Here is a 56,978-nt window from a genome sequence, read left to right on the forward strand (position 1 = left end):
CCCGAGCTCGGCAACAACGCGCAGCTCGGCGCGCGCATGGGTCTCATCGGCGAGTCGCATTTCGGCCCCGACGATCTCGGCTGGATGGCGACGCTGCCGATGCCGATCACGCTGGCGCACTTCGTCGCGCAGGTCGAACAGACGCTTGGCCGCACGCCGCTCGCGCTCGGCGATCCGGACAGCGAACTGCGGCGCGTCGCCTGGTGCACGGGTGCCGCGCAAAGCTACTTCGAGGCGGCGATCGATGCTGGCGCCGACGTTTTCCTGACCGGCGAAGTGTCCGAGCCGACCACTCACATTTCGGCCGAGAGCGGCGTCGCCTTTCTTGCGGCGGGGCATCATGCGACCGAGCGCTTCGGCGTGCAGGCGGTCGGCGCCCACCTGTCCGAGCGTTTCGATCTCGAGCATCTCTTCATCGACATCGATAATCCGGTTTGACCTTTGCTATTCGGTTGCGCCGCAATACGACGTATTGTGCAAAGTGTTTAAAGAATAACGGAAATAGGGTGCGGCGCACGGCCGCGCGGTGGGGGGAAACCCTTACGGATCAATCGCTTCGCATGGTTTTTGTCGGTCGGGTCTTGTAAATGACGACTCCATTCCCGCAAACTAGCGGCGGTGGAAAAAGCGTGACGGAAAATCCAACTCAGAAGTGGGGCGTGTGATGCGAGACAAAGAAGAGGAACGCGTCGACGGCAGCCGCCGTACCTGGCTGATTGCGACGTCCGTAGCAGGCGGCTTTGGAGGCGTGGCCGCTGTCGTACCGTTTGCGAGCTCTTTAGCACCATCCGAGAAAGCCAAGGCCGGCGGCGCGCCGGTCGAGGTCGACATCAGCGACCTGAAGCCCGGGGAGATGAAAACGGTCTCCTGGCGCGGCAAGCCTGTCTGGATCATCAATCGCACCGACGAGATGCTGGCCGACGTCAAGAAGGCCGATCCTGAGCTGGCCGATCCTCAGAGCAAGAACCCGTTCTCGATGCCGCTGCCCGAGTATTGCAACAACGAATACCGGTCGCGCGCCGATCACAAGAACATTTTTGTTGCCGTTGCCGTCTGTACTCATCTCGGCTGCACCCCGACGCAGCGCTTCACGCCCGGCCCGCAGCCGAATTTGCCGAGCGACTGGCCCGGCGGATTCCTGTGCCCGTGCCACGGCTCGACCTACGATCTTGCTGGCCGTGTCTTCAAGAACAAGCCCGCGCCGCAAAACCTCGATGTTCCGCCCTACCAGTTCACGTCGGCGACCACGCTCGTGGTCGGCAAGGACGAGAAAGGAGAAGCGTAATGGCTACGACTGAGAAGGCAGAGAAAGCAGTCGAGACGACGGGCCTGACCGGGTGGATCGACCGGCGCTTTCCGATGACGGCGACCTGGAAGGCACACGTTTCCGAGTACTACGCACCGAAGAACTTCAACTTTTGGTACTTCTTCGGCTCGCTTGCGCTGCTCGTGCTCGTGAACCAGATCGTCACGGGCATCTTCCTGACGATGAACTACAAGCCCGATTCGACGCTCGCGTTCGCCTCGGTCGAGTACATCATGCGCGAGGTGCCGTGGGGGTGGCTCATCCGCTACATGCATTCGACGGGCGCGTCGATGTTCTTCGTCGTCGTCTACCTGCACATGTTCCGCGGGCTGCTCTACGGCTCGTATCGCAAGCCGCGCGAGCTCGTATGGCTCTTCGGCTGCGCGATTTTCCTCTGTCTCATGGCCGAGGCGTTCTTCGGTTACCTGCTCCCGTGGGGGCAGATGTCGTATTGGGGCGCGCAGGTCATCGTGAACCTCTTTTCGGCGATCCCGTTCATCGGCCCGGATCTGTCGCTCTGGATTCGCGGCGATTACGTCGTATCGGACGTGACGCTGAACCGCTTCTTCGCCTTGCACGTGATTGCAATTCCTCTCGTGCTCGTCGGTCTCGTCTTCGTGCATTTGATTGCGCTGCACGAAGTGGGCTCGAACAATCCGGACGGCATCGAGATCAAGGCGAAGAAAGGGCCGGACGGCCGCCCGCTCGACGGGATTCCGTTCCATCCCTACTACAGCGTGCACGACTTCTTCGGCGTTTGCGTGTTCCTGATCGTGTTCGCGGCCATCATTTTCTTCGCGCCGGAGATGGGCGGATATTTCCTCGAGCAGAACAACTTCATTCCGGCGAATCCGTTGCAAACACCGTCCGAGATCGCGCCGGTCTGGTACTTCACGGCGTTCTACGCCATGCTGCGTGCGACGACGGACCCGTTCAAGATCGTGCTGATGATCGTCGTCGCGCTGCTCGGCGTGCTCGCGCTCGTGCGCGCGCGCGGCAAGTGGCGCATCGGTTTGCCGGTGCTGTCCGCGCTCGTCATCGTCGCGATGCTGTTGACGGAGTCCAAGTTCTGGGGCGTGGTGGTGATGGGCTCGGCCGTGCTCTCGCTCTGCTTCCTCCCGTGGCTCGACCATAGCCCTGTCAAGTCGATCCGCTACCGGCCGTTCTTTCATAAGGTGTTCTACGGCATCTTCGTGCTGGCGTTCCTCATCCTCGCATTTCTGGGGACGCGGCCACCATCGCCGGTTGCGACCGTCATTGCTCAGGTTTGCGCGCTCATCTACTTCGCGTTTTTCCTCGGCATGCCGTTCTGGACACCGCGCGGCAAGTTCAAGACGCCGCCGGAGCGCGTTCGGTACAAGCCTCATTGAATCGGGAGCGAGGAACAACGATATGAATACATGGCTTTCGAAGCTTGCGCGAATCGGCGCCGTGGCCGCGGTGCTCGCGGCCGGCGTCGCGGCGGTTCCGGCATCGGCTCAGGAGGAGGGATTCCGGCTCGATCGTGCGCCCGACAACACGGCGAATCTCGTCTCGTTGCAGCATGGTGCACAATTGTTTGTAAACTATTGCCTGAACTGCCACAGTGCGAACCTCGTACGTTACAGTTCGCTTACGCAGCTCGGCATTTCGCAGAAGGAGATCGAGCAGAATCTGCTGTTCACGACCGACAAGGTCGGCAACACGATGAGCGTGGCGATGCGGCCGACCGACGCGAAAACGTGGTTCGGCGTGACGCCGCCCGATTTGTCGGTGGAGGCGCGAGCGCGCGGCAGCGATTGGCTCTACACGTACCTGCGCAGCTTCTATCTCGACGATACGCGGCCTACGGGATGGAACAATATGGTGTTCCCGAACGTTGGAATGCCTAACGTCTTATGGCAGTTGCAGGGCGAGCGGACGGCGAAGTACGAGGACGTGACCGATGCGGAGACGGGGGAGAAGTCGCATCGGTTCGTCAGCTTCGAGCAGGTGAAACCGGGGACGATGTCCCGGGTAGATTATGATTCTGCCGTGGCCGACCTCGTCGCCTACCTGACCTGGATGTCGGAGCCGACGCAGCACGTGCGCAAGCAGCTTGGCGTGTGGGTGCTGCTGTTCCTGGGCGTCCTGACGTTTTTCGCCTGGCGGCTGAACGCGGCCTACTGGAAGGACGTCAAGTAATTCACGCCGTGATACCGGTGTGGGGCCGGCGCACGGAAGAGCACGCTTCGGCGGCTTTTCGGCGCGCTGGCCCTTCAGTTTTTTGAGGAAACTTTAGACATGATGGTTTTGTATTCCGGCACTACTTGCCCGTTTTCCCAGCGTTGCCGACTGGTTCTGTTCGAAAAGGGCATGGACTTCGAGATTCGCGACGTCGACCTCTTCAACAAGCCGGAAGACATTGCGGTGATGAATCCGTACGGGCAGGTGCCGATTCTCGTCGAGCGCGATCTGATCCTTTACGAATCGAACATCATCAACGAGTACATCGACGAGCGCTTCCCGCATCCGCAACTGATGCCGGCCGATCCGGTGCAGCGCGCGCGTGCGCGGCTCTTCCTGCTCAACTTCGAGAAGGAGCTGTTCGTGCACGTCGGCACGCTCGAGAACGAGAAGGGCAAGGCGGCCGAGAAGAGCCATGAGAAGGCGCGTCTCGCGATCCGCGATCGGCTCACGCAGTTGGCACCGATCTTTCTCAAGAACAAGTACATGCTGGGCGAGGAGTTCTCGATGCTCGACGTGGCGATCGCGCCGCTCTTGTGGCGTCTCGATCACTATGGCATCGAGCTGTCGAAGAATGCGGCGCCGCTCATGAAGTATGCCGAGCGTATTTTCAGCCGCCCGGCTTACATCGAAGCGCTGACGCCTTCCGAGAAGGTGATGCGCCGCTGAGCGCCGCGCGCAGAGTAGTTTTGGGGGCAGCCGCCGCGCGGCTTGGCGGTTCGATAGCGGTCGTTTCGCTTTCGCTTCGGGCTGATTGGTAGCGCGGTGCTGTTTCCGAACGAGGATTGTTGATGCAAGAGATTCCGACCAAGCCTTATCTGTTGCGCGCGCTCTACGAGTGGTGCACGGATAACGGGTATACGCCGCACATCGCCGTGCGGGTCGATAACCAGACGCGCGTGCCGCGCCAGTTCGTGCATAACGACGAGATCGTGCTCAACATCAGCTTCGAGGCGACTAGCCAGTTGCAGATGGGCAATGAGTGGATCGAGTTCAGCGCGAGGTTTTCGGGCAAGGCGCACAAGATCGAGGTGCAGGTCGCAAACGTGCTCGCGATCTATGCGCGCGAGAACGGGCAGGGCATGGCATTCCCAGTCGAGCCTGCGGTAGGGCCGGCGGCGACGGCTCCGGCCGAGCCCGTGGAGGAGGGGCAAGCGCCGCCGAGCGACGCGCCTCCCTCGGAGTCGAGTGAGCCCGAAGAAGGGCGGTCCCCGAGCTCCGACGACGACGGCTCGAAAGGCGGCGGCAAGGGACACCTCAAGATCGTGAAATGAAGTAGAATCACGGGCTCACGCCGGCTTAGCTCATCTGGTAGAGCAGTTGATTTGTAATCATCAGGTGGCGGGTTCGAGTCCTGCAGCCGGCACCACATTCCAGTCCGTCGAGATTCGGCGGAATCTAAAAACCCCGCAAAATCAATGGTTTTGTGGGGTTTTTCGTATGCAGGCGTCCACCGTCGTCCGGCAGTTGCCAAAAAAATTGCTGGTATATTCGTTGGTACCAAAACGAAGAATGTTGGTATCGCCGCCATGCCACTCACAGACATTGCTGTCCGCAACGCTAAGCCCGCCCCAGAGCCGTACAAGCTGACCGACGGCGGCGGGATGTATCTGCACATCCACCCCAACGGCTCCCGCTACTGGCGCATGGCGTACCGCATCGCCGGTAAACAGAAAGTTTTTGCGATCGGGGTCTATCCGGCCGTCACGCTGGCCGAAGCGCGCCAGATTCGCGACGACGCGAAAAGGTTGGTCAAGCAGGGCATTGACCCCGTGGCGGAGCGCAAGCGCGCGGCGAAGCAGAACGCCGATGACCGAGCGAACACGTTCGAAGCGATCGCGCGCGAGTGGCACCAGACCAAGCAAGGAAGTTGGACGGCGTCGCATGCCGCGAAGATTCTCAACTCGCTGGAGGCTGACATCTTTCCGGCGCTTGGCGACCGCCCGCTCACTACCGTTACCGCTCCCGATTTGCTTGAGGCACTGCGCGTGATCGAAAAGCGCGGCGCACTGGAAGTGGCAGGGCGGGTGTTGCAACGATGCAATGCCGTATTTCGTTTCGCGATTGCCACAGGGCGCGGAACGTACAACCCGGCTGCTGACCTGCGCGGAGCGTTGAAGACGCCCGAAAAGCGGCACTACGCGGCGCTGGGACATGCAGAGCTGCCCGAATTCATGCGAAAGCTCTCCGAATACGATGGCGACTTGCAGACGCGATTGGCGTTGCGGCTTCTCGCACTAACCTTCGTGCGGACGGGCGAACTGCGGGCGGCGCAATGGACCGAATTTGATCTCGACGGAGCGGAATGGAGAATTCCGGCCGAGCGGATGAAGATGCGAGAAGCCCATATCGTTCCGCTCTCGCGGCAAGCCGTCGACGTACTGCGGCAGTTAGAGGCGATCAACGGCGACGGCGCATACGTCCTTCCGTCGCGTAACGGTCGCGGTGCCTGTATCAGCGAGAACACGGTTCTGTACGCGTTGTATCGAATGGGTTACCACTCGCGGGCAACCGGCCACGGTTTTCGTGCGACGGCGTCAACGATCCTGAACGAGATGGGATTCCCTCCCGACTGGATAGAGCGGCAACTCGCGCACGCGGAACGGAACAAGGTCCGAGCGGCCTACAATCGCGCGCAGTATCTTGTTGAACGCCGGGAATTGATGCAGGTATGGGCGGACTATCTTGACAGTGCGGCATCTGACAGATTCGTCGCGCCTACCGAGTTTGGTCGATTGTGGCTTCGCAAGTGACGACGCTAGTGTGATGCCGCAAGTGCAGTCCAGGAGGAAATGGAACCACGAAGGGCTGCGGTAGGAGATGCCGGGAACGGCGATTTGCCGTCCCCGTTTGTTCAGTCACGTTTCAGGACGAAACCTTGCCAGCCATTGAATGAGCTGCGACGAACGTGGCGCATTCCGCGCAGTTCGAGCTTGGCGTTGAACTTGGCGATCGGCAGCGGCGTGCGCCCATTGTCGCGGGTGTGTGCCGCGTAGCTGTGGTAGACGTCTTTCGCTCCCTGAATTGCGGCGTCGTCGCGCACGGTACAACAGGATGCGAACCACGAGCGAACGGTGTCCGAGCGGGTCCGCAGTTGCTCGGTGGCATGCGCCACCTTGCTGCAGGTGCGGAGTTTGCACGCGTAATACTGTCGCGCTCCTTCGATGAGCCAGTTGAGAATGCCCGACAGTTCATTGGCGAGCTTCGCGTCGAGGTCGGGATCGCAGTTCTCGCCGTTGAAGCGGCGCATCAACGGTATGACGCGAATACGACGCCACATGGCGGCGTTGTCATACGCGATCTCAGGATCGGCGTTCAGCGACAGCCAGAGCTTCCCGACCGGCGTGAATGTTTCCTGCTCTCCGAAGTTGCTTCGGCCCGTCAGCACGTCGCTGCCGCTGAGCTGCTTGACGAATGCCTCGTCAAAGCGCTTCTGTCCGTCGAACTCGGTGCAAGCGTACAGGCGTGCTCCCTTCAGTGTCATGACAGCGGGACTCGGCGAATTCGGATTGCTGGCATATGCGCGTTGCAGCAAATTCGGTGCGACGGTTTTTCCGTAGTCTCCGAGCACCTTGACGATCGTGCGCAACAGAACACCCTTGCCGTTGCTGCCGGGTCCAATAATCAGAAAGAACACCTGCTCGCGAGTATGCCCAAAAAGGCTGTAGCCGAGCGCACGCTGAATATACCGCGCGAATTCCTTGTCGCCTTCGGTGATGCTTTCGATGAACTTCATGAACTCGGGGCACTTCGCTTCGGCGTCATAGGCAGTACCGCAGCGCAGTGTGATGAAATCGTCGGGATGAGCGGGGCGATGCTGTCCAGAGACAAGTTCGATCACGCCGCCGTTCTCCACCCCGAGTAGGCCAGGGTTGGTATCGAAACCCGAATTGGATGTCTCCATGTCGGCATCGAGCGAGGCGTGGCGAAGGATCGCACCGAGCGAAGACGCTGTCGCCTGACGTTGGAGAGTCGACAGCAGAGCACTTTGCTTGTCGGGTTGAGCGCCACGCACCGTTTCGATCAGGGCTTCCAGCATCTCCTTACAGAGGCGCAGTGCCAGATGCGACCCTTTTTTCCAGATTCCGTCGAATACCCACCAGGTCGACGTGCGGTGGTCGAAAGTGACTAGGCCCTTGCGCGTGACGACGAAGCGCTTCGCCAGATCGGCTTCAGTGGTCGGAACGTCAACATGCGTGTTCCCGGCCGCATATTGGCTCGCGTAGTAGAACAACGTCGCCTTGGTAACGCCGCCGGTCGACTTAAAGTTACGCCACGCTCGATCCTGCTCCTTCTGATCGAATTTGCCCGGGGCCGTCCTGGACCATTGATCCCACAACGCCTTCCCCTGATCGTTCGGCAAGAACGAGTGCAGTGCCATACCGACGGTGAGCCAGATGTGACGATCCTCGGCGGGAATCAGGTCCAGTGCGCTGCGCACTTCGTCGAGGTCGGGCGTCCTGCCGATACGTGGTTGCTCTTGCGGAGCCGGCTTACGCTTCGGCTTCATGCCGAACCCGCGCTTGAACTCGCTAAACGCGATCCGTTCGCGCGCAGCGTCTTCATCAGATGAAACAATCGTGACCAGATGGCTCTGCCCGTTTTTCCGGTTGATCGTGCCCGCGACACGCATGCAGCGAGTCACGTCGGTCACGTTCGGATCGCCGCCGAGATTCCTAGCGAGAAACGCCTGCACGTGGCGAAACTCTTCAATCGGGCAACCAGCGACGAGCCAGACCACATGGTAGTGGCCGGGCGATGTTTCGGTCACGACGTGTGGCTTGACTGGAAATCGGCTGATGTCGTCGAGGGTGACTCCGCCGTCGAGATCGGCGAAGAAGGCATTGATGCGCGTGACGTGAGTCGCTTTGCGGATGCCATCGCGGAACTCATTCACGGCGATGCCGACGGCCAAGCGTTTGCGTACCGCAGCGTCAATCCTCGCGCCGCATTCTTTCAATGTTCCAGAAAACACCTCAGCGTTCCCGACGTCTCCTTTTTCGGGATAGGTTTGGAAGATGACCGGACGGGAGCCGTGCAGCGAGTGTTTATGACGCGTCACGACAGACTTATCTATTCTCATATTTAGGTTTCCTAAATAAATACGATTTCTCCCTCCCTCTTCGACAAAAAAACGAAGCAGATCAGGAGGTGGAGGAAGTGGAGGATTTTTCGGAACGGATCACACCAAAAGCTTCGCTTTTTCTCAGATCCGAAGTCGAAAAAACACTTCCACTCCTTCCACTCCAACTGGAGAAGTAGTTGTCTTTACAGTTTCGGAGGGAAGAAGAGGACGGTTAGGCGGTTGCCTGCTCAGAATCGCGAGCAGCGATGCACGACGCGATGAATGCGTCCACTTCGTCTTCGACCCACGCCGAAGCACGACCACCGGTCGGTTTTACGGCCCTCGGGAAGCGGTTCCGAGCTATCAGCTCGTACAGGGTCGAGTTGGACAGCCCGGTGCGTTCGAGCACCTGCTTGCGCTTGAGGAGACGGCCGTAAGCGCGATTGCCGGTCGGGGTTGCTGCCGCAGTTGCGGCGCGGGTTTGTGTGACGGGGGAAGCCATGAATTCTCCTTGTGAACGATCCGCCACCGTGGCGGATTGCTGAGGATTATTCATGTGGGAGCAGGTTAAGGATACCGGGTTTAGGCGGCAGCAATAGCGCCGACCGGCGCTAACATGGGCCATTAGCGCCGACAAGCGAGATGTGGCGAGCGAGTTGCTATTTGCGAGGGGGGAGCTCCTTTCCCATTGCGGCGAGAAGCAAGTAACCCTTTTGGGCGACATTCATCGCATCGTCAAGTGAGTCCACGAGTCTCTTGGCCGGTGTCCCTGGGCCCCATACAAGTGCGGCTTGCTGAGCAAGCGTTCCCGCTTGAGCGCGTGCGTCGAGCATTCGTAGTTGCAAGAGCAGTCGTGGCATCGGCCTTGGACGCCCCTTCTTCGGGGTAATGCTTTTGGCTCTGCGCCAAACATTAAGTTGCTTCTCTAGGATATCTCGCGCCGTCTCAATCTGTGCCTCGAGAATCTTGTCATCTTCCATAGCAAGACGTAGATCGAAGCGGATTGCGAATTGACCGGGCCGGATCATAACCGGCTGTGTCCAGCTTCCGCCATCTTTGCGCTTAGGTTTGAAAGACGATACGGCTTTCGAGATGAACATTGGCTCGTTTGATTTGCTGCTAGATTCGAACGGCTCACTGTAATGTTTGAATCCGACTAGCCCGAATTTCCTTGCAAGGGCAAGCTTACGTGCAGGCGTCGCATCGACGCTGAGAGCGTCACATTCTGCCTTGAAGTCGTCGTTGCGCCGCAGGAATTCCCAAGCCCACTGCTTGTTAGTCCATTTATCGTGGTCCTTGTATCTGGTTTCATCGAGTGGAGGGAGTGGAGGCGGATTTTGTGGTCTCCGGGTCATAGCGAGTTTGGCAAGTTTGCTCAGTAGGAAGATTGGGGCATTTATTATCGCCTGACGTCGACCGCGAGATTGGTGAATGGGAGCACCATGCTTCGTTCCAATGCGGATTTTGATCGTGGTCGCGGCCGCCTCGCCAGGGAGTATTCTCGACGGCGCGCGTGAGGCACGATCGTGATGGAGATCTGGAGGGTAGCGGGCTGACAGCTCGCCCACCCGCTGCTCCGCGTTATTTCCACTTCATCTCCAACTGCTGGATCAGTTTCACGTCGATCCAGAAGCTTCCGATGCTGAGGGCTTTATCCCAGTCCCGGTGCAGCGCGTGATCGGTCAACTCGTGGAAGAGCCAACAGTGGCGATCATCCTTCAGGCGGTTCGCCTCGCAGTGCCGGAACTCGTTCCAGTTCTCGTCGGACAGTAAAAGACTCGGCTCTTTGCCGCACCAAGTGTCGGAAAGCGTGGCGACAACATTGTCCTCGTTCTCGGCATAGTCGGGGTGACTGTCACGCAGTACGCAAGTCACTTCGATCTCGACTTCAACGCCCTCTGCCCGTTCGTCGTTGTATCGATGGGGCTCGACGCCGCCCGCTCGGAAATAGTCGTCCAAGCAACGCTGCGCTCGTTGGCAAATCCATTGCTGGGCCTCTTCGAGTTTCCGATTCAGTAGCCGCAGTTGTTCTATTTGTTCATCGCTGAGTTCGTCAATGCTGCGTGAAAGCATGTTGGTCGCCGTTGATCGCTATCGGTCTTGTGCTTGCATATGTGGCCCGCAGTGCGGGCCACATACAGATGGTGTGGCAACGCCCCACGTCATTGGCCGCTAACCGGCTTGCCGTCTTGCATCAGCGTCTTACCGTCGTAGACGTACTTCACGCGTTTCTTTGCCGCACGCTGCTGCTCGGCTGCGGACTCCAAGGGTCCCGCAAAGCCGGGCATGGTGAGGACTAGCGCGCCCGCTGCGGTCGAGACCTTCGCCAGATCGGAGCAGGAGCCGAACCCCCGACTGACGGTGTAGCCGCCATCCGAAACAATCACCCACCGGTACGCGGCAGGACAGGCCGTTCCGCCATCGTCCCGGACCAACACCGCGCGGCGATTCTTCAGAGCAACCTGTGCTACAAAGCTCAGCGAGTTGTTGCCTTCAACGCGCGGCGTAACCGGCTTGCCGTCAAGCATGAGAACCCTATCGTCGCTGACCGTAAGCTTGCCGAATGGGGTCGCCATACTTCCGTCCGGTGACACATCGGCGTTCATAACGGTGCCGATCGCCGTGCCGCTTTCGTCGGCTTCCTGTGCATCGGCATCTCCGCGTTCCGAACTCGTACCCCGGTTAGACGCGACCGGTGTTGACGATGCAACCGGAGACGGTGCGGTCCCCTGTTGAGGCTGGTCTGATTCCGCGGTACTGGGCGACGGACCGGCGCTTTTCCCGGCGCTGACCGCCACAGCAACGATGACGGCAATGACGACCGCTGCCCCGCCCCACGCGACAAATGTTTTGGCGGATTTCCCGCGTGGCGCGGGGACCGCCTCGGCGTCATGCTTCCGGGCGCCCGTGCTGCCGATGATCGCCAGCACACCGCCGATCAAGGCAAGTCCCATGAATATCGCGACCAAGGTCCCGCCAAGAATTGCGCCGAGAATTGACGTGACCACTAACGCGATTCCAGCTCCTTTCGGGCGGGCAAAGACGACCGCGCCGAACACAATGGTGAGGAAGGAAAAGAAAACGCCACCCCAGCCCAGACCAACAACGGTCTGAGCGCCGTTGGCGTTGAATGCTGCACCGATGCCGCCGAACAGAAGCGTCACCAACGCCGCCCCTGTGCCGAATACACCGGCAATAATCCCGATTATCCCGCCCGCGTTTTTCATATGTTCCTTATCAGTCAGGTTTCGTTAAGCTGCGGCCTTATTTTCAGTGCTTTACCACTGAGGCCGGGCGCACGGCGTACCTCGCTGATAGCACTTGGCGTAATAGTCGAAGACATCGTTTCCCCTGCGAGGATTGGTCACATTGTCTTCGTAGATGTCCTGCACAATCGCCGCCCCGTATGCTTGCGCCGCAGTTGGCCCGTCGCCGATAGTGGCCATCATTTGCTGTTCCGACATGCCCCTGTTCTTACACGTAACAATCGCGGCACCCGATCCTAGTTTCGTGTTCGCCAGTTCGGGGCAGGCAGCTCGTGCTTGGGCCGCAGCTTGTGCGGCACGGCGCGCGTCTTCCTGCTGCGCTCTCGCGTATTGTTCATCTGTCTCGCGCCTCCGCTTTTCCCCTTCCGCATGGCCGGCGTCGGCCTTCGCTTGTTGCTGCTGTAGGAAAGCGTTCTGCTGTGCCTGTTGCTCAGCCAATTCTTGGGCACGGTCCTGCTGGGCTTGGGCCGATTTCTGCGCCCAAACTTGCTGCGCCGCCAGTCCTTTCGCTTGCTGCAATAGGGCCGCCCCCGACGGTATGTCAGGCTTATCCGGTGATTTCGCTTGCGCTATCGCAGACTGCGCTGATTGAATAGCATTTAGGAGGTTCAATTGAGCGTGGGCAGCGGGCGTTGCAACGAAAACCGCGGCGACGGCGATTGGCAAAACTTTCATAGTCATTCCTCGTTTGTTGAGAGACAGTGCCAGGCTATTGGCATGAACGTTGAGTGCAGGCGATTGGAGCGGCAGGCAATGGCGGCGGCTTGTCAATTGCAAGACGCGTGTCATTCGTCTTCGTCTTTCTTGATCCTCCCTGCGGTGCAGGACGCGGGAAGAAAGCATGCCGTCTCGCCCCACTGAAATTCCGCTAAGCTAGATTCCTTACCTTTCATGGCATCTATCCCTTTCCGCCGGCTCCGATGTGGATTATACAAGTCGCCGTGACTTGTATATCCTGTGGAGTGGCAGTAGTCGTCCGGGCATGCTTGCTGCATGAAATCCGGAGCGAGAACCAAGGACAAACGCACTCCCGTAGCGACGGCAATCGGCAAGCGGATAAAGATTTGCCGTGTCGAGGCAGAGTTGACGCAAGAGCAACTGGCACACGAGGCGCTCATTGATCGGTCCTACGTCAGCGCGATCGAACGCGGCGTCGGAAACCCATCCATAGAGACGCTTGCAAACCTCTGCTACGTTATGGGCATCACACTTTCGAAGCTGTTTGAGCCACTCGATATCTCGCTGAAACCCACCGGGGATCGGCGGGCGAGTCCGGGCGGCAAGTAGTTGCGCCAGCTACGGCGGTTTCCTTTTTCGCCCGACCGGCGTACGAACCGCACGAATCGAGATGGCACCGGTGACTACGATCAATCGCCGGTAGCTCGCCGTTACGTACCGCATTTGCGCGTCACGGCTTCCGCGACTTGGCACTGTCCAGGTGAGCCGTGCGTTGTAGACGGTCAGCGACGGCTCACACTCGGCCGGATCGAGCGCTAACAACGTGTGCGCCTGGAACATCCTTCCTTTCTTCCGGCCCTCCACCCCGACGACGAGCACCGCGTGCTCCTGTGCTCGATGACGCTCTCGCCAACTGACGATCACCGGCCAGCCGCGCGACATCTCACGTTCACAGAACCCGATGACGTGGGTCTGCCTTCCCTCGAACACGATCGGCCGCAAACCCCAATCGAGCCCTCGGATCAACGTAGAGAGGTCATCGAAAGTGATGCCCGAGAGGTAGTGCGGCTCTGCACGTTCCCAAAATTTCGCTTCAGCGCCGCCCCGACGCCATGTCAAGCGCAGGGGGTGAGACAAGCGCCCGAGCATGGCAATTGCCATTGCCGCGGAGTGCAACGCGCAGCCGCCGTCCCACGAGCCTTGATACGAAAACGCTGCGACGTTTGAGCCGGTAAGCATGAGGCGCTGTCCGGAGGCGAGCGCAGCATGGAGTTTTTGCACGTTGAACTCCATCAATATTCCGCCGGCAATAGCAGGGTTGTCATACGCCGGTCCGCTTCTGTGACGATCCAAAGACGCTCGCGGCGATCGCCTAGCTCGTAAGCAGAGACAATGCGTGTGCCGGTTTCGACGGCCCGGTCATTCGAGCGGGCATCCTGGGGGCACACCACTCCCCAGTCACCTTTCACATGCCGCATTAGAAGGTCAACTACATCCGTGCCTGTCTGCTGCAGCAGCGCGAGCGCACCAGGGGTGGCGAAGATTTCGCCGAGGCGAAACAGGGGGCGTGCGGACACGCCACGCGGCGAGGCGAAAAAGCTCATTACGAATCTCCGAAAACTGCAGGCGAGCGCGTGCTTCCGGCGGAGCGCGGATTGGCGAACGACAAGCCTGGGAAACAGGAAGGAGGGAGACGCGGCTAGGCCGCGGGACAAGAAACCGAAAGACGGTGCCCGACGTCAGGTCACGACGAGGAAGACTCGCTTGGAAATATCGGTCGGGATTCCGCAAAAAGGACGGCTACCGAGGCGGGATGCGGTGCGCACGCGCCCCTGGATCAGGTGCCGAGTACGCCGGTTCAGCAACGCACCTCAATCCATCTCAACATCTCGACATTTCGAGTTAAAACAACCCAAAACGTCGAAGAATTTGGTCAATTCGTGCTAAGATTAGCACAAATTTTTTCCGACCGCCCGCTTGGGTGGTCGGCTCGGAAAACTCCAATTTCACCGTTTTGGTGCATTCTGGCCAGCCGACCATCTCCCCGCGTTGGCGGGCGTCCGCTTCCCCGGCCCGGAAACCGGGCCAGAATGGCCGAAAACGGCCCTTTCTGCCGTCCGTGGAGGGCGGATGGGGGTTGGCAGCGGGTAGCCGGCCAAAACGGCGCTAGCACGGCCCTTCTTGAAATGATTTTGTAATGTTGACGGCGCCGGTGGCCCGTCGCCCGCGTCCCGCGCCGTCGCAGTCCGAGCGACAAGCGTCACCGCAACCCGAACAGGATGCGTCATGGATGAATTGCAACTAACACAAGCGGCAGACTGGATACGCGACGCCGACGGGCTGCTCATTACGGCGGGCGCTGGTATCGGCATCGATTCGGGGCTGCCTGATTTCCGCGGCCCTGAGGGCTTCTGGCGTGCCTACCCCGCTCTTCGGGCCGAAGGGCTGACGTTCACCGAGATCGCCAACCCCGCCGCGTTTCTGCGCGATCCCCGGCTCGCGTGGGGCTTCTACGGGCACCGGTTGAATCTGTACCGGGCGACGGTGCCGCATGAGGGCTTCCAGATTCTCAAGCGCTGGGGCGAAGCGTGCGCGCAGGGTGCGTTCGTCTTCACGAGCAATGTCGACGGTCAGTTTCAGAAGGCCGGCTTCCCGCCGGGGCAGCTCGCGGAATGCCACGGCTCGATCCAGTTCCTGCAATGCATGGGCTCCTGCACGGAATCGCGCTGGAGCGCAAGCGGCTTCGCCCCGGACGTGGACGCGCAGGCAGCGCGGCTGCGCAGCCCGCTACCGAGATGCCCGAGTTGCGGCGGGATCGCGCGCCCGAACATTTTGATGTTCGAGGACTACAACTGGGTCGGCTGGCGGTACGACGAACTCGTCGAACGGGCGCGCACTTGGCTGCGCGGGCTACAGCGGCCAGTGACGATCGAGATCGGCGCGGGCACGGCAATTCCGACCGTGCGGCGCTTCGGCGAGCGCACCACGGGACCACTCATCCGCATCAATCCCGACGAGTGCGCCATCTCGCGCAGCAACGCCGTGGAGTTGCGTGGCGGCGCTCTGGACGTGCTTCAACGACTCGATCAGATGCTGGGTCGCCGTTGATCGGGCGGCGGCGCTCGATGCTCCAGGTGCCGTCGAGCCATGAGAGCACGTGCATATGCACGGCTGGCGGCCTTGCGTGCGCCGTGCATCGCTGTTGTCGAGAGCGACTGCTTTGATCTCGGGCGGACTGGCCGCATACGTGATCCTTCGACGCCTTTATGAGGCTCGCATATCGGCGAAGTACGGCTCGAACAACTATAACGGGGAGCCGTCGACGAACCGAGAAGAGGTAACCTCGAATTGAGAGCCAAATACGTAGACTGGTGCGGCGTATACAGATCACTTTCGTCTCGCGGGGGGATGCTACGATGGCGGCCCATTCCCTCACACATGGAGACGATCGATCGATGGCCTCGGTCAAAATCGACTTGGGTTTTGGTGAACAAGCAATTCTCTCCGAACGTGCAGTCTCGGGAATCGGGACGGCGAAGCACCAGCGGGACGCCGAGGAATTCCTGCGGCGCTGGCCGCGAACGCGTTCGATTCATCAGGAGCGCGATTACCTCCGACAACTTGGACTACACGCGGGATTCAACCCTCCCGGCGTGAATTCGAGTGATACGGCCGCTTTACTTCGGTCGGCCGTGACGAACGGCAAAGTCACGGTTGTGATCGAGCGCGCGGCGACGCGTAAGGGAGGGGGCGGAGGTGTGCCTCAGCCGACGACGCCTCCCTAATCCACTCGAAATGCGGGAGAAAGCGGCCCGGATGGCTCCTACTCGTAATTCCTATTCCTACGATTGGCTACCAAGGTACGACGACGTTACCGCTGACGATCTGATCAAATACATCCAGAGCGTTATCGGCAGCACGCCCGGCGAGGCTGCCGCGCCCGATGCCGATTCGTCGTCGCCTCTCAGCGACGCGCAACCGTTTGATCTCGGCGACGCGCATGCGTCCGAGGACTCGATGAACGTCGCCGTACGTGGTGTGAGTGACGAGGCCGAGGGTGAATGCCATGACGAATATGAGCGAGACATGGACTTGTGCAAAGCGCTTGCCGGCCCGATGGGTGGGGCGCGAGGACTGGCTCTCTGCCAGCAAAACGCGTTCTTGAAATACCAGCAATGCAGGGGATTCTAAATGGCTAATCATCCGCCTTACTCGGTCGTGTTGACTTACGACGAATCGGAGGGGAAGTTCAACGTTCAGACGGTCGATCCGGCAAAGCTGGCACCGCTGCTGGCTGGCCGGCTCGAAATGCCGATCCTGCTGGACGAGTTCGACTATAAGGTTGACGACGAGTTTGCTCGACGGCTCGGCGTCGCGATGCTGAATCTCATAGCGCTAGGAAAGCCCGAACTGAAGCAGTACATGAGCGTCACGCCTGGGCCGATTCCGCGGCCGGGAGACACCCCCTAGCCGAGTTCCAGACCGATACTGTCGGCCGCCTACGGGCGGCTTCTTTTGTACTGCGTGGTGACAAATCTCTCGCGACGTTTCAGGGTCCAGCAATTTCGCGCGCGTTCCTCATTCGCCGATAGGCAACGTAAAGGGCTCGTCCCGGCGCTGCCAGCGAGCGACGAACGGTAGGACTTTTCGCCGCGAGGGACATAGCGAGTTGCCGTCGACATGAAAGTATTTGTAATATCTGAGGGCCTGCGGGGGCGGTGCTGGCGTCGAACCGCTGCTCGCAATAAATCGCACGGGGACCCACATGCAAGACCGCACGGCAACAAACACGCAACGGTCATCGGCGACCATTGAGGAAAGGTTGCAGGGAGTGAAGTCCGCCGTCGAAGCGGCGCAGGACGAAGCAATTCTGGCTGTTCAATTTCACGAAACTTGGCGACCTACGATTGCCGACGCCGACTTGCGAAGGCGCATGGGTCATTCGTTCGCCACACATTCTTTTCACATAATCCGCATGGCTTTACGCCGCGAAGTCTTGCTGGCGTTGATGCGTTTGTGGGACAAGGACAGCCGCGCGGTGAAAGTGACGGGGATTGCTGAGCTGCTCCGAGATAAGGCGTTCTTCGACGAGTTGGTACGTGAGCGAGCCAGCAGGATCGGTTTTAGGTTTGACGTAACAGAGAGCATGCGTGACACCCTCGAGCCAAAGCGTGATCAGATTTTGGCGCTCGTCCGCAAATATACCCACGGCAAAGAGCGCCCCACGCTGCTTGAGCGGTTGACGACGCTGCGCCATGAGCAACTTGCTCATCGGCAGACGCGTGAGCCTACCGACCCCGCTGAGTTGCAGCATACCGACGAAGAGGTGGAGGAGTTCTACCAAGACACGCTCGAAATTGTAGGACTGATGCTATCGGTTTTTCTCGGGCGCGCATTCGACATCGCCGGCGACGCGAAGGACGTTTTTCAGCACCACGCCAAATTCTTCTGGGCGGCGGCTCGCGGTGAGCGCACAGCGGGCCATCCGTTTTTCAAACCACGTCCAGAATAACGGAAACTAATGGGGAGGACTATGGCTTACTTTGACGCAAGGGCTCATGCAGCGCGAATTCCAGTCGCGCCTACGGCAGAAGAAAGCCTGCGGCGCGTGGTCGGCCTCTTGAACGGTCTGATGTACAGCAAAGCGGTGGGCGACAGACTGATAGCGATTTATCTGTTTGCTACGGTAGGTCCCGACGTTCACCTTGTGGTGGTGGTGGATTGCTATGTTGTGGGGCTGCATACGTACGAGGTAGCCGATAGCCCCATTGTCACCGCCGGGAAAATCGAGGAGATTCGTGAACTCCTGCGCGTGGTCGACCAATACCAAAACAAATTGCTGGCGGATGCAAGACCGCCAGCAATCGGCGACAATCTAAAAGTCCTTTACTGTGGCAGACCCGCTCCCCGTACCGACGCAAAGATTCAGCCACACGATGCGGCGGAAGAACTGTTAAAGCATTTTTGGGCATCGCCCGTTCCTAGGCCGGACAGCGAAGAATTCCTGCGACTGTTTGAGAACGCTAGTACACGCGAGCCATAAATGGACAACGTTGATCGAATAAAAACCTTTCAAGCAATGGCGGACGTGTCCCGCAAGTGGATCACCGCGCTTGATGCGAAGGCCGCGTTTCTCGTCGCAGTGAATGGCGCGCTCCTCGGCTTTATTTGGACGGGTGCTAAGTTACCAGACTGTCCATTGCATTGGGTCAAGGCGCTGGCCTACGTCTCGTCGGCGCTAGCGTTCTTTTCGCTCTTCATCGCCATGCTTACAGTTTTTCCGAGAGTCAAGTTGGACATCAAACCGACAGTCAAGCACGTCTCGTTTTATGCGTATGTTGCGGGAAAGTACGCACAGCAGGACGGGGCACGCTTCGCCGATGACACTTTGGCGATGACGGATGCTGAGCTGGCGAGAGAGGCACTGGAGCAACACCACGCGATCAGTCACGTCGCAATGATTAAGAACAGCGGCGTCATGTACGCATCCGGGTTCTGGATTGCCGCGCTTATTTCTGCGGCGGTCGCTGTCTTCTGCCGGGGATTGGGGTGAAACATGGAAACTAACCAGCGCGACTACTACTGTAACGATAGTGACTCTCGGTTGCAGGAGATTCTGGATGCGCCAGCGGGGGCGTTCGAAGAACTAAAGAGCATCCCAGATCGGGGAAGGCTCACCTATACAAATGGTTTCTACGTCTACTGCACTGCGGTATTTATCGATATTCGCGATAGCTCGAAGCTTACTTCCTCTCATAATACGCCGGTCCTCGGCAAGATATATCGAAGTTATATCAGCGAATGCGTCGCCGTCCTAAATGCGCTCGATGAATGCAAAGAAATTTTTATCGCCGGAGATTGCGTTAGCGGAATATTCGATACGCCGTACCAGGAGAGTATCAATCGCGCGCTTCTGGCGACAGCCTCTCTAAATTCTCTGATCGCACATCTTAACTGGCGATTGGAGCAGAAGGGGTACTCCACGATAAGCTGTGGCATCGGCATTTCATATGGCCGTGCGTTGATGATAAAGTCGGGGTTCAAGGGCTCCGGGATCAATGATGTTGTGTGGATGGGCGATGTCGTCAATGAGGCGTCAAATCTCTGTCATCAGGGTAACAAAAACGGACGCCTTCCAGTTCAGATTGCCACGAGTGTTTATCAAAATTTGACCGATTATCACAAAAGTATCGTCTATCCGGTCTACCAGGGATTCGCAGACCTTCAAGATATTTGGGAGCCATCTCAGTATCAGGGTGATATTATAAATATATCATTTCGGGATTGGCTTCAAGCCAAAAAGCCGGCGAGTCAATTAAACATGTTAGCGGCGCTGGCACAAGGGAAAAATGCGTTTGCGCAGACCGCGACACCGTACTATGGCTTGGAGCAGTTTTTACTATCGCCACCGCCGGGACGCTCCTAGAAGCCGGTTTATATGCGTGTAGCCGGGGCGGTTGTGAGGCGCATCGGCGTCCTGCTTTGACCGATGCGGACCTTGCCACCACGGGCGCGAGCTTTTAGCAAGTCCTGCTCAGCCTCATCAATCGAAAAGTCCGCGGCGCTGTTGCATTGCATAACACCTTGGGCTCCGTATTTTTTGTGTCCAAGCATTCCCGCTTCGCCGTGAACAACATTCCTACGACCCGGTTACGCGTCGGAGTTCTGCTAGTGACATTTCGTACTCACCGCGAAATCTGGTGAAGCTATGCCCCCAACTGTATGGCCTAGCCTCCCATCGCCGAGCGTCCCAGCCAGCCTCGATGAAGTCAGACGCAGCGAAAATGAACTCGAGCGAATCCGTCAGAAACGGTAGAAGATGTTCCACTTTTTGATAGTTGATATCAGCGGAGCTGCCGTGGACAAAAAAATTGCGGCACTTCACAGCCACGCTGGCCACGAACTGGAGATCGGGAAAACACCTTCCGAGCTTTGAGTCGACAATCGACGTTCGATGCGCCACCTTTTTCGGCAGCGAGGGCTTGCCAAGCCTACCAAGCGCATCGAGAGCGCTGTTCCGATCGATGCTAACGGGAAGCTTTCGAAACATTGCCTTGCAAGCGTCCCTTGCAGCGACCAGATCGTCGGTAAGCGCCGTAGCCAGCGGCACTGCGTCTGTGGGCAAGATGTCGAACATATTTGCCGCCGCAACTATCCGCTCCGGGCCATATTCGTTTGCCTTTTGGAGGCAGTCCAGGTACCGCGCTCGCGCAATTCGCCACCCGCTGTGGCGGCCGAGCCAATCGGAAAGTACGGCGTCGAACTCACCAGGGTAGCCGATTGGATCGAGCGGAACATCTCCCGGGCTGGGTTCTCGTTGTTCGTCTTTATCGCGAGCCTTCCAACCGTAGCTAGAAAAAATAGCCAGGGATTGAGGGATGCCGTCGAGTGCTTCGGCGGTATTGACGTAAATGTGATCGATCTCTTGAGTGCGCCCAGCTGCCATTGACACAAAACCCACTAGTTCATACATCCGCTCGATGGCTTCACCGAAGGTAACGGCAGTTTCCGGCTCGATCGAAACGACGATACGGTTCTTGATGAAGACCCCAGACGGGCCACCCATGTTGGAGCTGGGGCGATGATGGACAGACACCTTACCAATAACCGTCGACACTTCAATAATGCGGTCCTTTCCGGTGAAGTAGAGGACCTGGGGTGATTCGCCCGACTGCACCGGTCGTATGCGACGGCGCTCTTGTAGCACCGAGTCGATAATAGGCTTAGCGTCGATCACATGACTGAACGCGTCAAAGTCGTAAAACACCACCGGCAGGTCGGTCGTTGTAAATTGAATTGCCCGGATACCAGGCTGATCTGGTTTAAGGTGCAGTCTACCGATGGCCACGTAGTGTGGAAAAACATCGGAATGGTAGATCGTCGGGGCGCCCTTCGAACTGGTATGTCCGATGCCGGGACTGTGGCAATCAATGAGCGTGAGACGTTCGCCGGTATACGCCAATCCTTCAATGCAGCTTCCCGCCTCCACTGGTCCTAAGGTTTGGTGAGAGTGAAGTCGGAGCAACGTATTCGCACCTTTTAGTCGCAGTTCGCCGACAGCGGCCCCGCCGTCGGCCCATGTGTACGTCCCGAGAACTCGGCCGGGTTGCCCTTTTTTGCTGCGTCGTTTTGCCATGATCAATGGTACTGGGTGTTGGATCGATTGCGCGAACTCCCGCGAGAGTCGCCCTCCGAGCGTGAGGGTTCCGCCTAGCCGCGTTGCGACACTTTGAGGATGGTCGGATGCGAAACGGCATACTCTTTCGCCAGTCCGCGCGCAGTAGCGCCCGCCGCTAGCTTTCGCCGGATGTCCTCTTTTTGCTGCAGCGTCAGCGCGTCTTTACGCCCCAGCTTTTTTCCTTCTGCCTTTGCTCGAGCCAATCCGGCGTGCGTGCGCTCGATTAGTAGATCGCGCTCGAATTGCGAAACGGCCGCGAGGACAGTCATGTGAAGCTTGCCGGACGCACTCGTCAAATCAACGCCCTTCAGTGCCAAACAATGAACGTGGACGCCGAGCGCGGCCAATCGCTCGACTGTCGCTAGCACGTCAGTCGTATTGCGGCCCAATCGATCGAGCTTCGTGACGACAAGCGTATCGCCCTCGTCCAAGCGCTCCAGCAACTTCGAGAAGCCGGGGCGCTCCGCAGCCGGAACGCTTCCAGAAATCGTCTCAGCTACCGTATGGCGCGGCTGGACCACAAAGCCCGCAGTACGGGCTTCAAGAAGTTGGTTGTCGTTGGTCTGGTCAGCGGTCGAAACACGCGCGTAGAGGAACGTGCGGGACATAGCAACCCCGGTAAATAATCATGGTAATCATTTTATATGGTAATCATCCCGTTTACAAGGACTTGTTTACCACTCGGGTGACGATCTCCAGCGCGGTAATAAGACGGACGTTTTTTTACCGGGGCAGTCACTGCGCGGATTTTAGAATTCGAGTGCTGGTCCTCCAGCGTGGGCGGGACCGCGCTTCTGCAGATCAATGGCCGTTCGGCTGACTAGGAGGCGGACGAGGCAAGCCGTAGAATGGCGACCGTGCGAATTGCCTGTGAATTTTTACGATGATTACGACAATCTGGGGTACCACGCGAAAGCCCGCAGCCGCGCAGCAACTTTCCGAGCGCCTCGAAAGCGACCTGACGCTGGACGGAACGCTGTACATCGGCTATCCGATCATCGGTACGCCGGACGGTGCTTTCCCACTAGACGCGGTGTTGCTGAGTCCGAACCGTGGACTCGTCGCCTTCAATTTGGTCGAGGGCAAGGGTATTGACGGTTTCGAGCAGGCTCAAGACGAGACATTCAACAAACTCACTGCGAAGCTTTTTCAGTATCCGAGTCTGACTCAAGGTCGGCAGCTTGGTGTTTTGCTCACGGTAATCACCTATGTTCCCGCAATAGCTAATATTAATTCATATGCTAGGGTCGGCTATCCGCTTGCGAACAACGGAAACTTGTTGGCGGAAGTCGAGAAAATACATTGGGACCAGCCTCATCTCTATGACGCGCTAGCCTCGGTGATTCAAGCAATTTCCACGATTAGAAAAGGGCGCCGACGGCCTGCCGTCTCGAATTCTGAATCACGCGGCGCAAAAGTGCGTCGCCTTGAGGACTCCATTGCAAACCTGGATAGCCGCCAAAGTGAAGCGGTGATCGAAACGGTAGATGGTGTTCAGCGAATTCGTGGGCTTGCAGGGTCGGGTAAAACGATCGTATTGGCGCTAAAGGTGGCTTACCTTCACGCCCAGCATCCCGATTGGAAGATCGCTGTAACGTTCAACACTCGGTCTCTTAAGGAGCAGTTCCGCAAACTGATCAACAATTTTGCGATTGAGCAGACGAGCGAAGAGCCTGATTGGGGCCAAATTGACATTATTCACGCATGGGGTTCACCGGCTGGCTCAAGCGACGACGGAATCTACTACCGCTTTTGTACAGAGAACGGAGCAACATACTTTGATTTTGGAAGTGCTCGTGACAACTTCGGCGACAAGGACCCATTCGGCGGAGCTTGCAAGAGTGCGCTTGCACAGGCAGTTCGACGAGCCGAGATTTATGACGTGATCCTTGTCGACGAGGCGCAAGATTTCTCGCCATCGTTTTTGCAGATTTGCCATTCACTGCTGCGCCAACCCAAGCGGCTTGTATATGCTTATGATGAGCTTCAGAGCTTGACTGAGACTTCACTTCCGTCACCTGAAGAGATTTTCGGAAACGACAGCGCTGGCCGTCCACTGGTTGTTTTTGGTCAGCATCGACCCGGTCAGCCGCGACAAGACATTACATTGGACGTTTGCTATCGCAATTCCCGTCCTGTGCTCGCAACTGCACACGCTTTGGGATTCGGCGTTTATCGCGAGCCTGGCGGCCTTGTGCAGATATTCGACGAACCGTCGCTATGGAAAGAGGTTGGGTATCGGATCGCGGACGGCGACTTGGCGGACGGCAGGCGCGTCATGTTGGAGCGGACAGATAGAACTAGCCCGCAGTTCTTGGAAACGCACTCGCCACTCGAAGACCTGATTCAGTTCAGCACGTTTGCTTCCGAGGAAGAGCAGACGGACTGGCTTGTTAAATGCATTGAACATAACATTAAGGTAGATGAACTGCTACCCGAAGATATAGTAGTTATAAACCCCGATCCAAAAAAGACAAAGAGGGCGGTTGCGGCGGCCCGCGCAAAGCTTTTCGCGATGGGCATCAATTCGAATATTGCTGGCGTTACGAATTCGCGCGACATATTCTTCCAACCGAACGTTGTCACTTTTACCGGCGTGTTTCGCGCTAAGGGCAACGAAGCGGCAATGGTTTATGTCATCAACGGGCAAGACTGCTTCAGCTCATACTTGCCATCGGAGCTTGCTACTGCTCGTAGCAGGTTGTTTACCGCTATAACACGAAGCAAGGCTTGGGTGCGGGTGTCGGGCATTGGCCCAAGAATGGGGGGGCTTGCCGAAGAGTTTCAGCGGGTTGCTGCTCACAATTTCACACTGGATTTTACGTATCCCACGGCGGCGCAGCGTGAAAAATTAAAAATCATTAATCGGGATCGTTCGGAGCAAGAGAAATCTGCTTTGAAAATGCAAGTTCAAACTCTGTCTGAGCTTCTTGGTTCGATCGAGGCTGGGCAAACAAGTATGGGCGATATTCCGGATGAACTTAGGGAGCGGTTGCAGCGTTTCTTGAGGGGGGAATAAATTGACTCCCGACGAGGTTGTGAAACAAATTACCGCGGTGACCGTTAAGCTTATCGAACTAAGTTTCGTGGATGAGCAAAACTTTCCCTCTGTAAAAAATTTTCCCGAGCGCGTAACCCAGATTGGGTTGGGCGCAGAATTGGATCTCAGCCTGTCGCTGAGAAATATTTCTTACAAGGAGATATACAGCGCGCTTGACCATGCAGGAGCGTTCAACGTCCGAATGTTGGATGGTGCGCTAATACAAATGTTTTATTCGTTTACGGCCGGAGTGCTCACCTCGCATCGCTTGGCATATTTTCCTTCTCCATCGCTTGAGGCTTACCAGAACGAGCCGGAGATATACGAGGATGACTATATTTACGCCGATATTCTCGCCAAAAATATTGTGGCGTTTCCGATTAGGTTCGATTTCGATGTTAGTGAAAAGCTCTTCAGGCCGGTGCTGCATCCTAGGTCGCATCTGACGTTGGGGCAGTACAAAAACTGTCGCATTCCAGTTACGGCTCCCTTGTCGCCAATCGTCTTTGTGAAATTTATTCTCAACAATCTTTACGCAACCGCAGCCCGAGCGGTCGGCGATTTGGGAATAACCCCGACACATTTTCAAAGGAACATCCACCCGGACGAGGAACGGGTGCCCCACGTACGCCTACAGGAATGAAATTCCGCAAGCGTCTTGCCTTATCTGCAGCGACAGATGCAGGAACTTCGGGATAGCGTGGTGGACGTTCGCGGAAGTCCGATAACATCCAAGAGCTATGTTGGTACAATTGTTGGTATTTTTCTTTGTGGAAATTTGCTTTGTTCGGTGGGGGCGGGGTTGTAGCCATGAATTTGATTCCTGCAGCCGCACCAATACAAAAGCGGGTCCCAGAGATGGGGCCCGCTTTTTGTTCTACGATTTCGGCCCGTGCGCGCGGCATGACGAAGGTCGCGGCACAGTCGAGAGCAGGAACTGCCCGCGTTGGACGACATTTTGCCGGGCTCCAATTCAGAATCCGAACTGCTTTACGAAACGGTCCACAGGCACCGACCACATCTTCCCGCCGTAGGAGAGCAGGAAGTGCCCATCGTGGCCAGCCAATTCGCCCGGGTTGACGAATTCCGCGGGACTGCCTCCGGATACGAACGCATCGAACCACCGGCGAGGAGCTTCCGGTCCCCAGTAGTGGTCGTTCTCGGCATATAGCCAGATACCCGGTAAGGCGGTCGTCTTGCCCAGTTCGGCCATGACCTCCTTCATTTGTTCGGGGTCGCAACTGTGGCCCGGCGAGCGATCCGGCAAGCCGCCGGCTCCGCCCGCGAAATTGATATAGGCGATCACGCCTGAAGGATGCGTCGCGGCGGTCGCGACCGTCGCAAATCCGCCAACCGAGCCGCCCTCGAGCACGATGCGCTTGCTGTCGACCCAGGTCTGCGCCCGTGCCCAGTTGATGGCGGCAGACGTTTCCTGAGCCGTCACTCTCGCCAATTTTCGATAATCGGGCCGGCTTCTGCAGGTGCCGAAGGAGTCGAACCAGCTTCCGGAATCCTCGATATCCGGGCCGCCCGTCTTGCCATAGCCCACACGGACCGGCGCGACGATAGCAAAGCCCTTCGCCAGCCAGTATCTGACATGCCCATTGCCGATGGGATGCGCGAGCTTGGCGCGGTCCAAGCCGTCGGCCGCGCGCCCGTGCGAAAAGATCAGCGTGGGAAATGGCCCGTCGCCCGCGGGTTTATAGACTTCGGTATGCATGGCGACATCGCCCCCGAACGTGCCTACGCCGGGCACCGTGATGGAGACGATTTCAGGCTCGACAGCGGCGCGCGAAACGCTCGTTGCCGATACTGGCGCAACGGCTGATTCCGACGCTTCGTCGGCAAGCGAATGTTCTGTAGCGAAACCGCTTGTCACGGCGACGATGACCGCTGCGCGGACGAATTTCCATGGAAATTCACCAACGCATCCCTTATGACCGGCTACCCGCGACCGCGAAGATTGTTTTTTCATTACCCCGTCCAGTTCTTGTAATTTGGCGTTTTCAATTGCCGCCGATGAGCTTATAACGACTTGCATACAACTGGGCAATCAATCCGCTGACCGGCAAGTCGCAACGTGCCGCCTGCCCCGCATAAGCTAGCGGCGTCGTCGTCCCGTTGCGTCCTCGCTTCTCGAGAAGGTCTGCCGTCGATAGTAAAGTTACTCGAGTTTATCTGCCTGGACGATAACAATGATAAACTCGAGTAACATCGCTCAAATCGACGACTCATGGATCCCCTCCTGAACCCCTTCTCGCCGGGCGCGGGAACGCCACCGCCCGAGCTGGCTGGCCGTCGCGAGCTTCTGCGCCAGGCCGAACTCTCGCTCGCTCGCGTCAAAGCGGGGCGCGCGGCGAAGAGCTTTTTCCTTATTGGTCTGCGCGGCGTCGGCAAGACAGTGCTTCTCAACCGCATTCAACAAATCGCCGAAGACGCCAGCTACCAGTCCGTTTTCGTCGAGGCACATGAAGGCAAATCGTTGGCGGCGTTGCTCGCGGCGCCGTTGCGACAACTGCTGTTTGCGCTCGATCGCATGGCGAGCCTGAGCGCCAGGGTGAAGCGAGGCCTGCGCGTACTGAAGAGCTTCGTCAGCGGCGTCAAACTGCGTATCCAGGACATTGAAATTGGGCTGGATATCGATCCCGAGCGCGGTACGGCCGACTCGGGCGACCTGGAGGCCGACCTGCCCGAACTCCTCAGCGCCGTTGCCGAGGCGGCGCAAGACAGAGGTGTTGCCGTGGCGATCTTGATCGATGAGGTGCAGTACCTCACGGAGGCCGAACTGAGCGCCCTTATCATGGCTGCGCATCGCATCGCGCAGAAGCAGTTGCCGCTGATCGTCATAGGCGCGGGCCTGCCGCAACTCGTCGGCTTGAGCGGCCGCTCGAAGTCCTATGCCGAGCGCCTCTTCGATTTTCCGGCTATAGGGCCGCTTGCTCCGGAGGATGCCGCGGCGGCACTCGCTGAACCTGTACAAAGCGAGGGCGTACGTTTCACCGAGGACGCCCTCGCCGAGGTCGTACGCGTAACCGAAGGCTATCCCTACTTCCTGCAAGAGTGGGGCTATCAGGCCTGGAATATTGCCCCAGCCAGTCCGATTGACGTCGAGGCAGTGAACGAAGCGACGCGCCGCTCGATCGCCCGGCTGGACGAGAGCTTCTTCCGAATGCGTTTCGACCGCCTTACTCCGCGCGAAAAGGCATACATGCGAGCACTCGCGGAGCTCGGCGCGGGTGCGCAACGCTCGGGTGAAATCGCCGAGTTGCTCGGTGTGAAGGTCCAATCGATCGCACCGGTGCGCAATGCGCTCATCAAGAAAGGAATGATCTACAGCCCGGCACACGGCGATACGGCGTTCACGGTGCCGCTGTTCGACCAGTTCATGAAGCGCATCATGCCGGATTTGAGCGCCGCGAGCGCCTAAGAACGATTAATGGGCGCTCAAGGACCTTTACCGCCGCCCCGCAACTACGTAGTCCTACGTAACGCGCTTCCGTAGTGCTGCGGTTGTGAGCAACCCAGCGATCGGGAATACTTAGCGCCGGTCGGACTCTATCCAGCCTTGTAATAGTCGAGCAGGCTCGCGGCGAACGGACTCTTAACCTCGCCGATAACAACGATAACCACAGGAGACTCGCCGCGATCCCGGTGCCGCATTGGGGTTTCGGCTGCCACCCGCGCGCTGGCCGTGCGCGTCTCCCTCGTGAATCGATGCCGCCCGGGCTGTCCGCCGTGCCTCAAACCCTGATTCCACACGAGCTTTGGAGGAGAAAACAGTGACGACGCAAGCGCGTTCAGCCGGCCGTTCATGGCTTTGGCTCATTTTGCTCATCCCCTATGTAGCGCTGCTCTGGCTGCCGTTTTACAACGAGCGCATGCCCGCATTCGCCGGATTCCCATTCTTCTACTGGTATCAATTCCTCTGGGTTCCCGTTACGTCGCTACTGATCTATCTGGTCTACCGGGGGCTCAAATGAACGCGCTGAATCCGATCAATCCGGTGGCGATGGCGGTATTCATCGCATTTTTCGCGCTCGTTACGGTGCTCGGCTTCTTTGCCGCACGTTGGAAGCGCGGTGATCTGACGCAGTTGCACGAGTGGGGGCTCGGCGGTCGCCAGTTCGGCACGATCATTTCCTGGTTTCTCGTCGGCGGCGATTTCTATACGGCGTATACCGTCATTGCGGTGCCCGCGCTCGTCTATGCCGTCGGCGCGTATGGCTTCTTCGCGTTGCCGTACACGATCATCGTTTATCCGTTCGTCTTTGCCGTGATGCCGAAGCTTTGGCAGATCGCGCATGCGAAAGGCCACATCACAGCCGCCGATTTCGTCCACGGCGAGTACGGCGGCAAATGGCTACCGGCCGCCATCGCGCTGACCGGCATCGTCGCGACGATGCCGTACATCGCGCTGCAACTGGTCGGGATGGAAGTCGTCATCAAGGGACTCGGCGTGTCAGGTGAGTTGCCGCTCGTCGTGGCGTTCGTGATCCTCGCGCTCTACACCTACACGAGCGGATTGCGCGCACCCGCGATGATCGCGTTTGTCAAGGACATCATGATCTATATCGTCGTCATTGCCGCCGTCTGCTTGATTCCGGCAAAGCTCGGCGGCTACGGGCATGTGTTCGAATTGGCCGATGCGCATTTCAAGGCCAAGGGCGGCGCAACCGGGATTGTGCTCGCGCCGACACAGTTCACGGCGTACGCGTCGCTCGCGCTCGGCTCCGCGCTCGCGGCTTTTATGTATCCGCATACGATGACGGGCGTGCTCTCCTCGGCATCGGCCAACACCGTCCGCAAGAACGCCATCTTCCTGCCCGCCTACACGTTGCTGCTCGGCCTCATCGCATTGCTCGGCTACATGGCGATCGCGGCCGGCGTGCAGGTCAAGTCGGCAAGCGATGTCGTGCCCGCCCTCTTCAATACGCTGTTTCCGTCGTGGTTCATCGGCTTCGCCGCCGCCGCGATCGCGATCAGTGCACTGGTGCCTGCCGCGATCATGTCGATCGGAGCTTCGAACCTCTTCACGCGTAACCTGTGGCGCCCGCTCGTTTCTCCGAATATGTCGCCCGCAAGCGAAGCGTCGACGGCGAAATTCGTCTCGCTCGTCGTGAAGTTCGGTGCGCTGGTTTGCATCGTCGCCTTGCCGACCAAGTTCGCGATCGACTTGCAACTACTCGGCGGCGTCTGGATTCTGCAGATTTTCCCGGCGATCGTCTTCACGCTTTATTGCCGCCGCCTCAGCTCCACGGGCCTTTTCCTCGGCTGGCTCGTCGGTATTGCGCTCGGCACGGGGCTCGCCGCCGTGCAGCAGCTCAAGCCGGTGTTTCCGCTGCACGTGTTCGGGAATGTCTATCCGCTCTACATCGGCCTCATCGCGCTGGTCGCGAACGCGGTCGTGGCGATCGTCGTCTCGCTCGTGTTGCCCGCGCGCAATCCTGTAGAAGCTGGGAAGCTGGCCGCGTAATAACTACACGGCAAGCAGTTCCGATCCGAATCCGTTCCAGCGCAGGGGCTGCCGGCACCATCGCGTCAGCACGCTTCTCGCGAGCGTGCTGACGATGGCCGTCCGCGCGCTCAATCCACGTTCGAGCGGCCCCGCGCCCGCGGCCCGCCAATTGCTTATTGGTGGCGGGTTGTCAGTGAAGTGCGGCGGGATTACATTTTCCGGCAGTCTTTTCGCGGCGTTCCGCCTTCGGCGGAAACTGCGTGGGGTCGCGCGTCGGGCGTAAGGATTCGGAGAGGTTGCAATGAATTGGCTTGGCGAAATGCCGGAACCGGACGTGAACCTCGATGGCGATGCCGATCGCGATTCCCCTCCGAAGCAGGCTCGGTATGGACGATTCGCATTGTGGATCGCCTCGGCGAGCTCCCTCGCTTTTGGGGTCGCGGGCACCGTTGCGTACGGCGTCTGGTTTCATCACGATCAGGGTGTGTACGTCGATGCATTGGCGAGTGCCAGGCAGGCGCTCGGAATCGGTGAGCCCGCGGCGGCGTCGGTGGCCATCCGCGCGGGCACGGTAACGCACGCGCCTGACGTGGGCGCAGCGACCGGGGCCAATGTCGCGTCGGCTCAGCCCGCCTCCGCCGCTGAGCCGTCCGCGGCGAATTCGCAGGATCCTGCCGAATCGCCCGTGGCGGCGACAGGTTCGGCCCGGGCTAGCCGCTCGCCTGCGCAGGCCCGCGGAAGTACGGCGCCGCCGCGGGGCAAAGCGAGCCGCAACCCGTTCGTGCGGATCGCCTGGTTCTTCCACCGTGCAAGCCACCGCCGCCATGGCACCGGATATCGGCCAGAGCTCTACGCACGTCCCTAGACGGCCGCGCCCGCTGCGCGACCGGGCCGAGCGTGCTCTCGCGCGCGCCCTGCGGGTGGGACCGCGGGCGATGGCCATCGCCTCCTTGCTCGCGCTGCTGACAGGCTTGCTCTTCCTCGCGGTGCAGGCCCGCGCGATATTCTCGGACGAGCTCAAGCAGGAATACGTCGCGCTTGTCGTCGAAGCGGTCGGGCGCGCGCAAGCCGCCGCCGTCGCGGCGAGCGAAACCAAGCGAACGTTCGATCTCGATCAGACCGCGGCCGATGACTATCGGCGCGCGCAAGCGAACCTCGTCGCTCGCGTCAAAACGCTTGCGGCGTTGGAGGACGCAAGCCCGTTCGCGTCTCCGCACGTCACCGGGGCCGCGCTCTCACCCGACGCGGTGGCGAGCGACACCGACGCCTCGCTCGACGCGGCGTCGACGTATTGGCACGCGCAGCGCGACCGCACGGCTGCCGATCTGCGAATGCGTATCTCGGGCGTGGCCAATGCCCTCATCGTGTTGTCCGCATTCGTATTCAGCGCACTCATTACCGCACTCGTGATGTATTCGAAGCGGGCGCGGCAGCTCGCGGAGCAGTCATCGCTGTTCCAGCACGCCGCGCTGCACGACGCGCTGACGGGGCTGCCGAATCGACGCAAGCTGTTCGAAGTCATCGAGGAAGCGGCGGCGGCGACTTCCAACGATCCGCCGGGCAAGCTTGCCATTCTCTACATCGACCTCGATGGATTCAAAGCCATCAACGACTCGCGAGGACATCGCGCGGGCGATGAATTTTTGATCGGCACGTCGAGGCGCTTTCGTCGTGCCGTTCGCGCGGGCGACGTCGTCGCACGGATAGGCGGCGACGAGTTCGCTGTGCTGATCCGGGAATATTCGAGCGATGCTCAGCTTGCTTCGATCGCGCGACGCTTGAGCGCTTGCGTGACGCAGACTGCCGAGGAAATGGGACTCCGAGGCGTGAGCGCAAGTATCGGCATCGCTTGTTGGCCGGATTCGGTCAAAGATCTCTATCGCCTCGTCGCCGCAGCCGATGAAACGATGTACCAGGTGAAGCGAACGCGAAAAAGTGGCTATGCGTTCGCTGCGCCGGCGAATCGATGACGGGCTTCCTAGGTCTGCAGCGATCGCCTCGACGCAACGCCGGCGTGAGCGCACGTTGCGTCTGACCGGCTCGGTCACAACTGCACGACTTGCTTGATCGCATCGGCGAACGCCTCCGGCGCTTCCTGCGGAAGGTTGTGGCCGATGCCGCCGCCGAGGGTCCGATGCAGGTACTTGCCGGTGAATTTCTTTGCATACCCCGCGGGTTCAAGGTGCGGCGCCCCGTTGGCATCGCCTTCGAGGGTGATGGTCGGCACGGAGATGGTCGGGCCAGTAGCCAGGCGCTGTTCGATGCTGTCGTATTGGGCTTCGCCCTTAGCGAGCCCGAGCCGCCAGCGATAGTTGTGAATGACGACGGCTACGTGGTCCGGGTTCCGAAACGATGCGGCCGACCGCTCGTAGGTCGCGTCGTCGAAGTCCCACTTCGGCGAGGCCAGTTGCCAGATCAGCTTGTTGAAGGCGTCCCGATTCGCCTCGTAGCCGAGCGCGCCGCGCTCCGTCGCGAAGTAGTACTGATACCACCATTGCAGTTCGGCCTTCGGCGGTAGCGGTTTCTCATTCGCCGCCTGACTGCCGATCAGGTAGCCGCTCACGGATACGAGCGCTTTGACGCGCTCGGGCCATAGTGCCGCAATGGTATCGGCCGTGCGCCCGCCCCAGTCGTAGCCGCCGAACACCGCCTGATCGATTTTCAGCGCGTCCATCAACGCGACGATGTCGACAGCCGTAACAGCCTGCTGACCGTTGCGAGGCGTATCGGCCGAGAGGAAGCGCGTCGAGCCGTAGCCGCGCAAATACGGCACGATGACGCGATAGCCGGCAGACGCCAAGAGTGGAGCAACGTCTATGTAGCTATGGATGTCGTAAGGCCAACCGTGCAGCAGTATCACCACCGGCCCGTTCTTCGGTCCGGCTTCGGCATAACCCACGTTGAGGACGCCGGCGTCGATCTGTTGGATTTCGCCGAACGACGCATTGCCGCTCGTGCGTTTTTTCGCGGAAGCGGTGTGCGACGACTTGGCGTTCGCAAGACTGTTCAGGCTCAGGTCCAACAGGCTGACGCTGGCGAGCGTCGTACCGAGTATTCTGCGGCGGCGGATATTGACGGGATCTGACATGGCGAATGCTCCGGTTTGGTTGTTCGGAAGATCGATGCGGCCGACCACGCGACCACAAACATCACCTGCTTTTTCGATCGATTGCGCTTTCCGCGACGGCGGACGGAGCGCATCACCCGCTTTATATCCGGTCCATTCAGATGTTTTGTATTTCAATGTATCGGCCAGGAGCTGCTACACACGCCGATTCAAAATCGCTGGATTCCAGTTGAATCACGTCCTGGCTGATACGTATTTTTGCGCTGACTTGCGCCGTGGCGAGGGGCCGCGATGCTATCGGTCAGTTCGGCCGAACGATGATCGTCAGCGGCCACCCGTAAGTACCGTCCTTCGGTTTTTTCGCCAGGTTGAAGCGGTAGGTCAGCGACAGATTGGTGGTCGGTCCCGTGAATGGCATGGCGACTGTGCCGCCGGTGGCGGGCAAAGTTACGCTCGTGCCGAGTCCATAAATCTGGATGGACGAGAAGAGCGCTTGTTCGGATGGTGCGACCTGGAAGACGAGCGTGTAACCGGCGCGGTCGTTCGTCTTGACCGTGAGAGTCGATCCGCTGTGGTTATCGCCGTCGGGCACGTTGAGATAGCCGAGGTTCACGTCCTTGTTCGTGATGACAAGCTGGGTCGGCTCACCGGCGGCATCTTGCGCATAGGGCTGTACCGTGGCCCCGATCGTGATTTGCCGCATCGATTGCTTGGCGCCCGCTTGAAAGCAGAACAGCGCCAAGGACGTCGCTGTCAGTGCCGCGAGCAGTGGCGCGAAGCCGATTATCCGTCCATCCCGCCCGTTGCGAGCGGCCTTCCCCTGGGTCCGTTTCATTTCGTCGATCCTTTCAGAGCTTCATCGGCGTCGGCGGCTCATTCTCGACCGCCGTGGGCGAGCGAGCTGGCACCGTCACTGATAAGTCAAAGTCACCGTGATCGGCACGGTCGTCCCGTAGCTTCCAGGCACTGCATTCTGGCCCGCTCGTATCACGCCGTAGATGGTGATCGGAACCGACGGCTGCTGGTTGGTGATCGTTCCCGAGAGGGTGATCGTTCCGTCTCCGGTGCCGTCCCCCCAAATGGTCGTATAGGCACTGCTCGTATAGAGGTTGTACGAAACGGTGTGGCTGCCATAGAGCAACTGACGGTTGGCATAGCTGCCGGAGCCAGCGCTTGCCGACAACGTGTAACTGACTGACTTGCTGCCGTTGCCCCAGCCGCCGCACGTTATGGTGATCGTCGTCGTGCTCGTCGCGTTGCTCGTCGTGCTGTAGGTGCCAAAACTGAGCGGATTGGCCGACACGGTGCAGGTCGCGGCTGATCCATCGCGGCTCCATGTTGCGGCCACTGCCATCATGGCCAGCGCGATCACGCCATGCCGGGCCCATGCGCGCCGCCAGCTCGCGGTTTCTCGAACGTACGTCATTGTCGAACTCCCTTGCAAACGAATGTGCCGAGATCGGGAAGCGGCTCCGCGCCCGCGGGAAAGGGCACCTCGACGTCACACTGCTGGCCGCGCCAGCCCGCGCGAAGGCGATTTCGTGCCGACAGTCCCGTGAGGTAGACCACGCCGTCGTGACCGACGGGGAACTCCTGAGCTTGCCCATCGATTTTCACCGTCGCGCCCACGGGCAGGCGGCTTCCGTCGTCGAGCGCGAGCGTGAGCACCGCGTCGTGCGCGTGGCTGACGGGAAATTCGAGGACCATTCCGCTGCGGAACCGCGGAACGGCATCCATCGACAGCGTGCCCACCTTGGCGTCGAACGGCAGATCCATCTGTTCGATCGATATCGAATTTTTCTCGAACGCGCGCAGTCTGGGCACCAGTGCTTCACCGCCCGCACCGGTTTTCCCGACGAGCTGGTTGTCGGCATAGACGCGAACATTGGGAAAATCCGGCACCTTGACCACGGCGAAACTGTCCGTGATGCGCCGAGTGAGATGAATGCCGTCAAGAATCGCAACACCGCCTGAGACATCGAGGCGCATGCCAGTTTGCCCCTCATGGCTCGCGCCTTCGAGCATGTAGCTGCCGATCCTGTTTTGCGCATTGAGCTCGACGTCCCACGTGCGGCGGTCGCCTTGCTCGATGCTATAGCCGATGCCATCGCCTGGAGGCAGGCCGCGCTGGAGTTGCGTCAGGACATCCGTACGATTTTGCTGTCGAGTAACGTTGATGGAGCTGGTCGTTCGTGGGCCCATCGGCTTCGTCCAGAACATGCCGATCGAGAGACTTCCGGACTGGTTCAACGCTTTGGAGACCGACAAGCTGACGAAGCCCAGATTTCCCAGCTCCGTGCTGTAGGTTGCGGAGGCCAGCTGAGTCGGGTGACCGTCGCGATCGTCGAGGTAGACGTAGGCGAGCCCGAGCGAGCCGTTGTGAGGGATCGCCACGCCCATGTTCACGTTCGCCAGGAGGCGCGGTGCGGGCATGCCGGATTCGAGGCCCAGTTGCGTGAAACGGCTGCTGGTCATCTGTGCATGCACGCCTAGGCTCAGGGGGCTCGCCTGACGCTCGAACCCCAGCAAAAGCAGGCCGCCAACCCCGTCCCGGCTATGGCTCGCGGCGATTGCCGCATTGAAAGTGCCCAATGACGGCGCGAGCAGAACGGCGCCGACCCCGAGGGTCTGTCGTTGGGCTTGCGCCTCCCCGTGCACTTCCCCCGTGAATCGCTCAGTCACGCCGAGCCGATGTGTGGCGGCGATGAACGGTTGAATGTAGTCGTTGCTGTCGATGCCATAGTTTTCGCGTACGCCGCCAAGCTCGTACGAATAGTCGTGCAGTCCTTGTGCGAGCAGGCGGGCACTCGCGTAAAACGGCTGAGTGATCACCTGCTCGCGGCCCATCACGTCGCGCACGACGAGGCGCACATTGCCCTGACCCGTCACCACAGGCACGTTGGTGATCGAGAATGGACCGGGGGCGACCTCCTTGGTGCCGCTCAGCACGTTGTTGACATAGAGCTCGACCGTGGACGGCAAGGCGGCCTGGCCGCCGATGCTTTGCAACGGCAACGCGACAAAGCCGGGTTGAACGCCGAAGTTCGTGCCGTATTGGATGCCGCCGAACCTCACGCTGCGGCCCCACATTCCGGCGTCGTTGATCGAGTCCCCGAGACGCAGACTGGTGAGCCGTTCGGGAAAGTCCTTCGTCCAAGTGGTCTCGAGCCGGGTGAAGCGCCGGCTGACATCGTTGCCGTTGACCAAAAAGCTGCCGACACCCACGCCGAGACTGTTGAAAATGCCTGCTTCGAACAAGCCGGATTGATGAGTGAGGCCGCTCGAGCGTTCTGCGTAGAGGTCGTAGTTGAAGAAGCCTCCGAGGCCGGGTTTCGCCGCGAGCGCAGGCGGCTTGCTCGCTTCATCGAATGCACTCGGCAAAAAGGCTCGAGCAGGCGCCGTCACCGTGATCGTCAGGTGAGCTTCGTCGATCTGATACGAGACATCGGGGATCGCCTTCAGCGGGTAAAAGGCCTCGTTGTTGTGCATGAGCGGCGTGACGTCCGGTGTTTGCAAGCGCCATCGTTTGAGGTCGGACGCAGCCGCATAAACGGTACCGTCCTTGCCCCTTAGCAGTAGCACCGTCTCATCCAGGTCCTGCTTGTTGAGGTCGAATTGCAAAAGCATTTCCTCGGGGCTCTCGGCGACGATCTGATGTGCCGCCGGCGAGCCTGGTAGGTCATTGGGGAACGTCATGCCTGCTCTCGCCACGGACGCCGCCAGCATCGCCAGCGCCGCGACCGTCCTACTGCCACTGCTGCGCAATGGGCGAATCGATGTCACCCGCATCGGAATAAGCCTTCAATCGCAAGGCGCCGCCGGGCGCGGAGGGCGCATCTCGTCCTGGCTGCATGACGAGGCGCCGCGTCTGTCCGGGCAAGACGTAGGCGAACCCCGGATACGTTGCAACCGGCCGATCGCCGGCTGTCAGCACGAGGTTGGCGACTTGCGCGTGGGCCGTGCCTTCGTTCGTCACCGAAAGGGCGAGGGGGCCACTGCCTTGCGTGTCGACGTGCCATTGCAGTGCGGGCGCCGTGGGCACGCGCGGCTTGACGAAAATCGGCAATCGCATTTCCAGCGCGATTTGGACGCCGGCGAACCCGGGTTTGGGCGGTGGCGGAACCTCGCGCAGATAGAGCCGATAGCTCGTTTCGCGATCGGACGCCGACGGATGACGGAGGCCGACGCGAACGACCTGTGTCGCGCCCGGCGCCAACGTGAAAATGGGCGGCGTGGCCAATAGCTCGGGCGCTGGGGTATAGACGTCTTCGCCGTCCTTTTGCGACCAGGCCACGGTATTCAACTCGACGACGACCGGCTCGTCGGTCATTTCATTCTTGACCGTCAATGCGCTCGACGTCTGAGAAGCCGACAGTTCCACCCTCACGGGCGTCACGGTGAAATTCGCCGCATGCGAGACAGCGCACGTCGAGACGAGCGCGGCGCCCGTCGCGGCGCGGGCTAGCAGGTGGATCGCTCGGATCATCATTGGCTGGCTCCCCCTAGTCATTACGCCCCCTCGTTGGGGGGCTGGTGTTATCGGCGGACTTGCGATCCGTCAGTACGTCACGGTGACTTTCACCGTATCGGCATAGCTGCCCGGCACCGTGTTGGGCTGACTCGGGACATAGCCGAACACCGTTTTCGTGATGGCATTGCCGGAGGCCATGCCCGCTCCCGTGGCGGAGACCGTGTCCGTGCCGACCGTATTGCCCCATACGGTGCTGTGCCCGGAATCTTGATAGAGCGAGTACGAGAGCGTGTTGGAGCCGCTCGTCATGACCCGGCTTGCCACCGTGGCGCCCGAGCCCGCGCCGGCGTCGAGGCCGATGTTGAACGGCGTCGTATTGGTGCAATTGACGCTGATCGACGAAGTGGAGGCCTGAGCCCCTTGGGTCGGGTCGAAGGCGCCGAAAGACAACGCGCTCGCCGAGTTGATGACGCACGTTGCGTTGACGGTTGCGGAAACGCCGAACGTCGTGGACGTCGTGCCGGCAAACGCCCCCGCGGCAAGCGAAAAACAGGCGGCTGCGACAGCCGCTCTGATCACGGTTTTTTTCATCACGAACACTCCTGAAAGAATGAGTTCGATCCGACATCGGTGCGGACGTCATCGAGCGGCCGCGACCCATGCGCCGGATCGATGCGAGCGGACTGCAATACCCGCGCCATGCTCGCCATTGGCTCGTGACTAAAGGGCGAGCGCGGCCGTTGTGAGCGACTCGGACGGTTCCCGCGCAAAGAACGTCTCGCGCATGAGACGCGCAAGAGCGCTTGTCATCGGCCCGGGCTCTCGATTGGCAAGCCGATTGGGGTCGCGCTTGCGCCAAATCGGGGGGACTGGAAAGACGCGAATGCCTCATAAATGAGACACATCGCGTACGCATGCTCGCTGGCCAGCAAAATCGAGGCGTGGCGAGTATCCTGATTCGCCTCATTCACGACGGAGGCGGAGATGGAAAAGCGCAAACTGGGCGGATCGGCGCTCGATGTGTCGCCGATCTGTTTTGGCGGAAACGTGTTCGGCTGGACGGCGGACGAGGCGACGTCGTTTTCGCTGTTGGACGAGCTCGTCGATGCCGGGATCGACTTTATCGATACGGCCGACGTCTACTCGCGCTGGGCGCCGGGCAATCGGGGCGGCGAGTCGGAGACGATCATCGGCAAGTGGCTCAAGCGAAGCGGCAAACGGAACCGGATCGTACTGGCGACGAAAGTCGGCATGCTCGAGGCACGGCCGGGTTTGTCGCCGGCGAACATTCTGCAGGCGGCGGATGAATCGCTGCGCCGTTTGCAGACTGATTACATCGATGTTTACTTTTCTCACCGTGATTTTGCGGACACCCCGCTCGAGGAAACGCTCGGCGCGTATCAGAAGTTGATCGAAGCGGGGAAGGTCCGCGTGATCGGCGCGTCGAACTACAGCGGCGCGCGGCTCGACGAGGCCGCGGCGATCAGTGCGCGCAACGGCTTGCCTGCCTATCAGGTCGTACAGCCCGAATACAACCTTTATGACCGGCAGGAATACGAGCGCGATATCGAGCCGGCCGCTGCGCGGAACAAGCTTGCCGTGGTGACGTACTACTCGCTCGCGAGCGGCTTCTTGAGCGGTAAATATCGGGGCCGCGACGATCTGAAGAAGAGCGCGCGCGGCGGGAATGTCGAGAAGTATTTCACCACGCGCGGGCAGAGGATTCTTGGTGCCCTCGACGAGGTCAGCGCGCGCCACAACACGACACAGGCGAGCGTGGCGCTGGCTTGGCTGATCGCCCGGCCGAGTGTGACGGCGCCGATCGCGAGCGCGACGTCGCGCGAGCAGGTGCGGGCGTTGGTGGCCGCCGCGGATCTGATGCTGGACAAAGAGGATGTCGAACTGCTCGATCGGGCTAGTCAGTACGGAGAGCAGCACTAACCACGTTTCATTGCGGCTATGCGGCGCGGGGTTTCGTTCGCGCCGCATCGGTCGACCTGTGGGCCCGTTGATGGGGCCCATTGATCGTTTCTCGGAATTCTTCCATCACTCGGATACGTCGGAAATCGTTACCAGCGCGGCCGCGCGCGGCGGCCTTTCTCACGCGATCCAACCTTCCCTTCGTCCGAGAATTTTCCCTTCCTAGCGATTTGCTTGCGGTGGTTGCCTACATTGCGGCCTTCGTTTGGCGAGCGCGCATGCTCCGCCGATCGTCGGCAATGCATCGGCACGTCCGTGCTCGTGCAGATGCAAGAGCGCGCATGTACGCCTATCACGCTTGCCGATGTTGCGATTTCGAGTCAGTGCCTTGTACTGACTTGTTTTGTGGACGGGGTTCGAGGGATCCCGAATAAGTGGCTAGGAGAGACGATGAAACATAAATCGATAGATCTGCCGCGCAGTCGAGCGGCATGGGCTGTCTCTGCCGTTGCGGTGTTGGCAGCGATGGGGTTAGGTGCTTGTGGAGGCGGGAGCGGGGGATCCGGTGCGGCGGCTAGCCAAAAGGAAACGGCCGCCGGTTCTGCTCCGAACGGAATCAAAGTGGAAGGGAAATCGCAATCAGTGCAAGCTGTTGAGGGGAAGGTAGACCTAGTTTTGCCTCAAGTGCCTTCTTCCGAATATGGCGTGCTCAGGGGTAACTTCGAGAGTTCTTTGATCGACGCTGCCGCGCTTCAGGAAGCGGCACCAGGTGCATACAGGGCATTTGGGAATCGCGCCTCGCTGTCGTCGGGAACAATCACCGATTTATCGGGCAATGGCGAGTACGCGATCGGCCGCTGGACGCAGGGCGCCGATTCGAACGGTGGAACGTACAACGCAAATCAAGGTCGTGCATGGGCGGTAGGGAAGGCACTTGCCCTGACTATCGATGAAGGCTCCGAGTACCACTGCAAGTTCCAGGCGGCTACACGGCCGGTGGCAATCAATGGCAATACTCCACCCGGCAAATTGAAAGCGGGCGCGGCGAAGGTGTATGTAAAGCGCGAAGTATCGCCCTGGGGCGACCTATCGCTCAGCGATGTCTTCGATCTGTCGCTGGAGTACTCGATTGGAAACGACGCCGCGCAGACCAAGGCGGCGAGAGCCATCTCTATCGGGTATGTGAGCAGTCCGACGGATCAGCATACGTTCGTGTCTAGACTCGTCGGCAGCGACAAAGCAAAGCCTTATCTCGCCGTTGCCTACACGATACAGGCGCCGACTGCCGGCACGGTCCACGGGGTCGCGGTAATGGCTTGCGACTACCATCCGCCGGCAGCCAACGAGCAGCCTCGGGAAACGAATAGCCAATCCGAGCAATTGAGCCAGTCGGAGGCAGCCGGCGATTCGCCCGCGGCGACCGATATTCCATCGCAGCAGCACAAGGCGCCACCCGTCGATCAATCCCAGCAGGTGGGGCAGACGGACACGGCCGACGGCTCGCGCGCTACGACTGATACCTCGTCTGTACCCCCTGATGTTCCGTCCGGTGCTCCATCGGAGCAAGCAGCGCAGTCGGACGCGGCAGGCGGTACCTCTGCGGTGACTGAAACTCCGTCGTCGCAGAATGACGGTCCATCTCTCCGGACGCTCGTCAAGGCCCTCCCGAGCGTCGGCGACGGCATCGACTGGCCGGAAGGGGACGTGCTCCCGACGGATAAATAGTATCGATGATCGACGGCCGGTTCCCGATTCGGCTACCCGTCTTCCAGACGGGTAAAAGATGTTCAGCGTTGAGCTATGGGAACTGATCGAACTAGTACTTGCGAGAGGGGCAACGCTTGCCCCTTTTTGATTCAGCACGCGCTCGCTAACGATCTCCGAGACCCTCTCGGCAAATCGGTTTGGCGACCCGACAGGCTTCCACCGGACGGCTTGTTCCGCGACCCGCGCTCGCCGAAGCGCGGGGCCGAGTGGGCACAGCGGTCCACTACGGAGCCGGAACATCGATATCGAGCAGTGCCGAGCTAACGGACTTGCCATGCGCATCAAGCGCAAGCGAGCGCGTCACCCCACCGCCCAGCGCCTCAAGTAAAACAAAGTTCAGCGCACCGATTAGAGGCAATTCATAGCGCACGACATCGCCGCGCACAACATCGGCTAAATGCGCTTTCACACGCTCGGGCGTCAAGTGCGCGAGCACATGTGCGTAGACACGCGGATCGTGACAAATGACCGATACGTTGAGCGTATTGCCTTTGTCGCCGGTCCTCGAATGGGCCAGGTCTCGCAGCTTCAATCAAACCTCCACGATTTCGAATGATGGCTGGACCAGTTCGCGCGGAACCAACACCGACTGCACGGCAATCACCTCGCGCGCGCTCTTCGTCGCACCGCCGCCGCCGGCCGGTCCGTTCGTATAGAGCGTTTCGACCTCGTTGCCGATCCGCGTCGCCTCTTCGAGCGTCGGCGCGCGCCCAGCCACGCGGGCACGGACTTCATACGGTGCGGGATGACTCATGCTCAACGAGGGCCCATAAAGCGCGTCGACCCCAATCAGATCGAAGCGCAACTCGCCAACATCGACGCCCGCGAGCGCTAGCCGCTCGCGGACGATGTCGAGCGCCAACCGTGCTCGATCGACGGCACCCGGGCCGCCATATGAAATTTGCCCCTCGCCGATGAACCCATCGGCAAACGCCACGCTTGCCTTCAACGTAGACGGCCGCGGCGTTCCCGTTCCTCCTGTCACGCGCACGCGATCAGGGCTTTCCTCTTCAATGCGCACGCCGGTAAAGTCGGCAACGACATCAGGCTGTAGATAGCGCTTGGGATCGTGTATCTCGTAGAGCAATTGCTCCTTGCAAGTCGCCGCCGTCACGCAGCCGCCCGCGGAAGGGATCTTCGTCACGATGACGGTGCCGTCTTCCGTCACCTCGCCGATCGGAAACCCGAGCCTCGCCAACGCGGGAACGTCCTTGATGCCGGGATCGGCGAAATAGCCGCCCGTGATCTGTCCCGCGCACTCGAGCAAATGCCCGACGACGGTGGCTTGCCCGAGCCGCCGCCAATCGTCGAAGGCCCAACCGAACTCGTAAGCGAGCGGCGCCACGAAAAGCGACGGATCGGACACGCGACCGGTCAGCACGATATCGGCTCCGGCCGCGAGCGCCGCAACGATCGGTTCGGCACCGAGATAGGCATTCGCCGACACCATCCTTTCGCCGAGCGTGCTGACCGCCTGGCCCGTCTCCTCGAAACGATAGTCGCCTTGCTTCACGATATCGAGAACATCGTCGCCGACGACAGCGGCGATCTTCAAGCCCGACAACCCGAGCGATCGCGCGATTTCGGCAGTCGCGCGCGCAGCCGCATGCGGGTTGGCCGCGCCCATGTTCGACACGATGTGCACGCCATTGCGCACGGCGTGCGGCAGCACCGCACGCATACGCGCCTCGAGCAGCGGATCGTAGCCGCGTTGAGGGTTATGCCGCCGCGCTTGCTGCGCGAGGGCGATGGTTCGTTCAGCGAGGCACTCGAACACGAGGTAATCGAGGGCACCCTGTTCGGCGAGCTCGACTGCGGGCTCGATTCTGTCGCCCGAGTAACCGGCGCCTGCGCCGAGCCGCACGACGCGCTTAGATTGAGCTTGGGCTGCTGTCATCGTTGATCGGTTGCGTCAAAGAGAAAAGATGCCGAGCACGACGCAAGCGATCGTCATGACGATCGACGCGCCGAACAGCAGCGGAAACGTAAACTTCTGGTGGTCGGCCAGATCGACGCGCGTCAGTCCGCAAACGAGAAACGTCGCGGGCGTGAGCGGGCTGATCGGAAAGCCGGTCGTCATTTGCCCGAGCAGGGCCGCCTGCCCGATCTTGACGGCAGGCACGCCGAGCTGGGCGGCGACTTCGGCGACAACAGGCAGGACTCCGAAGTAAAACGAATCGGGATCGAACAGAAGGCTGAGCGGCATCGATAGGAGGCCGAGCACGACCGGAATATGCGCGGCCATATTGGCGGGGACGAACCCGACGGCGACGCCCGCCATGGCCTTCAGCATGCCGCTGCCCTGCATGATTCCGGTGAATGCGCCGGCGGCGAGCAGGATGCCGGCCATCATCAGCGCGGCCCGCGCATGCGCGTCGATGCGCTGACGCTGCATCTCGACGTCGGGGTAGTTCACGAGCAGCGCAATGCAAAGGCCCACCATGAACATGATGGCCGGCGGCATCTTCTCTCCCATGGCGATCATCGAACCGAGCACCAAGACCGTCAACACGATGTTGAACCAGAAGTTGCGCGGCCGACGCAGTGCTTTCTGTTCGTCGGTGATCACGAACTGGGGCAGGGGGGCGCCACTGCCGGACCCAGCATCGAGCCCGAGGCGCTTTTCTTCGCGTCGGCCGAGCCAATAGGCGGCGCCGAATACGAATGCGAGCCCGACGATCTGCACAGGGACCAGCGGATTGAAGAGCGCCGGTATCGGCAGATGCAGCGACGCGGACGCCCGGATCATCGGCCCGGTCCAGGGCAGAAAGTTCACGCCCGCAGCCATCGAGGCGGCTGCCGCCAGCACGCGTCGATCCATGCCGAGACGGTCGTATAGCGGCAGCATCGCGGGAATCGTCACGAGAAAGCAGACGGCTCCCGAGCCGTCCAGATGAATCAGCAGCGCGAGCAACGTGGTACCCATGACGATGCGGGTCGGGCGCGTGCCGACTGTCCGCACGATGCGCTCGATGATCGGATCGAGCGTGCCGGCATCCGTGATCACTCCGAAGTAGAGAATCGCGAACACGAACATGCCGACGACCGGAGCGAGGCTCTTCAGCCCGTCGAGCACGAACTTGCCCGTCTGCAAGCCGAATCCTCCGATCAGCGAGGCGACGATCGGCACGATGATCAGCGCGACGAGCGGCGACATCCGTTTAGTGAGGATCGCCGCGAGCAGCACGGCAATAGTCAGGACTCCTAGCAACGCCAGCATGCGAATGTCTCCGATCTTGTCTTTTGGTGGCGACAAGCGTAGTTTTTTGCCGTTGATAAAACAATTGAAACGATTTGATCGCAGCGATTATGGATAGTGATGGATCTGAACTTACGTGACATCCGCGCCTTCATTGCCGTGGCGCAGACGGGCAGCTTCACGCGCGCGGCCACGAGGCTGCACCTGTCGCAGCCCGCGCTAACGGTGCAAATCCGTCGGCTCGAAGAGATCGTCGGCACGCGACTTTTCGACCGCAACAGCCGTAGCGTGGCGTTGACCGTGGTCGGGCGTGAGCTCTTGCCGCTCATGCAGAAATCGCTGCATGACATGGAGCGCGTCCTGCACGATGCGCGAGCGCTCAGCGATTGCGCGCGCGGGCGAGTACGTGTGGCCGCGTTGCCGTCGTTTGCATCGAGCGTGCTGCCCGACTGCATTCGCTCGCTGTCGCAGGCCATGCCGAGAATTTCGTTCGAAATTCGCGATGTGGTGGCGAGCGTCGTCAATCAGCTCGTTCGCAACGAGGACGCGGATCTCGGCGTGACGGGCGGCGAGATCGCGGATCCTTCGATCGAGGTGATCCATGCGGGCAACGATCGTCTTTGCGTGGTATGCCCGAGCAACCATCCGCTGGCAACGAAGCGCAAGATCGGCGTCGCCGACATCGTCGCGCATCCGCTCGTCCTGACGGCGACGGGAACGAGCGTGCGAGCCGTCGTGGATGCGGCGCTCGCGGAGGCCGGCCGTGCGCCGGTGATCAATTGCGAGCCGACATACATGATGACCGCCGTCGCCATGGTACGTGCGCGACTTGGCGTCACGATTCTGCCCGCGTCGGCGCGCGAGATTCGCGCCGAACGCAGCCTGATTGCGCGCCCGATCAACGACGAGCGCTTCTTGCGCCCGATCATGCTCGTCAAGAAGCGCGGCCGCGGATTGCCGCGGGCAGCCGAGGCATTCGCCGAAATCGTGGTCAACGCGCTCGAGCAGGGGAGCTGAGCGGAAAGATCAGCCTCACGGCGAAGCCTCCGCACGCAGGAAAGTCGAACGCAACCTCGCCCCCGTGAGCCTTCATGACTTCCCGCACGATCGCAAGCCCCAACCCGGAGCCCGCGCCGCGGCCGCTTCGATCGGGGGCGACGCTCACGAACGGAAGCAGAACCGCCTCCCAATGTTCGCGCGCGATACCGGGGCCGTTGTCGCGTACGCTCAGTTCCACTGAGTGAGTCGATGAGGACACCGAAACGGTGATCTCGTCGGCGTGGCCGTGCAACAGGGCGTTGTGGAGCAGATTGGACAACGCCTCCTGCAGGCTGACCGCATCGCCGAGGATGTAAGTCTGCGCGGCGTCGCTTTCGAATGCGACGGTCACGTCGCGCTCGTCGGCGAGCGGAATCGTCCGCCCCAGGACTTCCTTTGCGAGCGCGTTCAACTCGACGCGTTGCGGCGTGATGGCTTCCGATCGATGAATCACCATCGCGTGGTTGAGCAGTTGCCCTGTCAAGCGCCCGACGTCGATGCACGTGTCTCGTAGCGAAGACAGCCGCGCGCGATAGCGGCCCGCATCGGTTTCGCTGCTGAGCAGCTCGATTTGTGCGTCGAGCCGCGCGATCGGCGTGCGCATCTGATGCGCGGCGTCCGCGATGAAGCGCTGCATCGACGCGATGCGGTTGGCGAGTCGCCGCATCAGCACGTTGATCGCGCCGATGATCGCGTTGATTTCGCTTGGCGTATCGACCGCGACGGGCCTCAGGTCGGCAGGATCGCGCGCCGCGATGATCGTTTCGATCTCAGCGAGCGGACGCAATCCGCGCTTGATCGCAAGGCCGCTCGCGCCGACAGCGAGGATGCTCATCAGCGCGATCAGCGTCCACACCTTGAAGCTCATTTCGTTCGCGAGCTGCTGGCGTGAATGCGTCGTCTGAGCGAGCGTGATGACCGCCCAGCCCGGTACGGTTTCCTCGGGCATATAGCGCGCGACGGTCGCGATCCGGACTGGCTGACGCTGGTACGTACCGTTTGCGAACACCGGCCCCTGACGAGCCGAAGCGAGCGTCGTGCCGCTATCGAGCTTGGGGTCGCCTGCCACGACGATGCCGCGCGAATCGACGACCTTGTAGTAGACGACGTCGTAGCGCGACAGCGTGGAAAACGCCGCTACGGGCGGGTTCAGCGCCAGCACGCCGCCTTGCACATACAGGTTCTCGGCTACCTGGATCACGGCGCCCGACAGCAACTGATCGTAGGCTCGCTCGGCTGCCACGCCGGCGTAATAGCGCGCCACTGCCGCCAGCGTCGCGGCCCCCGCGGCGACGACGAGCGCGATGAAGAGCAGCGTGCGCCCGAAAAGCGTCCTCGGAAACCATCTAAGCCGACGCAATTTGGTATCCCATGCCGCGCACCGTGCGAATTTCGACGGAGCTGCCGAGCAATTTCTTACGCAGGCGCGTCACGTATTGCTCGACGGCGTTGGTGCTCGGCTCGTTGCCGAAACTGAAAAGCTGGCTCAGCAATTCCTCTTTGGGAAAGATTCGCTGCGGCCGGCTGGCGAGGATCTCGAGCAACGCGAACTCCTGCCGAGACAGCGAGAGCGGCTTGCCTTCCAATTCGGCGAGGCGGCTGCTGCGATCGACGACGAGGGCACCCACGGTCAGGACATCGTTGGCGTGCCCGCTTCCACGGCGCAAGAGGGCTTGCACGCGCGCCTCGAGCTCACGATAGTCGAACGGCTTCACGAGGTAATCGTCAGCGCCCAGTCCGAGCCCGCTCACCCGGTCGTCGATCGTCGAGCGCGCCGTCAGCAGGAGCACTGGCGTCGCGCCGCCGGCTGCGCGCAGCCGGCGCAATATTGCGAACCCGTCCATCGACGGGAGCATGACGTCGAGCACGACGAGGTCGAAGCGCTCGATCGCGAGCAACGCGTTGGCCGAGGCCCCGTCGGCCTCGAGGTCGACGGCGTGGCCGAGCCTCGTCAGGCGGTGTCGAATCGCCGCGCCGATTTCGGCATCGTCTTCCACTACGAGAATGCGCATGATGAAGGTCGTCGTTCTGATCGCGGGTTTTCCCGGGGGCGGCTTGTCAGCATTTTCTCAGACTCGGCCGCTAATCTGACGTCACGCATGCATCGGCGACGACGGTTTCGAGCCGACTTTCGCCGCGGCTGCTTTCATGAAGACAAAACCGAAGAAGACGACGAGACTGTGAGAAAAGAGGAGATGCGAGCCGTGCCGGCGAAGCCTGACCGCAGGCGGCGGGCAATGACCGTCGCCGCGCTCGGCGCGGCGTTCGCGCCGTCCATCGTCTTGCCGCGCACGCGCGAAGTCCGCATTTCCAAGGGCTACGGAATCCTCTATCTGCCGCTGCTCGTCATGGAAGCGCACCGCCTCTTCGAGAAGCACGCTGCGCGCCGAGGGCTCGGATCGATCGCCGTCAACTGGGTGCTGCTCGACGGCGGCAATTCCGTCAACGACGCGATGATGGCCGGCACGCTCGACTTCGCGGGCACCGGCGCGCCCGGTTTCATCGAGCTCTGGGCGCGAGCGCGCGGCATTCCGAACGTGGAGGTCATCGGCATAAGCGGCCTGAGCAGCACGTCGCTTTCTCTCAATACGAACAAGCCGTCGATCACGTCGCTGCGCGACTTTTCCGCCGCGGACAGGATCGCCGTGCCGGGCATCCGGACATCCTTGTCGGCTGTCGTATTGCAGATGGTCGTCGCGCGCGAGCTCGGCGCTCGCCAGTTCGCGCGGCTCGACGCGATGACGGTCAATCTGCCTCATCCGGTCGCGATGGATGCGCTGATTCGCCGCGAGAAAGGCGTGACGGCGCATTTCACGTCGCCGCCGTTTTCGACGCTGGAGCTGCGAGAGCGCGGCATCCATCGAGTGATCAGCTCGATGGACGTGCTCGGGCCGCTCTCACTCGATGTCGTCTTCGCACCTAAAAGGATCGCGGACGGGGAGCCGGCGCTCGTCGATACGTTCCTCGATGCGCTTGTCGAGGCGAATCGGTTCATCGCCGCGAATCCGCGCGCGGCAGCGGACATCTACGTCGCGGGATCGGGCGTGAGCGTCTCGCCCGCCGATGTCATGCAAATGCTCGCCGATCCGCAGACGGCGTTCTCGCTCGAACCCAAACAGTTGCTGGAATTCGTCGACTTCCTGTTCATGGTCGGCACGATCAAAGCGAAGCCCCGAACGTGGGAAGAGATGTTCGCTCCAGCGCTCGGTCGCTATCGATCGGCGCGAGCGACGGCAAGTACCCCAAGTTGATCCCATTCGAAGTCGAGACAAAAGAGGAGTCCATAGTGAGCGAAAGCGGCACGAACAGTCCAATATCGAGCGAAGAACGACATGTCATGACGAAGATGACCTGGCGCCTCATGCCGATTCTCGTCGTCATGTTTCTGATCTCGTTTATCGACCGGCAGAACGTAGGCTTTGCCAAGCTGCAAATGATTCATAGCCTCGGGATGACCGAAGCGGCGTTCGGCTTCGCCTCGTCGCTCTTTTTCATCGGCTACCTGCTTTTCGAAGTGCCGAGCACGCTCGCGCTGCATCGTTTCGGCGCGCGCTTATGGCTCGCGCGCATCATGCTGACGTGGGGCGTGATCACCGTGCTGATGGGCTTCACGACGTCGACTGCGGTGTTTTGCGCTTTGCGCTTTGCATTGGGCGTCGCGGAAGCGGGCTTTTACCCGGGCGTGATCTATTACCTCACGCTCTGGTTTCCCCAGAGCTATCGTGCCCGTGTGCTCGGCATCTTCACGCTCGGCAGCGCGCTCGCCAACATGCTCGGATCGCTCGTGGGCGGCTGGCTGCTGAGCCTGAGCGGCGTCATGGGGCTCGCCGGCTGGCAATGGGTATTCATTGCCACGGGCATTCCGGCCGTTCTCGTCGCCCTCACCGTGTTCAAGCTGCTGCCCGCATCGCTCGCGGAAGCGCGCTTTCTCGGCGAGCGCGAAAAGCAGGTGGCCCTCGCGGCCCTCGAACGCGAGAAGCCCGTCGACGCCGTGCACGAGCGCCCGTGGAAGGCATTGTCCGATCCGCGCGTGATGCTGTTCGCGGCAACCTACATGCTGATGTCGACTTCGCTTTATGGCGTGACCTATTGGCTGCCGACGCTCGTCAAGACGTTCGGCGTTTCGAGCACGACCAATGGATTCCTCAGCATGCTTCCGTGGGCGCTCGCCGTCGTGCTGCTGCTTTATTTGCCGGGCAAGCTTCGGCGGGCCAAAAGCATTCTCAAGGCCGTTGCATGCGTTGCCGGCCTCGGCGTAGTCGGTTTTACGCTCAGTCTCTTGTTGCCGACTACGCCTTTGCGCTTCATCGCGCTGGTGTTGGGCGGTGCCTGCATACCGCTGCTCTATCCGTGCTTCTGGTCGATGCCGCCGCGTTACTTCAGCGGGGCGCGCGCCGCGGCGAGTGTCGCCGCGATCAATTCGATCGGCAATCTCGGCGGGTTCTTCGGCCAGAACTTGATGCCCTATGCGGGCAAGGTCAGCGGCAGCGCGTTCGGGCCGATGATCGTGCCGATCGCATGCTTGGCAGTCCTTACGATAGGCACGACTGTCGCGCGGTTGAGGAGCGACCGCCGGCTCGTTGCCGCTGAGGCATGAGGCAGCCGGTCGGCGCGCCTCGTTTTACGCGGCGGCCGCGCCGCGCCGCTTGCGCTCGCTAACTCTATTTGTTGACGGCTTCTTTGTTGACGGCGCCGCCGCGTCGCTTGCCTGCGACGCCAGCCGCGATTCGCGCTCGGCGTTCCACATCTCGAGCAACGCGCGCGTTTGGCCCTGTACGACTGTCTTGACGAGCTCCAGCTTCGCCTCATCCATTTCCGTCCAGCCGAGGGCCGCCAGCATCGCGCGCGGCGCGTGATGGAAAATGGTCAACTGTCCCATCAGGCTCAGCGTGCGGATCTGTGTCACGGGATCGTCGAACGCGGTTCCGCCGATTCTGGCGACGAGCGACGCGCAAACGCGGTTCAGCGGCATGCGCAACTTCTCTTGCAGGATTTGTGACGCGATCGGCGGCTCTTGCCCCGCCTGCTCCCGCACCATGAAAAGCCGCAGCCCCGGCATCTGGGGCCCGTAAAAGATTTTGCTGGTCATCGCTTCGTGGATCGAAACGAAAGCGTCGATGAGCGCGGCCGCCCCCGCTGAACCGGCGAGCACTTCAGTCGCCTGCTGCACGACCGGCTCGAAACGCTCCCACACGGTCTGGACGATGTGCTCGGCGCAGGCGCGGTAGACCCCTTCCTTGTTTTCAAAGTAGTACTGCAGCGCCGGCGCGTTGACGCCCGCGCGCGCCGCGATGTCGCGCGTCGAGGCCGCAGCGAAGCCGCGCTCCCCGAACAGCTCGATGGCCGCGTGGATGATGCGGTGCCGCGTTTCATCGCCGCGCGCATAACCCCCTTCCGGCGGACGGCGAAGCCGCTTCACGTCGCTCATGACTTCTCACTCCTTTCCCATACCGCGGTCAGAAATATATCACTTGACACATTTTTTCCAACTGGAATAATTGCCTGCGCTTCCTCAGGAGAATCCCTCATGTCCGAAACCGTCGATGCCCCAACGCGCGCCGGCCCGGCCGGCACTGCCGTCGCCGCAGGCAAACCGGCCGAGGATACCTCGGGCGGCGCCGCTCCGGCGCGCCCAAAGAGGCGCGGTTGGCTCATCGTACTCGTCGTTGCGCTCAGCCTTGGCGGGATGGCCTGGCTCGTCCACTGGTGGACGGTCGGTCGCTTCATCGAAAGCACGGACGACGCCTATCTTCAGGCCGACGGCGTCACGATCGCACCGAAAGTGAGCGGGTACGTCACCGAGGTACTGGTCGCGGACAATCAGACGGTCGAGGCGGGCGCACCGCTCGCGCGGCTCGATGCGCGACAGTATCAGGCATCGGTCGATCAGGCCCAGGCTACCGTCGACGCCCGCGTGGCCGATCTCGAGCGCGCCCACGCGGATCTGCTGCAAGAGCGGGCCAAGGTGGCGCAGGCGCAAGCGGACGAGCAAGTGGCGCGCGTCGCGCTTGCGCACGCCGAAGACAATGTGCGCCGCTATGCGCCGCTCACGGCAACGGGAGCCGAGACGGCGGAGCGCCTGGCCGATATGGTCAGCACGCGCGACCAGGCACGTGCGACGTTGGCATCGAACGCCGCGGCCGTCCACTCGGCCGAGACGCAAATCGCGGCAACGACGGCGCAGATTGCCCAAGCGCGCGCGCAGCTCGAAGCGGCGCAGGCCAACCTGAAGCAAGTGCGGCTCGATCTGCGCGACACGACGCTCTACAGCCCGATCAAAGGCCGGGTCGGCGACCGCACGGTGCGCGTGGGCCAGTACGTGCAGCCGGGCACGCGTCTTCTGACGATCGTCCCTGTCCATAACGTCTACCTCGAAGCGAACTTCAAGGAGACGCAGGTGGGACGCATGCGCGTCGGCCAGCCGGCGACGCTTCACGTCGACGCGCTACACGGCGTCGATCTTCATGGTGTCGTCGAGAGCTTCGCGCCCGGCACCGGAGCGCAGTTCGCGCTGCTTCCGCCTGAGAATGCGACGGGCAACTTTACGAAGATCGTGCAGCGCGTGCCCGTGCGCATCCGTATCGATACGGGGCCCGAGACGCGGCGCGTCTTGCTGCCGGGCCTCTCGGTGACCGTCGATGTCGATACGCGCTCGGCGCGTGAAGACGACAAGCGGATCGCCGGCGAGAACCGACATGGCTGACGCGCCGCCGATTTCATCCGCGCGTGCTCCCGCGCAAGCTGAGCGCGCGAGCGCCGTCGATTGGATCGCGGTTGCCGCGGGCTCGCTCGGCGCCTTGATGGCGACGCTCGACATTTCGATCACGAACTCCGCGTTGCCGCAGATCCAGGGCGCCGTCGGCGCGACGGGCACCGAGGGGACCTGGATCTCCACGGGCTACCTGATGTCCGAGATCGTCATGATTCCGCTCGCCGCCTGGCTCACGCGCGTGTTCGGCCTGCGCAACTTCCTGCTCGTCAACGCGGCTCTCTTCACGATCTTTTCGATGATGTGCGGGCTTTCGAGCTCGCTCGAGTGGATGATCGTCGGGCGCATCGGGCAGGGTTTCACGGGCGGCGCGATGATACCGACGGCGCAAACGATCGTTCGCACCCGGCTGCCGCGCTCGCAGATGTCGATCGGCATGACGATCTTCGGCCTGATCGTGCTGCTCGGCCCGCTGCTCGGCCCCGTCGTCGGCGGATGGCTCGCCGAGAACATTTCATGGCGATGGTGCTTCTTCATCAATCTGCCCGTTTGCGTCGCGCTGGTGACGTTGCTGATCGTGGGGCTTCCGGCCGACCGGCCGCATTGGCACGACTTCGTCAATGCCGATTGGATCGGCATCGTGGGCCTGTCGATCGGTCTGTCCTCGCTGACGGTCGTGCTCGAGGAAGGCCAGCGGCATCAGTGGTTCGAGTCGCAGCAGATCGTGTTTTGCGCCTGCCTGAGCGCGCTGGGATTCATTCTCATCGGTATCTCGCAGTTCGCCGCGAAGAAGCCGATCATGCGGCTCGCGTTAATGAGCAATGCCCGGTATGCGAGCGTCATCGTCATCGTGACCGCCGTCGGGGCCGGGCTCTATGGCGTCTCGTACCTCGTGCCGCAGTTCCTCGGCATCATCTCGGGCTACAACGCCGAGCAGTCGGGCGCGATCATGCTCCTTTCAGGGCTGCCTTCGTTCCTGATGATGCCGCTGTTGCCGCGCCTGCTCTCGACCGTCGATTTCCGGATTCTCGTGGTGACGGGGCTCCTCTGTTTTGCCGGCAGTTGCCTGCTCGACACGACGCTCACCGCGCAAAGTGCCGGCGGCGACTTCGTCTGGTCGCAGCTTTTGCGCGGCGCCGGACAGATGCTCGCGATGATGCCGCTCAACCAGGCGTCGATGGCGGCCGTCTCGCGCGAAGACTCGGGCGATGCGGCGGGGCTTTACAACATGGCGCGCAATCTCGGCGGCTCGATCGGTCTTGCGATCATCGGTGTCATCATCGACCGGCGCACGACGTTCCATACCGAGGCCATCCGTGAATCGCTGACGGCCAACTCGGTCATCGGCCAGGAGCGCATTGCGGCCAACGCCGCCAATTGGTTCGTGCAGACGGGCGACATGGCCTACGCGAAGATGCGCGCGCTCGGCCAGCTTGCGGCGCAGATTCAGGTGCAGGCGTCGGTCATGACGTACGCGGAAACGTTCTATGCGCTCGCTATCGCGCTCCTGGTCTGCATTCCGCTTGCACTATTGCTGAGGACTCCTGCGCAATCGGCCGGCGCGTCGCAGGCTTCGGGCCACTAACGATCAGTTCGACCAACAATTGTCATGACGACGCAGATCCGCCGTTGTTTGCCCTTCGTTTCGTTGCCGACTATTCTGCGCACGAGAAGCCTCACAGTGACAGTCCCGGTCGGGCTCGCCGTCGCGGCGGCGGTTTCGCTCACCGCATGCACCGTCGGCCCGGACTACCGCGGTGCGCCGCCGGTGGCCAACGATGCTGTCCACGCACCGGCATTCGTTCGCACGCCATCGGCCGGCGTCTCGAGCGGTCCCGCTCCGAACGATTGGTGGCACGCGCTTGGCGATCCGCAGCTCGATGCGTTGATCGATGCGGCGCTCGCGCACAATCCTGATGTCCACGCGGCCGAGGCGCGTCTTCGCGAAGCTCGTGCGCAGCTGAACCTGCAGCATGCCGATCAACTGCCGAAGGTGAGCGCCGATGCGGCCGCGCTGCGCATGCGTCAGCCCGATCTCGGCAACCTGTTCTCGTCGGGCGGCAATGGCTCGGGACAAAGCTCGTCGAGCGGAGGCGGGCCGGTGCAGTTCTACGCGGCGACGCTCCAGGCATCCTGGGAGATCGACCTCTTCGGCGGTACGCGGCGTGCCGTCGAGGCCGCCTCGGCTCAGGCCGAAGCCGTCGACGCCGATCTCGCCGACACGCAAGTCGCGCTCGCGGCCGAAGTGGCGCAGGCCTACTTCGATCTGCGCGACGAGCAGCAACGCCTCGCCTTGGCGCGCGATACGGCGGAACTGCAGCAGCGCATGCTGACGCTGACCGAGCAGCGCCGTGCGGGCGGCACTGCGGCCGACGTCGACGTCGAGCGGCTCACGAGCCAGGTCGAAACGACTCGCGCGACCATCGCCCCGCTGGACGAGCAGATTGCCGAATCGCTCGACCGACTCTCCGTGTTGACGGGACGCGCGCCCGGCGCGCTCGATGCCGAGCTCGCATCGGCACGGCCGCTGCCGTCGTTGCCGGCGGTCGTGCCCGTGGGCGAACCGGCCCTGCTGATGCGGCTGCGCCCCGACGTGCGCGCCGCGGAGCGGCGATTGGCGGCGAGCAATGCGCAAATCGGCGAGCATATCGCCGACTATTTTCCAAAGCTGACGCTTTATGGCGATCTCGGCTTCACGGCCGCCGATCCGGGGCACCTCTTTCACAAGAACAACTTCTCGTGGTTCGGCGCGCCATTCTTGCAGTGGAACGCGTTCGATTTCGGCCGCACGGCGGCCAATGTCAGAAGCGCCGAAGCGTCTCGCGACGAAGCGAGCGCGAAGTACGAGAAGACGGTGCTCGCGGCCCTGCAAGACGCCAATGCGGCCCTTTCGCGCTACGGCCATCAGCGCGAGCACCTCGTGCGGCTCGAGGCGGTGCAGCGCTCGGCCGATCGCGCCTCGGTCCTCATGCAGCAGCGCTACCGGGCGGGCGTATCGACGCTCATCGATCTGCTCGATACGCAGCGCACGCAGTTCTCGGCACAGCAGGATGTCGTGGCGGGCGAGGCCGAGCTGCTCAAGGATTACGCGCTGGTCCAGAAGAGTCTCGGCTTGGGTTGGCGCGCGCGATCGGACTGAGCCCGGTTTCGGCCGCCTCCTCAATGTTTCGGCCGCTTGGCCGTTAATACGTTCGGGAGGGTAGCATCGACGCCTGAATGCTCGCTGACTCGCGGGATCTGGTCTACTCTCGTCAGATCATACGAACCCGTCGGGGAACCTCTGTGCTTACGTCCGGAAGGGGCGATGCGGGCTGGACGACCGGCCTTGTGCGGCGCATCTATCAGCTTCGCGTGCTCGGCTATACGATGGGTGCGGCGCCGGTGCTATTGCTGCTGCGTGCGCAGCGGGCGCCCGCGTGGCTCTTCGGCATCGTGCTCTTCGTCTGCTTCGCCTGGCCGCACATTGCCTACCAGCGCGTGCGCTCAGGAGGCGACGCGCCGAAGCGCGAGCAGTGGAACCTGATCTTGGACTGTGCGTTCGGCGGATGGCTCGTCGCGGCGGTCCATTTCGAGCCGCTCGCGACTGTCGTCATCCTCTTGATGTTCGCCCTGGACAGCATGGCGGTCGGCGGCTGGCCTGTCTTTCTCGGCGGGATGGCCGCGAGCGTCGTGGGCGTCGTGCTCGGAATCGTCGGCCTGGGCATGCGAACCGATCCGCTCTCGGTGCGGATTGCGCCCGCGTGGCTTCCCGTCATCTTCGTCTACCCGCTCGTGTACGCCAAGGTCACGCACGATGTCTCGGTCAAGCTGCTCGACCGCTCGCGCCGGCTGCGCGAGCTCAGCGAGCGCGACACACTGACCGGCCTGGCGAATCGCGTAACAGTCGGCACGAGGTTGCAGGCGTTGCTCGCCGATCCGGATGCGGTCGACGGGCGGATCCTCGTGTTCTTCATCGATCTCGACGGCTTCAAGACGGTCAACGATGTGCTCGGACACGGCATCGGGGATCAGGTGCTCGTGGAGGTGGCGCGGCGTCTTTCGGGCTGCGCGCGTGGCGGCGATCTGGTCGCCCGCTACGGCGGCGACGAGTTTCTCATCGTGACGACGGGCGCGGACGGGGCCCATCGACGCGAACTGCCCGATGTCGTCCTCGCGGCGATGGCGCAGCCGATTCATGCCGGCGGACACGAGCTGCACATCGGCGCGAGCATTGGCATCAGCGTGTTTCCGGTCCACGGCAGCGACGCCGAAGCGCTCATTCGTTCCGCCGACATGGCGATGTACGTCGCCAAAAGCCGCGGCCGCAATTGCTGCGCCTACTATCGAGCGGAAATGAGCGAGGCGGCCGATGCGAGGCTCAAGCTGTCGAGTCGGCTCAGAAAGGCGATCGAGTCGGGCGCACTGCGCCTGCACTACCAGCCCCAGGTCGATATGCGCGACGGGAAGCTCGTCGGCGTCGAGGCGCTCGTGCGTTGGCGGGATGAGCTATACGGCGACGTCGAGCCCGCGCTCTTCGTTCCGGTCGCGGAGGCCGCCGGACTCGTATCGGATCTCGGGGAATGGGTGCTGCGCGAGGCCTGCCGTCAGTCGGCGCTTTGGCGCAGTGCGGGTGTG

54 protein-coding genes and 1 tRNA gene (2 of these 55 cut by a window edge) are annotated in these 56,978 nt (G+C 61.0%); 32 read left to right on the top strand and 23 right to left on the bottom strand.

The genetic code is table 11. The annotated features are described in order from the left end of the window. From C9I57_RS23975 to C9I57_RS24010, 8 genes are all read left to right on the top strand, one after another. Window positions 1-438: the 3' portion of a Nif3-like dinuclear metal center hexameric protein gene (locus C9I57_RS23975; protein WP_107153089.1), read on the top strand. Its footprint begins 309 nt before the window's first position; only the last 438 of its 747 coding nucleotides appear in the window; its start codon lies off the left edge, out of view; it ends in the stop codon at window positions 436-438. A 226-nt stretch (window positions 439-664) separates the two neighbouring features. Continuing rightward, window positions 665-1,285: a ubiquinol-cytochrome c reductase iron-sulfur subunit gene (gene petA, locus C9I57_RS23980; protein ID WP_107153090.1), complete on the top strand. Its 621-nt coding sequence runs from the start codon at window positions 665-667 to the stop codon at window positions 1,283-1,285. Beyond that, window positions 1,285-2,676, top strand: coding sequence for a cytochrome b (locus C9I57_RS23985; protein WP_107153091.1), 1,392 nt, complete (start codon window positions 1,285-1,287; stop codon window positions 2,674-2,676). The genes petA and C9I57_RS23985 overlap by 1 nt, the downstream gene beginning before the upstream one ends. A 22-nt stretch (window positions 2,677-2,698) precedes the next feature. Beyond that, window positions 2,699-3,469, top strand: coding sequence for a cytochrome c1 (locus C9I57_RS23990; RefSeq protein WP_107153092.1), 771 nt, complete (start codon window positions 2,699-2,701; stop codon window positions 3,467-3,469). Between the two features lie 99 nt (window positions 3,470-3,568). After that, window positions 3,569-4,180, top strand: coding sequence for a glutathione S-transferase N-terminal domain-containing protein (locus C9I57_RS23995; RefSeq protein WP_026229613.1), 612 nt, complete (start codon window positions 3,569-3,571; stop codon window positions 4,178-4,180). A 122-nt stretch (window positions 4,181-4,302) separates the two neighbouring features. Continuing rightward, window positions 4,303-4,785: a ClpXP protease specificity-enhancing factor gene (locus C9I57_RS24000; protein ID WP_107153093.1), complete on the top strand. Its 483-nt coding sequence runs from the start codon at window positions 4,303-4,305 to the stop codon at window positions 4,783-4,785. A 19-nt stretch (window positions 4,786-4,804) separates the two neighbouring features. After that, window positions 4,805-4,880 (top strand) — tRNA-Thr (locus C9I57_RS24005). A gap of 49 nt (window positions 4,881-4,929) precedes the next feature. Continuing rightward, window positions 4,930-6,264 (top strand): tyrosine-type recombinase/integrase, encoded by a 1,335-nt coding sequence (locus tag C9I57_RS24010; protein ID WP_308836369.1) that lies wholly within the window; start codon window positions 4,930-4,932, stop codon window positions 6,262-6,264. Between the two features lie 101 nt (window positions 6,265-6,365). On the opposite strand, the gene C9I57_RS24015 is transcribed toward C9I57_RS24010, so the two are convergent. From C9I57_RS24015 to C9I57_RS24040, 6 genes are all read right to left on the bottom strand, one after another. After that, the gene (locus C9I57_RS24015) at window positions 6,366-8,594 is read right to left on the bottom strand and encodes a phage/plasmid primase, P4 family (RefSeq protein ID WP_107153095.1); all 2,229 of its coding nucleotides are present in this window, start codon (window positions 8,592-8,594) and stop codon (window positions 6,366-6,368) included. Window positions 8,595-8,808: 214 nt separating this feature from the next. Beyond that, entirely contained in the window at window positions 8,809-9,078 is a 270-nt protein-coding gene (locus C9I57_RS24020) for a helix-turn-helix transcriptional regulator (RefSeq protein WP_107153096.1), read from the bottom strand. A 157-nt stretch (window positions 9,079-9,235) separates the two neighbouring features. Then, window positions 9,236-10,144, bottom strand: a complete 909-nt coding sequence (locus tag C9I57_RS32500; RefSeq protein ID WP_146166253.1) for a transcriptional regulator domain-containing protein — start codon at window positions 10,142-10,144, stop codon at window positions 9,236-9,238. A 13-nt stretch (window positions 10,145-10,157) separates the two neighbouring features. Beyond that, on the bottom strand, window positions 10,158-10,649 hold the full coding sequence (locus C9I57_RS24030; protein WP_107153098.1) for a hypothetical protein: 492 nt from the start codon (window positions 10,647-10,649) through the stop codon (window positions 10,158-10,160). 89 nt (window positions 10,650-10,738) lie between these two features. Further along, complete coding sequence (locus tag C9I57_RS33060) at window positions 10,739-11,803, bottom strand: hypothetical protein (RefSeq protein ID WP_219909907.1); 1,065 nt, start codon at window positions 11,801-11,803, stop codon at window positions 10,739-10,741. A gap of 51 nt (window positions 11,804-11,854) precedes the next feature. Continuing rightward, a complete protein-coding gene (locus C9I57_RS24040; protein ID WP_107153099.1) occupies window positions 11,855-12,517 on the bottom strand; it encodes a hypothetical protein in 663 nt (220 codons plus the stop codon). Between the two features lie 318 nt (window positions 12,518-12,835). Here C9I57_RS24040 and C9I57_RS24045 point away from each other — a divergent pair, with 318 nt between their 5' ends. Further along, window positions 12,836-13,129, top strand: a complete 294-nt coding sequence (locus C9I57_RS24045; RefSeq protein WP_107153100.1) for a helix-turn-helix domain-containing protein — start codon at window positions 12,836-12,838, stop codon at window positions 13,127-13,129. 9 nt (window positions 13,130-13,138) lie between these two features. On the opposite strand, the gene C9I57_RS24050 is transcribed toward C9I57_RS24045, so the two are convergent. Together C9I57_RS24050 and C9I57_RS24055 are read right to left on the bottom strand one after the other, a co-directional pair. Beyond that, window positions 13,139-13,801, bottom strand: a complete 663-nt coding sequence (locus tag C9I57_RS24050) for a hypothetical protein (protein ID WP_258187796.1) — start codon at window positions 13,799-13,801, stop codon at window positions 13,139-13,141. 11 nt (window positions 13,802-13,812) lie between these two features. Further along, on the bottom strand, window positions 13,813-14,124 hold the full coding sequence (locus C9I57_RS24055; RefSeq protein WP_107153102.1) for a hypothetical protein: 312 nt from the start codon (window positions 14,122-14,124) through the stop codon (window positions 13,813-13,815). A gap of 682 nt (window positions 14,125-14,806) precedes the next feature. Between C9I57_RS24055 and C9I57_RS24060 the strand changes: the two genes are divergently transcribed. The 7 genes from C9I57_RS24060 (at window position 14,807) to C9I57_RS24095 (ending at window position 19,946) form a co-directional block, all read left to right on the top strand. Then, window positions 14,807-15,628, top strand: coding sequence for an SIR2 family NAD-dependent protein deacylase (locus tag C9I57_RS24060; protein ID WP_107153103.1), 822 nt, complete (start codon window positions 14,807-14,809; stop codon window positions 15,626-15,628). A 687-nt stretch (window positions 15,629-16,315) separates the two neighbouring features. Continuing rightward, window positions 16,316-16,711, top strand: coding sequence for a hypothetical protein (locus C9I57_RS33360; RefSeq protein ID WP_258187797.1), 396 nt, complete (start codon window positions 16,316-16,318; stop codon window positions 16,709-16,711). Next, window positions 16,712-16,990, top strand: a complete 279-nt coding sequence (locus C9I57_RS24075) for a hypothetical protein (protein ID WP_107153105.1) — start codon at window positions 16,712-16,714, stop codon at window positions 16,988-16,990. It abuts the gene before it with no gap. 295 nt (window positions 16,991-17,285) lie between these two features. Continuing rightward, the gene (locus C9I57_RS24080) at window positions 17,286-18,032 is read left to right on the top strand and encodes an AbiU2 domain-containing protein (RefSeq protein WP_107153106.1); all 747 of its coding nucleotides are present in this window, start codon (window positions 17,286-17,288) and stop codon (window positions 18,030-18,032) included. 21 nt (window positions 18,033-18,053) lie between these two features. After that, window positions 18,054-18,563 (top strand): hypothetical protein, encoded by a 510-nt coding sequence (locus C9I57_RS24085; RefSeq protein WP_146166254.1) that lies wholly within the window; start codon window positions 18,054-18,056, stop codon window positions 18,561-18,563. After that, window positions 18,564-19,073 (top strand): hypothetical protein, encoded by a 510-nt coding sequence (locus C9I57_RS32855; protein ID WP_181321935.1) that lies wholly within the window; start codon window positions 18,564-18,566, stop codon window positions 19,071-19,073. Window positions 19,074-19,076: 3 nt separating this feature from the next. Then, the gene (locus C9I57_RS24095; RefSeq protein WP_107153108.1) at window positions 19,077-19,946 is read left to right on the top strand and encodes an adenylate/guanylate cyclase domain-containing protein; all 870 of its coding nucleotides are present in this window, start codon (window positions 19,077-19,079) and stop codon (window positions 19,944-19,946) included. A gap of 213 nt (window positions 19,947-20,159) precedes the next feature. On the opposite strand, the gene C9I57_RS24100 is transcribed toward C9I57_RS24095, so the two are convergent. Continuing rightward, on the bottom strand, window positions 20,160-21,656 hold the full coding sequence (locus C9I57_RS24100) for a HEPN domain-containing protein (RefSeq protein WP_146166255.1): 1,497 nt from the start codon (window positions 21,654-21,656) through the stop codon (window positions 20,160-20,162). Window positions 21,657-21,730: 74 nt separating this feature from the next. Continuing rightward, window positions 21,731-22,306: a recombinase family protein gene (locus C9I57_RS24105; RefSeq protein ID WP_107153110.1), complete on the bottom strand. Its 576-nt coding sequence runs from the start codon at window positions 22,304-22,306 to the stop codon at window positions 21,731-21,733. A gap of 275 nt (window positions 22,307-22,581) precedes the next feature. Here C9I57_RS24105 and C9I57_RS24110 point away from each other — a divergent pair, with 275 nt between their 5' ends. Beyond that, window positions 22,582-24,717: a DEAD/DEAH box helicase gene (locus C9I57_RS24110; RefSeq protein WP_107153111.1), complete on the top strand. Its 2,136-nt coding sequence runs from the start codon at window positions 22,582-22,584 to the stop codon at window positions 24,715-24,717. Window positions 24,718-24,736: 19 nt separating this feature from the next. Further along, complete coding sequence (locus C9I57_RS24115) at window positions 24,737-25,381, top strand: DUF2290 domain-containing protein (RefSeq protein ID WP_219909908.1); 645 nt, start codon at window positions 24,737-24,739, stop codon at window positions 25,379-25,381. 330 nt (window positions 25,382-25,711) lie between these two features. On the opposite strand, the gene C9I57_RS24120 is transcribed toward C9I57_RS24115, so the two are convergent. Beyond that, complete coding sequence (locus C9I57_RS24120) at window positions 25,712-26,713, bottom strand: alpha/beta hydrolase family protein (RefSeq protein WP_107153112.1); 1,002 nt, start codon at window positions 26,711-26,713, stop codon at window positions 25,712-25,714. Window positions 26,714-26,971: 258 nt separating this feature from the next. Between C9I57_RS24120 and C9I57_RS24125 the strand changes: the two genes are divergently transcribed. From C9I57_RS24125 to C9I57_RS24145, 5 genes are all read left to right on the top strand, one after another. Next, window positions 26,972-28,165 (top strand): AAA family ATPase, encoded by a 1,194-nt coding sequence (locus C9I57_RS24125; RefSeq protein WP_107153113.1) that lies wholly within the window; start codon window positions 26,972-26,974, stop codon window positions 28,163-28,165. Between the two features lie 352 nt (window positions 28,166-28,517). Beyond that, window positions 28,518-28,718 (top strand): DUF3311 domain-containing protein, encoded by a 201-nt coding sequence (locus C9I57_RS24130; RefSeq protein ID WP_018440375.1) that lies wholly within the window; start codon window positions 28,518-28,520, stop codon window positions 28,716-28,718. Further along, window positions 28,715-30,211: a monocarboxylate uptake permease MctP gene (gene mctP, locus C9I57_RS24135; RefSeq protein ID WP_107153114.1), complete on the top strand. Its 1,497-nt coding sequence runs from the start codon at window positions 28,715-28,717 to the stop codon at window positions 30,209-30,211. Before C9I57_RS24130 ends, mctP begins: the two co-directional genes overlap by 4 nt. 283 nt (window positions 30,212-30,494) lie before the next feature. Beyond that, window positions 30,495-31,058, top strand: coding sequence for a hypothetical protein (locus tag C9I57_RS24140; protein WP_107153115.1), 564 nt, complete (start codon window positions 30,495-30,497; stop codon window positions 31,056-31,058). A 70-nt stretch (window positions 31,059-31,128) separates the two neighbouring features. After that, window positions 31,129-32,163: a GGDEF domain-containing protein gene (locus C9I57_RS24145; RefSeq protein WP_107153116.1), complete on the top strand. Its 1,035-nt coding sequence runs from the start codon at window positions 31,129-31,131 to the stop codon at window positions 32,161-32,163. Window positions 32,164-32,237: 74 nt separating this feature from the next. Here C9I57_RS24145 and C9I57_RS24150 read toward each other — a convergent pair whose 3' ends face one another. The 6 genes from C9I57_RS24150 to C9I57_RS24175 all read right to left on the bottom strand — a co-directional run bounded on the left by C9I57_RS24150 (window position 32,238) and on the right by C9I57_RS24175 (window position 38,322). Then, complete coding sequence (locus tag C9I57_RS24150; RefSeq protein WP_107153180.1) at window positions 32,238-33,281, bottom strand: alpha/beta fold hydrolase; 1,044 nt, start codon at window positions 33,279-33,281, stop codon at window positions 32,238-32,240. A gap of 280 nt (window positions 33,282-33,561) precedes the next feature. Beyond that, the gene (locus C9I57_RS24155) at window positions 33,562-34,095 is read right to left on the bottom strand and encodes a hypothetical protein (RefSeq protein WP_258187798.1); all 534 of its coding nucleotides are present in this window, start codon (window positions 34,093-34,095) and stop codon (window positions 33,562-33,564) included. A gap of 75 nt (window positions 34,096-34,170) precedes the next feature. Continuing rightward, a complete protein-coding gene (locus tag C9I57_RS24160; protein ID WP_107153117.1) occupies window positions 34,171-34,686 on the bottom strand; it encodes a spore coat protein U domain-containing protein in 516 nt (171 codons plus the stop codon). Continuing rightward, a complete protein-coding gene (locus tag C9I57_RS24165) occupies window positions 34,683-36,956 on the bottom strand; it encodes a fimbria/pilus outer membrane usher protein (RefSeq protein WP_107153181.1) in 2,274 nt (757 codons plus the stop codon). The genes C9I57_RS24160 and C9I57_RS24165 overlap by 4 nt, the downstream gene beginning before the upstream one ends. Window positions 36,957-37,005: 49 nt before the next feature. Beyond that, complete coding sequence (locus C9I57_RS24170; protein WP_308836370.1) at window positions 37,006-37,749, bottom strand: fimbrial biogenesis chaperone; 744 nt, start codon at window positions 37,747-37,749, stop codon at window positions 37,006-37,008. 69 nt (window positions 37,750-37,818) lie between these two features. Further along, window positions 37,819-38,322, bottom strand: coding sequence for a Csu type fimbrial protein (locus tag C9I57_RS24175; protein WP_107153118.1), 504 nt, complete (start codon window positions 38,320-38,322; stop codon window positions 37,819-37,821). A gap of 393 nt (window positions 38,323-38,715) precedes the next feature. Here C9I57_RS24175 and C9I57_RS24180 point away from each other — a divergent pair, with 393 nt between their 5' ends. After that, window positions 38,716-39,672 carry an aldo/keto reductase gene (locus C9I57_RS24180; protein ID WP_107153119.1) on the top strand — a complete coding sequence of 319 codons (957 nt, stop codon included), beginning with the start codon at window positions 38,716-38,718 and terminating at the stop codon, window positions 39,670-39,672. Window positions 39,673-40,101: 429 nt separating this feature from the next. Then, the gene (locus tag C9I57_RS24185; RefSeq protein WP_146166256.1) at window positions 40,102-41,376 is read left to right on the top strand and encodes a hypothetical protein; all 1,275 of its coding nucleotides are present in this window, start codon (window positions 40,102-40,104) and stop codon (window positions 41,374-41,376) included. Between the two features lie 265 nt (window positions 41,377-41,641). Here C9I57_RS24185 and C9I57_RS24190 read toward each other — a convergent pair whose 3' ends face one another. The 3 genes from C9I57_RS24190 to C9I57_RS24200 are packed head-to-tail and all read right to left on the bottom strand — an operon-like array spanning window position 41,642 to window position 44,638. Beyond that, window positions 41,642-41,950, bottom strand: a complete 309-nt coding sequence (locus C9I57_RS24190) for an AtuA-related protein (protein WP_107153121.1) — start codon at window positions 41,948-41,950, stop codon at window positions 41,642-41,644. Next, window positions 41,951-43,315 (bottom strand): acyclic terpene utilization AtuA family protein, encoded by a 1,365-nt coding sequence (locus C9I57_RS24195; RefSeq protein WP_107153122.1) that lies wholly within the window; start codon window positions 43,313-43,315, stop codon window positions 41,951-41,953. A gap of 15 nt (window positions 43,316-43,330) precedes the next feature. Next, a complete protein-coding gene (locus C9I57_RS24200; protein ID WP_107153123.1) occupies window positions 43,331-44,638 on the bottom strand; it encodes a CitMHS family transporter in 1,308 nt (435 codons plus the stop codon). A 99-nt stretch (window positions 44,639-44,737) separates the two neighbouring features. Between C9I57_RS24200 and C9I57_RS24205 the strand changes: the two genes are divergently transcribed. Further along, window positions 44,738-45,634 carry a LysR family transcriptional regulator gene (locus C9I57_RS24205; protein ID WP_107153124.1) on the top strand — a complete coding sequence of 299 codons (897 nt, stop codon included), beginning with the start codon at window positions 44,738-44,740 and terminating at the stop codon, window positions 45,632-45,634. Here C9I57_RS24205 and C9I57_RS24210 read toward each other — a convergent pair. Continuing rightward, a complete protein-coding gene (locus tag C9I57_RS24210; protein WP_107153125.1) occupies window positions 45,609-47,015 on the bottom strand; it encodes a sensor histidine kinase in 1,407 nt (468 codons plus the stop codon). The two genes, C9I57_RS24205 and C9I57_RS24210, sit on opposite strands and share 26 nt — an antisense overlap. Further along, a complete protein-coding gene (locus C9I57_RS24215; protein WP_107153126.1) occupies window positions 47,002-47,667 on the bottom strand; it encodes a response regulator transcription factor in 666 nt (221 codons plus the stop codon). Before C9I57_RS24215 ends, C9I57_RS24210 begins: the two co-directional genes overlap by 14 nt. Before the next feature lie 225 nt (window positions 47,668-47,892). Between C9I57_RS24215 and C9I57_RS24220 the strand changes: the two genes are divergently transcribed. Then, window positions 47,893-48,906, top strand: a complete 1,014-nt coding sequence (locus tag C9I57_RS24220; protein WP_258187799.1) for an ABC transporter substrate-binding protein — start codon at window positions 47,893-47,895, stop codon at window positions 48,904-48,906. 86 nt (window positions 48,907-48,992) lie between these two features. Further along, complete coding sequence (locus C9I57_RS24225; protein ID WP_440130245.1) at window positions 48,993-50,252, top strand: MFS transporter; 1,260 nt, start codon at window positions 48,993-48,995, stop codon at window positions 50,250-50,252. 24 nt (window positions 50,253-50,276) lie between these two features. Here C9I57_RS24225 and C9I57_RS24230 read toward each other — a convergent pair whose 3' ends face one another. Next, entirely contained in the window at window positions 50,277-51,083 is an 807-nt protein-coding gene (locus tag C9I57_RS24230; RefSeq protein ID WP_107153127.1) for a CerR family C-terminal domain-containing protein, read from the bottom strand. Window positions 51,084-51,182: 99 nt separating this feature from the next. Between C9I57_RS24230 and C9I57_RS24235 the strand changes: the two genes are divergently transcribed. From C9I57_RS24235 to C9I57_RS24250, 4 genes are all read left to right on the top strand, one after another. Further along, a complete protein-coding gene (locus C9I57_RS24235; protein ID WP_107153128.1) occupies window positions 51,183-52,358 on the top strand; it encodes an HlyD family secretion protein in 1,176 nt (391 codons plus the stop codon). Beyond that, entirely contained in the window at window positions 52,351-53,949 is a 1,599-nt protein-coding gene (locus C9I57_RS24240; protein ID WP_107153129.1) for a DHA2 family efflux MFS transporter permease subunit, read from the top strand. The genes C9I57_RS24235 and C9I57_RS24240 overlap by 8 nt, the downstream gene beginning before the upstream one ends. A 24-nt stretch (window positions 53,950-53,973) precedes the next feature. Then, window positions 53,974-55,503: an efflux transporter outer membrane subunit gene (locus C9I57_RS24245; RefSeq protein WP_107153130.1), complete on the top strand. Its 1,530-nt coding sequence runs from the start codon at window positions 53,974-53,976 to the stop codon at window positions 55,501-55,503. 143 nt (window positions 55,504-55,646) lie between these two features. Then, window positions 55,647-56,978 carry the 5' portion of an EAL domain-containing protein gene (locus C9I57_RS24250; protein WP_181321937.1) on the top strand. It continues 558 nt past the right edge of the window, so only the first 1,332 of its 1,890 coding nucleotides appear in the window; it begins with the start codon at window positions 55,647-55,649; its stop codon lies off the right edge, out of view.

It is taken from the genome of Trinickia symbiotica (assembly GCF_003028655.1).
Lineage (GTDB): Bacteria > Pseudomonadota > Gammaproteobacteria > Burkholderiales > Burkholderiaceae > Trinickia > Trinickia symbiotica_A.

Coding starts and splice junctions, on each gene's coding strand:
- petA (WP_107153090.1), top strand. CDS start 665: ATGCGAGACAAAGAAGAGGAACGCGTCGACGGCAGCCGCCGTACCTGG.
- C9I57_RS23985 (WP_107153091.1), top strand. CDS start 1,285: ATGGCTACGACTGAGAAGGCAGAGAAAGCAGTCGAGACGACGGGCCTG.
- C9I57_RS23990 (WP_107153092.1), top strand. CDS start 2,699: ATGAATACATGGCTTTCGAAGCTTGCGCGAATCGGCGCCGTGGCCGCG.
- C9I57_RS23995 (WP_026229613.1), top strand. CDS start 3,569: ATGATGGTTTTGTATTCCGGCACTACTTGCCCGTTTTCCCAGCGTTGC.
- C9I57_RS24000 (WP_107153093.1), top strand. CDS start 4,303: ATGCAAGAGATTCCGACCAAGCCTTATCTGTTGCGCGCGCTCTACGAG.
- C9I57_RS24010 (WP_308836369.1), top strand. CDS start 4,930: ATGGTTTTGTGGGGTTTTTCGTATGCAGGCGTCCACCGTCGTCCGGCA.
- C9I57_RS24015 (WP_107153095.1), bottom strand. CDS start 8,594: ATGAGAATAGATAAGTCTGTCGTGACGCGTCATAAACACTCGCTGCAC.
- C9I57_RS24020 (WP_107153096.1), bottom strand. CDS start 9,078: ATGGCTTCCCCCGTCACACAAACCCGCGCCGCAACTGCGGCAGCAACC.
- C9I57_RS24030 (WP_107153098.1), bottom strand. CDS start 10,649: ATGCTTTCACGCAGCATTGACGAACTCAGCGATGAACAAATAGAACAA.
- C9I57_RS33060 (WP_219909907.1), bottom strand. CDS start 11,803: ATGAAAAACGCGGGCGGGATAATCGGGATTATTGCCGGTGTATTCGGC.
- C9I57_RS24040 (WP_107153099.1), bottom strand. CDS start 12,517: ATGAAAGTTTTGCCAATCGCCGTCGCCGCGGTTTTCGTTGCAACGCCC.
- C9I57_RS24045 (WP_107153100.1), top strand. CDS start 12,836: ATGAAATCCGGAGCGAGAACCAAGGACAAACGCACTCCCGTAGCGACG.
- C9I57_RS24055 (WP_107153102.1), bottom strand. CDS start 14,124: ATGAGCTTTTTCGCCTCGCCGCGTGGCGTGTCCGCACGCCCCCTGTTT.
- C9I57_RS24060 (WP_107153103.1), top strand. CDS start 14,807: ATGGATGAATTGCAACTAACACAAGCGGCAGACTGGATACGCGACGCC.
- C9I57_RS33360 (WP_258187797.1), top strand. CDS start 16,316: ATGCGGGAGAAAGCGGCCCGGATGGCTCCTACTCGTAATTCCTATTCC.
- C9I57_RS24075 (WP_107153105.1), top strand. CDS start 16,712: ATGGCTAATCATCCGCCTTACTCGGTCGTGTTGACTTACGACGAATCG.
- C9I57_RS24080 (WP_107153106.1), top strand. CDS start 17,286: ATGCAAGACCGCACGGCAACAAACACGCAACGGTCATCGGCGACCATT.
- C9I57_RS24085 (WP_146166254.1), top strand. CDS start 18,054: ATGGCTTACTTTGACGCAAGGGCTCATGCAGCGCGAATTCCAGTCGCG.
- C9I57_RS32855 (WP_181321935.1), top strand. CDS start 18,564: ATGGACAACGTTGATCGAATAAAAACCTTTCAAGCAATGGCGGACGTG.
- C9I57_RS24095 (WP_107153108.1), top strand. CDS start 19,077: ATGGAAACTAACCAGCGCGACTACTACTGTAACGATAGTGACTCTCGG.
- C9I57_RS24100 (WP_146166255.1), bottom strand. CDS start 21,656: ATGGCAAAACGACGCAGCAAAAAAGGGCAACCCGGCCGAGTTCTCGGG.
- C9I57_RS24105 (WP_107153110.1), bottom strand. CDS start 22,306: ATGTCCCGCACGTTCCTCTACGCGCGTGTTTCGACCGCTGACCAGACC.
- C9I57_RS24110 (WP_107153111.1), top strand. CDS start 22,582: ATGATTACGACAATCTGGGGTACCACGCGAAAGCCCGCAGCCGCGCAG.
- C9I57_RS24120 (WP_107153112.1), bottom strand. CDS start 26,713: ATGAAAAAACAATCTTCGCGGTCGCGGGTAGCCGGTCATAAGGGATGC.
- C9I57_RS24125 (WP_107153113.1), top strand. CDS start 26,972: ATGGATCCCCTCCTGAACCCCTTCTCGCCGGGCGCGGGAACGCCACCG.
- mctP (WP_107153114.1), top strand. CDS start 28,715: ATGAACGCGCTGAATCCGATCAATCCGGTGGCGATGGCGGTATTCATC.
- C9I57_RS24140 (WP_107153115.1), top strand. CDS start 30,495: ATGAATTGGCTTGGCGAAATGCCGGAACCGGACGTGAACCTCGATGGC.
- C9I57_RS24145 (WP_107153116.1), top strand. CDS start 31,129: ATGGCCATCGCCTCCTTGCTCGCGCTGCTGACAGGCTTGCTCTTCCTC.
- C9I57_RS24150 (WP_107153180.1), bottom strand. CDS start 33,281: ATGTCAGATCCCGTCAATATCCGCCGCCGCAGAATACTCGGTACGACG.
- C9I57_RS24155 (WP_258187798.1), bottom strand. CDS start 34,095: ATGAAACGGACCCAGGGGAAGGCCGCTCGCAACGGGCGGGATGGACGG.
- C9I57_RS24160 (WP_107153117.1), bottom strand. CDS start 34,686: ATGACGTACGTTCGAGAAACCGCGAGCTGGCGGCGCGCATGGGCCCGG.
- C9I57_RS24165 (WP_107153181.1), bottom strand. CDS start 36,956: ATGACGTTCCCCAATGACCTACCAGGCTCGCCGGCGGCACATCAGATC.
- C9I57_RS24170 (WP_308836370.1), bottom strand. CDS start 37,749: ATGATGATCCGAGCGATCCACCTGCTAGCCCGCGCCGCGACGGGCGCC.
- C9I57_RS24175 (WP_107153118.1), bottom strand. CDS start 38,322: ATGAAAAAAACCGTGATCAGAGCGGCTGTCGCAGCCGCCTGTTTTTCG.
- C9I57_RS24180 (WP_107153119.1), top strand. CDS start 38,716: ATGGAAAAGCGCAAACTGGGCGGATCGGCGCTCGATGTGTCGCCGATC.
- C9I57_RS24185 (WP_146166256.1), top strand. CDS start 40,102: ATGAAACATAAATCGATAGATCTGCCGCGCAGTCGAGCGGCATGGGCT.
- C9I57_RS24195 (WP_107153122.1), bottom strand. CDS start 43,315: ATGACAGCAGCCCAAGCTCAATCTAAGCGCGTCGTGCGGCTCGGCGCA.
- C9I57_RS24200 (WP_107153123.1), bottom strand. CDS start 44,638: ATGCTGGCGTTGCTAGGAGTCCTGACTATTGCCGTGCTGCTCGCGGCG.
- C9I57_RS24205 (WP_107153124.1), top strand. CDS start 44,738: ATGGATCTGAACTTACGTGACATCCGCGCCTTCATTGCCGTGGCGCAG.
- C9I57_RS24215 (WP_107153126.1), bottom strand. CDS start 47,667: ATGCGCATTCTCGTAGTGGAAGACGATGCCGAAATCGGCGCGGCGATT.
- C9I57_RS24220 (WP_258187799.1), top strand. CDS start 47,893: ATGACCGTCGCCGCGCTCGGCGCGGCGTTCGCGCCGTCCATCGTCTTG.
- C9I57_RS24225 (WP_440130245.1), top strand. CDS start 48,993: ATGACGAAGATGACCTGGCGCCTCATGCCGATTCTCGTCGTCATGTTT.
- C9I57_RS24230 (WP_107153127.1), bottom strand. CDS start 51,083: ATGAGCGACGTGAAGCGGCTTCGCCGTCCGCCGGAAGGGGGTTATGCG.
- C9I57_RS24235 (WP_107153128.1), top strand. CDS start 51,183: ATGTCCGAAACCGTCGATGCCCCAACGCGCGCCGGCCCGGCCGGCACT.
- C9I57_RS24240 (WP_107153129.1), top strand. CDS start 52,351: ATGGCTGACGCGCCGCCGATTTCATCCGCGCGTGCTCCCGCGCAAGCT.
- C9I57_RS24245 (WP_107153130.1), top strand. CDS start 53,974: ATGACGACGCAGATCCGCCGTTGTTTGCCCTTCGTTTCGTTGCCGACT.